The sequence below is a fragment of the Acinetobacter sp. ABJ-A23_2 genome, from assembly GCF_044538765.1.
In the GTDB taxonomy this organism is placed as follows: domain Bacteria; phylum Pseudomonadota; class Gammaproteobacteria; order Pseudomonadales; family Moraxellaceae; genus Acinetobacter; species Acinetobacter nosocomialis_A.
Window position 1 is genome coordinate 1 of record NZ_JBIUCP010000002.1, and the last position, 57,671, is coordinate 57,671.

The following is a 57,671-nucleotide window of genomic DNA, read 5'->3' on the forward strand; positions in this document are numbered from 1 at the left end:
ACCAATAACCATATGAACATCATATTTTTTAAAAGCATCAATATAATATTTTAAATGGTTTAGGCGATCAGGATTTGAATGGTCAATTAAGATAATAACACCTAGTGCTCCCTGACAAATAATTTCCCACATGAAATTAAAACGCTCTTGTCCAGGAGTCCCATATAAACCAACAATTGTATTATCTTCTAATATCACCTCCCCATAATCAATTCCCACAGTAGTGAGTAATTTATTATGTGTTTGATGATCCGTATTTAAAGCTTCAGTGGATAAAACTGGAATATCGGATAAGCTTTTAATTGCCGACGTTTTTCCAGCCCCTATTGTTCCACCGAAAACTATTTTATAGCGTTGTAAAATCATATTATACAACCCAAAATAAATCTCCATATTATTTAGAAGATTTAAAACCAACCAGTAAATATTTAATTAAGGTTAAAGGTTTTATTATTATAGTGTCAATAGATGCATATTTTTGAATATGAGTTTAAACAGGAGTAAATAATAAGTTTTATAAATATTTTTATTGGCTTTTTTAAATTGGTGACATTTTTTACTTACCAAATGGTAAAACTTTCCTTACTAGTCTTAGGGAAAAAGAATGTTTTCCTATAAAATGTGACAATTAATGTCACTATTTTCTATCTAAAAAACTAATAAGATGAGGAAGTAAAAAAATATTATCTAATCGTTGTTTTTTCCATCAAAATGTGTGATTGGTTCACATATTGACTATAATAAGGTAGTAGTTCACACCATTAGCTGAACTAAAAGATATGGATCAAATACATCATAAGAATATTTCCCAGCAATAAATAATGCTCCTAAGACTGTTATTGGCATTCTTAATGCTCCAGCATTTCACTTGGTGAAGCTCTAAAGAACTCATGGCTTTCACCATTAAAAAAGCCTGTTCAATATAAACAGGCTTTTTATGAATAAACTTAGACGCTTATGCCAATTTCTTTTCTTCAATAAATTGAATATCGGCAATTTGCGCGTCCCAAAACTCAGTCCACAATGCACAATACTCAAGACATACTTTGGTCAAGCTTTCATAATCATCTTTGGTAATGGCTTGTGCTAATGCAAACCACAAGTCGTCTTGATGGTCATCATCGGCAGCTTCTGCCGTTTCATCTGTTGAAACACCATGTACGTGGTAATAACCACCACCCTCAACATCGATATTTACAAACTTGGTTGCTTGTCGTAATGGTGGGCTAAACAGAATGACTTCTTCTTCTGCCACAGCCAATAAAGCCACGACATTGATATAGCTATCATAAGAGTCTTCTAAGAATGTTCTCACCTGATCTGCAATTTTTGAAGGTTTATAATTGCGGCGGTCAGCCTCAGTCAAACCATAGTCATTTAATAAGTCTTCATATAATGGATAATGTGCATATTCAGGGTTCCCTAAATAATAATTATCTTTACCTAAACCTGGTCTAAACCCGAATTCATCCAATATATTTAAGCTTAATAACACCCGTGGAAACATTTTAGCGCCCGAGTGAAGCTTTGGTTCGAGTTGCTTTGTGAGAAACTGTGCTTTTAATAAAGCATCAGTAAAAATTTGTACGATGGCATGGCGATATTCTAAATGAATACGTGTCAAGGTTTGTTTATCAAGATAACCGTTATTTAATATTTCAATGGCTGGATGATGACTTACTGGCAAATGTGCAATTCTATTCCTTAAATGTTTGAGAAACTGTAAGTTTTCTTCCCACTGTTGGGCAGAAATACTGTTTTTCATACCTTGTAATGCTTTTTGTCTTGGATTATCAAAGTCTTCAAATTTTTTTGACATAATCATTCTCTATAAAAAGTTTTTCTTATAGTTAAGCTAAGGGCCATCCCTCTATTTCCATTTCGCACTCAGTCGCTAAAAGGATAAATTCCGTATACCCATACTTAACGAATCGATATTATGTTCATTATCTCAACAAATCAATGGATTAATTAATATTATTTAAAAAAGTAAACTATTGCCAATAAAATACATATATTGTTATTTTTTAAAATATACCAAACTATTGAATAAATATGGTTTTTTAAATATCATAAAATAAGTTTTATTTAAGCTTTCATACTTTACAATAGCAAAGTTAATCAAAAAATATCTATGACGGGGCAACCAATGTCAAAAAGAGAAACGATTATAACAACAGCAATGACCCTTTTTAATCAGAAAAGTTATACCTCTATTGGGGTAGACAAAATTATTGCTGAGTCCAATGTTGCAAAAATGACTTTCTATAAGTACTTCTCTTCTAAGGAAGTTTTAATTGAAGAGTGTCTTCAACGAAGAATTGTAGAGGTTCAAGCCTCCCTATTAGAAAAGGTTAATAGTACCCATGACCCGTTAAACAAACTTAAGAATGTTTTTAACTGGTATATGGACTGGATTAACACTGAAGATTTTAATGGTTGCTTATTTAAGAAAGCGACTATAGAAGTTTTACAGATGTATCCATCTATAAAAACTCAAGTAAATGAATATAGATACTGGATTTTCAATTTAGTCATGTCTATATTTTTAGATTTAGAAATTGAAGACCCTAAAGTCTTAAGTAGTCTTTTTCTTAATATTATAGATGGACTTATTATTGATGGCACCATTAATAAGCCTGAAATTAACGCTGAAGAAACATGGTCTTATATAAATAAGCTGATTGAGCTTGAAACAAGACAAAGTTATGCAGCCGCTTAAATAGTTTTAAGTTATTTTTTGTAAACTGCATTAACAAATCTTTTTTAACGATTGATAGGTTTTTATTAAAAACTCTCTTATTCAATTAGGCTTATTGCTTCTTGTTAATCTTATAAATTAAGCCGATATGTTTAAACACATAACGGCTTTTTTTAAATAAGCTCAATCTTTAAAAATATTGATTAATAAAACTATAAGATTAAAAAAAGTATTTATTTAAATTAATTAATCACTCATAAATATACTCTTTAAAATATACACGAGTAACATATCTCGCGTATCTCCCCTGTTTGCATCGAGTAATTGCATAATCGCCCCATCCATGACAAATAAAAACATATAAGCATCTTGTTGGGTAGCTTCTTTCTTTAGGGTTAAAAGCAAATTACAGATTTCATTAATGAGCCAATGTCTATACTGCACCACCACTTGATAAGCTGTCGGGTAGATTTTTTCAATTTCAAAAATAGCTCTAAATAATAAGTAATAGTTACCATTTAAATTGGTATGTAAAAAGAAAATCTTCTTGAGCTTTTCACGTAAGGCTAAATCTTTTTGTATGTAAATGATTGAGTGTACTTGCTCTTTTAAGGCATCTTTTTGAAAGTTTAGGCACATTTCAATCAGCCGCTGTTTAGAGTGGAAATAGTTATAAAATGAGGCTTTCGGGACCTCTGCCTCTCTCACAAGGCGGTCGACGCCGACGTTGTGAAAGCCATGTTGACTAAAAAGGTAGCGACACTTATGCAGCGCACTTAACGCGCGAAATGAGAGATCTGAATATGGCATATATGTACCGTTATAAAATAATTTCTTGTTGTGTCTAAATGAGAGAAAACGGCTGCAACTTATGCTTTAGGCAAAAAAAGCATGCAAAGGCCCCAAAGATGGCCCTAACGCATCTCAAGTTTTATTGTTCATATGATTTTTTAGTCGTGACGAACTAAAGTCTGAAAACTCAAAAGTAATCAAACCCTGTTAAAGACTAATCTGGTGGTATAAAAATAGTATGCATAGCCAACTCCTTATATTTGGAGTTCTGCCAAAGCATTAATTTAGAATTATGGTGGCAGAACGAAAGAGGGTTCGCAGACTAGTCACACAACTAGCACACCCGAAGGTGTCCCTCTCCCGTCCTACCGCTACGAGAGGGGACGAGTGTACACACAAAACTATTCCTCAGATGAAATAGCTCTGATGCGGTGTGAAACGGTCTGCGACAACCGGCTGGCAATGTAGGCCAGCAGGCAAAGCATAATCTGAGAGTTTTAAAGTGTCAATGTGGAATTTATGCCAAGATTTTAAATTTCTTATTGTTTTTCATTAGATTAACTAAATTATTATTTTAGATATTATATAAACAAGTATTTTTTAATTTAACCCAAGGTTTAGATTAAACAAAATGAGCGCCTTGTGACTGAATCAGTTGCCCTACATTAACAGGCATACCCAACAAGTAGCCTTGGAACTGCTGACAACCTAAACGCGTTAAAATTTCAACTTGCTGCTGAGTTTCCACCCCTTCGGCGGTTACGGTCAAACCTAGCTTTTTCGCCAAATGAATAATACTTTCTAAAATGACTTCTTCTTTTGAACCCGGTTTTAAATCGACAATAAAACCACGGTCAATTTTAAGTTCATCGACTGGTAAATCTTTTAAATATAAGAAGCTTGAGTGGCCTGTTCCAAAGTCATCAATTGCCACACGAATACCCATATCTCGCAATCGTTCACAAGCACGAATGCTTAAGTCGATATGCCGCATAGCTGTCGATTCGGTAATTTCAACAATAAGGTGATGCGGCTGAATTTGGTATTTTTTTAACAAGCCTTCGAGGGTACTAAAGAGCTTTTTATTTTCAAACTGTAAGGCCGATAAATTAACTGCGATTGGATAAAACTGAGTGTTGCTGCGTTCCCATTCCTGAATTTGCTGACAGGCTTGCTCAAGCGCCCAATATCCCATTGGAATAATTAAACCCGTCTTTTCTGCACCGCCAATAAACATATGTGGCGTGAGCATACCCAAAGTTGGGTGGTTCCAACGAATGAGTGCCTCTACCCCGCAAATCTCAAGGTTGGTATTAAACTTCGGTTGGTAATAAAGAACAAATTGTTTTTCATCGACTGCTTTATATAAATCATTGATCAGTTTTGACTGACTTCTTGTTTCTTGTTGATGGGTAGAATAACTAAAGACGGTATAAGTATTGCGGCCCTGCTCTTTTGACATCAGCATGGCAGCGTCGGCATTCATCAGCAGGTCTTGAACATTTTGCCCATGTTCTGGAAACAGTGCGATACCAAGACTTGCCGAAATATTAATTTCTTTACCAGATATTTGGTAACTTTCTTGAATAAGCTGCAATACTTTTTCTGCTAAATGCACTGCTCCATCGATATCAGTATTTTCAGCTATTAATAAAAACTCATCCCCACCAATTCGAAGCAACTTACATTTTTCATTGAGTTGCCAATGTAAGCGATTGGCCATTTGAATAAGAAGCTGATCACCAATGTGGTGTCCAAACGCATCATTTACCGATTTAAACCGATCTAAATCGATATAGAGAAAAGCAATTTTTTGGTCTTTATAACGATGGTCTGAAAGAAGAACTTCTGCGTAATCAACTAAATAAAGTCTGTTTGGTAACTTAGTTAGATTATCTTGAATGGAGAGATTGGCGAGTTCTTTATTGGCTTTACGTAGTTCTAAATTTCGTTGATTTAGTCGCTGCTCCAGCACTGCAACAATAAAACTCGCGACCAGCACCAAACAAGTGACCAAAATAATGGTAAACAGCAGCAAGTCATGTTCAGCCTGATATTGGCTCACAAATTTATCGGTAATATTGGTCGCAATGAGTGCCGTATAGTGCATACCCATAATGCTTAAGGTCATCATGACTGCAAAAGCGAGTTTTAAACTCACCCGATTACGTTCGCTCTCTTTTAATTTATAGGCTAGCAAGAAAGCTAAACCCGACCCACTCATGGCAATTAAGACAGAAAATAAAATGAGAAATGACGTGTAATCTTTCTTATAAATATCAATATTCCAGCCCAACATACTTACATAGTACGAAGCGGAAATACCAATTCCCATAATGACTGAACTTAAAACCAACCTAAATAATGGTAGTGTAAAGCGAGTAGTGAGCCAAATTGAGATACATGAAAGTACAGCACTAATTCCAAAAGAAAGTACTACTAAAGAAATATTAGAATAGGCTGTTTCAAATAAATGGTAAGCCTGCATGCCTACGATATGGACAATACTAATGGCTGCTGCGAGCAATAAACCATTCAGTAATAAAATAAGCGGTTCAACTTTTTTATAAGCTTGCTTAAATATTAACTGCTCCATGGAAATCACAATATAGCAGATAACGCCAGCCGCAATAAAAGAGCCGACGATCAATGTGCTATCGTAATCAACATGACCCATACTGGACTTCCATGATTATTCAATACTTTTTTTTATTTTGTTCAATTCATTGCACAAAATACAATTAAACACGTTAAAGAAAATTAGTAAATTCGACTTTTTTAGTCAGTTATAAACAATAACATTATCTAACATTTGGTCAAGCATTTTTTACTTTAGAAATCAATAAAGTAACCAAAAATTAAGCATCCAATTATATGAAAAATATAGAATTTCTTAAGTCTAGGTCAATTGACCTTAATGATGTTTTTTTAAGCTCAATTTAGAACAATTAAAATAAAAAACCCTGCATTTAGCAGGGTTTTTTTAAAACAATAGAAAAGAGTATTAGTTTTTCTCTTTATCTACGATCTTGTTCGCTTGAATCCAAGGCATCATCGCACGTAACTTATTACCAGTTACTTCAATACCGTGTGCAGCATTTTGACGGCGACGAGCTGTCATAGATGGGTAGTTCAACGCACCTTCTTGGATGAACATCTTCGCGTATTCACCAGATTGAATACGTTTTAATGCATTACGCATTGCTTCACGAGATTGTTCATTAATTACTTCAGGACCAGTTACGTATTCACCGTACTCAGCGTTGTTAGAAACTGAGTAGTTCATGTCAGCGATACCGCCTTCGAACATCAAGTCAACGATTAACTTAAGTTCGTGTAAGCATTCGAAATAAGCCATTTCTGGTGCATAACCAGCTTCAACCAAAGTTTCGTAGCCCATTTTAACAAGTTCAACTGCACCACCACAAAGAACTGCTTGCTCACCGAATAAGTCAGTTTCAGTTTCTTCACGGAATGAAGTTTCGATAATACCTGTACGGCCACCACCTACGCCAGAAGCGTAAGAAAGCGCAACGTTACGTGCATTACCAGAAGCATCTTGGTGAATTGCAATTAGGTCAGGAACACCTGAACCACGTTGGAATTCTGAACGTACTGTGTGACCAGGAGCTTTAGGCGCAACCATGATTACGTCTAAGTCTTTACGTGGAACAACTTGGTTATATAGAACAGAGAAACCATGAGCAAATGCTAAAGTCGCGCCTTCTTTGATGTTTGGCTCAATCACGTCACGGTAAAGTTGTGATTGGAATTCATCTGGAGTCAAAATCATTACGAGGTCAGCTTGCTTAACTGCTGCTGGAACTTCAGCAACTTTAAGACCAGCATTTTCAGCTTTCTTCCAAGAAGCTGAATCTGCACGTAAACCTACAGTTACGTCTACGCCTGAGTCTTTAAGGTTAAGTGCATGTGCATGACCTTGAGAACCGTAACCAATAATCGCTACTTTCTTGCCTTGGATGATTGATAAGTCACAGTCTTTATCGTAAAAAATTTGCATTTGTGTTCTCCGCTAAAATACTTTTTAAAAAATTAAATGGCTAAAACTTTTTCGCCACGGGCGATACCAGATACCCCTGAACGAACGACTTCTAGAATGGTGTTTTCTGCAAGTGCATCGATAAAACCATCTAATTTTTCAGTTGTCCCTGCTATTTGAATGGTATAGGTCGTTGGTGTCACATCTACGATTTGCGCACGGAAAATATCCGCAGTGCGCTTAATTTCGGCACGTGAAGCTCCTAATGCTTTTACTTTAATTAGCATGAGTTCACGTTCGATGTGTGCACCTTCTGATAAATCAACTACTTTTACCACCTCAACAAGTTTGTTGAGCTGTTTCGTAATTTGTTCGATTTTATGGTCATCGCCATAAGTCGTTAAAGTCAGACGTGATAATGTCGGATCTTCGGTTGGTGCAACATTAAGGGTTTCAATGTTATATCCACGTTGGCTAAATAAACCAACAAGGCGAGAAAGCGCACCAGCTTCGTTTTCAACGAGTACAGAAATAATGTGTCTCATTATGTACGCTCCCCTTTACCTAACCACATGTCCTTCATAGACTGACCCGCAATCAACATTGGATAAACGTGTTCTGTGCGGTCAACCATAACGTTGATAAATACGCATTTATCATTAATTGCCATTGCTTCTGCAAGCTTCGACTCAAGTTCATCGGCATGATCAATTTGAATGCCGACATGACCATAAGCTTCCATTAACTTGGCAAAGTCAGGTAATGATTCAACATAAGAGCTTGAATGACGACCTTCATAGTTCATATCTTGCCATTGCTTAACCATACCTAATGCACGGTTATTCAAGCACAAGATTTTTACGTTCAAACCATATTGTTTACAGGTTGAAAGTTCCTGAATACACATCTGAATTGAAGCTTCACCCGTAATACAAACAACTTGCTGATCTGGGAACGCCAGCTTCGCAGCCATTGCATAAGGTAAACCAACACCCATGGTGCCAAGACCACCAGAGTTGATCCATTGGCGAGGACGTTTGTACTTATAATAAAGTGCACCAAACATCTGATGTTGACCAACGTCAGAAGTAATGATGGCATCACCATTGGTCACTTTATATAAAGTTTCAACAACCTGCTGTGGCTTCATGGTGCCATCAGATAGGTTTTCATATTTCAAACCATGAACTTTGCGCCATTCATTAATTTGAGACCACCAAGCCTCAATTGCTTCAGGATTTGGTTTAGACACATTTAACTGTTTTAACTGTGCCAACATTTCTTGAAGAACAGGCTCTACTGCACCAACGATAGGAATATGCGCCATAATCGTTTTTGAAATGGTCGCAGGATCGATATCGACATGAATCACTTTTGAGTTCGGGCAGAACTTGGCAGGGTTATTTGTTACGCGGTCATCAAAACGCGCACCAATTGCCAAAATTACGTCTGCATTGTGCATTGCCATGTTGGCTTCATATGTACCATGCATACCCAGCATGCCAATAAACTGAGGGTCATCACCCGGGAATCCGCCTAACCCCATAAGTGTGTTAGTTACCGGATAACCAAGACGATGCGCAAGTTCAGTTAATAAAGCAGAAGCATTCCCTTGTACGACACCACCACCTGTATAAATAACAGGACGTTTTGCAGTAAGTAATTCATCAATTGCTTTACGAATCTGACCAGAGTGGCCGCGTGAAGGCGGTTGATATGAACGCATCTTCACTTTTTCAGGATATTCGTATGCAAACTTTTCTGCAGGGTTCGTCGCATCTTTAGGAATATCGACTACAACCGGACCAGGGCGCCCACTTGAAGCGATATAGAATGCTTTTTTAATAATTGCAGGGATTTCACTCGCGTGACGGACCTGAAAGCTGTGTTTCACGATAGGACGTGAAATACCAACCATGTCAGTTTCCTGGAAAGCGTCTTCACCAATAAGATGTGATGCAACCTGGCCAGACAAAATCACCATCGGGATTGAGTCCATATAAGCTGTTGCAATTGGAGTTACTGTATTGGTTGCGCCTGGGCCAGAAGTGACCAGTACTACGCCAGTCTTACCTGTAGCACGCGAGTATGCATCTGCCATATGACCAGCAGCTTGCTCATGGCGCACGAGGTAATGATTGATTTTGTCTTGTTGAAATAGCGCATCATAAATATGTAATACAGCGCCGCCTGGATAACCAAAAACATGTTCAACGCCTTCGTCCGCAAGAGCACGAACGAGCATTTCACCACCAGATAAAAGTTCCAACGTGATTCACCCTAAAATTTTTATCACTATTTATGGAAGGCACAAATAGTGTTTCATTCATTGAATTGTCTGCACTGTTATAGCACACATATTGTCTAGTTTTCGTCGCAATAGAAAAATTTCTGTTTTCAGCCGTATAAGCTGTTTTAACATTAATAAAGCATGTCTGGATATACATACTTTAGTAAAATCAATCTCTCGGCTAGAGAGAATGTCTATTACAAAACATGATATTTATTCGAAGGGTGATCGAGTAAATACATATAAAACTAGAGAAAGCATTTTTGTTGTTTCTATATACAAAGTCAAGAATAAAGAAATGGTTTTTCCATAAAAATTTTTAGCTGCTGTTTTTTTAAGCTAATATTGAGCCGAAAATTTGTTCATTCCCTCTCCATTTTTATTAAAAAATCACTCTTTTTTATATAAAACCCTGCATTCTAAATTGCTTATTTTTGAACTTTATTTAAATATAGTCAGTATTTTTTGGGGAACATCTAATATGAATTTATCTTATTTAAAAACAAGCCTATATACAGCAGTTACAACAGCGATTTTAGTTTGCTCAACTCAAAGTCAGGCAGAGCAATATTACAAATGGGTAGACCAAAGTGGCTCGACACATTACACCACCACACCACCGCCTAAAGGCGCGAAGCATTTGAACAAAGTTTCGACTTATGGCACTCAGCCATCGGTAAAAAATTCGACACCAAGCCCTGAACAACCGGCTCAAGATAAAACAGATAAGGCCGTACCAGCAGCACCTAATGCCGTGCAGGAAAAAACTGCACCCGCAGCAGCAGTTCCACCTGCGCCACCTGCCCCATCCGCTTCAGCACCACGATAAGTAAAATGAGAGTGGTGAATACTTTCACCACTCTTCTTGGATTTAAAATAAAGAAGAATGAGTTGGGAAATTTTTATAGCTCATATTAAAAGATAAAATCGTGATCTAAAAACTGACATTTTCCTTTATTTTGCGCTATGCTGTGCAGCAATCTTTCATTTCAATTTTCGTTGTATAGCTTACGTCTATGACTATTTCTCACATTGACCCAGAATATCAAGCAAACACGATTGAACCATCCGTCCAACAAGATTGGGAAAATCGTAAAGTCTTTAAAGTTGCCGACACTGTCGAAGGTAAACATCGTTACATCCTGTCAATGTTCCCTTACCCAAGTGGCAAACTGCACATGGGTCATGTGCGTAACTATACAATTGGCGACGTAATTAGCCGTTTCTACCGTTTAAAAGGCGAAACCGTATTACAACCTATGGGTTGGGATGCGTTTGGCTTACCTGCGGAAAACGCTGCAATTGCCCATAAAGTTGCTCCGGCAAAATGGACATTTGAAAACATCGCTTATATGCGTGACCAATTAAAAAAATTAGGTCTATCTGTAGATTGGGACCGTGAATTTGCAACTTGTACACCAGAGTACTATCACTGGGAACAATGGTTGTTCGTTCAACTTTATAAAAAAGGTTTGATCTACCGTAAACTTTCAACAGTGAACTGGGATCCAGTTGACCAAACAGTTTTGGCAAACGAACAAGTTGAAAATGGTCGCGGTTGGCGTTCTGGTGCATTGGTTGAAAAACGCGATATTCCAATGTACTACTTCCGTATTACGGACTATGCACAAGAATTATTAGATGACCTAGACACTTTACAAGACGGCTGGCCTCAACAAGTGTTGACCATGCAACGTAACTGGATTGGTCGCTCTACTGGTATGGAAATTACTTTCCCATCTGCCAATACCGAAATTTATGCTGACGGCTTAACTGTTTATACAACACGTGCTGACACGCTTATGGGCGTGACATATGTTGCTGTTGCAGCAGAACACCCTCTTGCGCTTAAAGCTGCTGAAAACAACCCTGAATTGGCTGCATTTATTGAAGAATGCCGCATGGGTTCAGTTGCAGAAGCTGACTTGGCAACAGCCGAGAAAAAAGGCATGGCAACAGGCTTGTTTGTAAAACACCCTGTAACTGGTGAAGACCTTCCTGTCTGGATTGCAAACTACGTATTAATGTCTTACGGTTCTGGCGCAGTGATGGCTGTACCAGCACATGACGAGCGTGATTTTGAATTTGCGAACAAGTTCAACTTGCCAATTAAGCAAGTGATTGATGCCAAAGGCGCTGACGATGCAGACTACTCTGCAACTGAGTGGCAAGAATGGTACGGTTCTAAAGAAGGTAAACTTGTTAACTCTGGCGAGTTTGACGGTTTAGAATTCCAAGCTGCGTTTGACGCATTCCTTGCGAAATTAGAACCACAAGGTTTAGCAAACTCTAAAGTTCAATTCCGTTTACGTGACTGGGGTGTTTCTCGTCAACGTTACTGGGGTTGTCCAATTCCAATGATTAACTGTGATACTTGTGGTCAAGTCACAGTTCCAGAAGACCAACTCCCGGTTGTATTACCAACTGACGTTGTTCCAGATGGTTCAGGTAACCCGCTTAATAAAATGCCTGAATTCTATGAAACGAAATGTCCTTGCTGTGGTGGCGATGCACGCCGTGAAACAGATACATTGGATACATTCGTAGAGTCATCTTGGTACTACGCACGCTATGCGTCTCCAGACTTCACTGGCGGTATGGTTAAACCTGAAGCAGCTCAAAACTGGCTTCCTGTAAACCAATATATTGGTGGTGTTGAACACGCGATTCTTCACTTACTTTATGCACGTTTCTTCCACAAATTAATGCGTGATGAAGGCGTTGTACAAGGTAATGAACCATTTACTAACTTGTTAACTCAAGGCATGGTGCTTGCAGATACATTCTATCGTGAAGCAGAAAATGGTAAGAAAACTTGGTTCAACCCTGCTGACATCGAATTAGAACGTGATGAGAAAGGTCGCATCATTTCTGCAAAATATTCAGGTGACGGTCAAGAAGTGATTATCGGCGGACAAGAAAAAATGTCTAAGTCGAAAAATAACGGTATTGACCCACAAGCCATTATTGATCAATACGGCGCAGATACAGCACGTGTATTTATGATGTTTGCTGCTCCACCAGATCAATCTTTAGAATGGTCTGATGCAGGTGTTGAAGGTGCTAACCGTTTCTTGAAACGTGTATGGCGTCTTGTAGCAAGCTTCCTTGAAAAAGGAAACGCTGCAACTGCAATCGATACAGCGAACTTGTCTAAAGATGCTCAAGATTTACGTCGTAAGACTCACGAAACGATTCAAAAAGTAAGTGATGATATTGAACGTCGTCATGCATTCAACACTGCAATTGCTGCATTGATGGAATTATTAAACGCAAGCAACAAGTTTGAAGCTAAAGATGACAATGACATTGCTGTAGAACGTGAAGCAATCACAACATTGTTAACGTTGCTTGCGCCATTTGCACCACATTTAAGCCAAACTTTATTGGCTCAATTTGGTACGGACTTAACAGCAGCGATCTTCCCTGAAGTTGATGCTTCTGCGTTAACACGTAATACCCAAACGATTGTTGTACAAGTAAATGGTAAACTTCGCGGTAAACTTGAAGTTTCTGTTGATATTTCTAAAGATGAATTATTAGCTCAAGCTAAAGCATTACCAGAAGTGCAACAGTTCTTAACAGGACCAACCAAAAAAGAAATTGTGGTTCCAAACAAATTGGTTAACCTCGTGGTTTAATTACAGGTATTAATGAGAGGATCAAGCATGCACTTAGCCCAACGTTTAGCCGCTGTTGTTTTAACCTTAGGCCTTAGTGCAGGCTTAGTCGGGTGTGGTTTTCATTTAAAAGGAACTAACCCGACTGCGACTCCACTTGTTTATAAAAAGTTAAGCCTTGAGTTACCGGCAAAAACCGATGACCTAGAAACACAATTAAAAGTGTATTTAGCTGCAAATGGCGTTCAGTTCAGCAATGACAATGATGCGTATGTTCTTCATGTTTTAGAGTACACACCGCGTCGTCAACTTCTAAATGGTAAGCTTACAGAAGTGTTATTACGCTTGACTGTGACTTTCCAAATTGAAGACCGTCAAGGTAATAAAATTACCGAGCCGCGTACTTTAACTGCATCTCGTAGTTATCAATACGACTTGGCAACGGTTAACACTGAGAACCAGCAAGAAGGTTACTTACAACGTATTGTGATTGATGACATTGCACAGCAAATTACTCGTCAAATTTCAGCAAACCGCTTACCAAAAGCTCAACCATAAGATTTATTTGTTCTTAAGTAATGAAACTTGACTATTTACAAGCTCTTAAACGCATTCCGGAAGCTCGGGGTGCGTGGATTCTGCATGGACAGGAACCATTACTTGAACAAAACTTATTAGATACTTTCCGCAAAAGCTGGCAGCAGCAAGACATTGAAAGACAGCGCTATGACATTAGTAGCGTGAGTGACTGGAAAAATGTTTTTAATGCACTGAACAGCTTGTCTTTATTTTCGCAGCAACTTGCGATTGAAGTTCATGGCAATATCAAGCCCGATGCAAATGGTCTAAAACAGCTTAAAAGCTATATTCAGCATAATGAAACTAACCTGCTGTTAATTGTTTTACCTAAACAAGACAGTAGTAGTTTAAAGTCTGCTTTTTTCCAAGTTGTCGAAGCTAACGGTGTTGTTGTTGCTTTGACTGCCAACTATCCGCAAGACCGTCAAAGAATTTTAACTGCTGAAGCAGAGAAGCTCGAAATTCAACTCGACAATGACGCTTGGCAGTGGCTCATGCAGCATCACGAGCACAATTTACTCGCTGCTAAAAATAGCTTGATGCGTGTACGTGATACTTTTCCGGACCAAAAGCTGATTCAAATTGAACAGCTATATGCATGTCTACAAGATCAGTCCCGTTACACCACTTACGACTTAAGCGATGCTTTATTAGAAGGTAATCTCGCGCAGTCGATTAAGATATTCCAGTATTTAATTGGTTCTGGTGAACCAGAAAGCCTAATCTTATGGACATTAAGTAAAGAAATGCGTTTACTCATGCAGTTGTTTGAACAACCGCATAATGCATTGCAGCTCGGTATTTGGAAAACCAAAGTTAGCTTATATCAGCAAGCGTTAAGAAGACTCAATCCACAGCAGTTTTTAGGTTGGTCTACTCTACTCTTGAAAATCGATGCGGCAATTAAAGGCATGTCTAATGAAAATGCCGAACATTTGATGCAACAGGCAATTGCCGAGTTGTGTGGGAAAACATTATTTATACAATAGAGCAGTCAAATCCTTTGCCTGCTTGATTGAAATATCATAAAAATTCACGTTTTATCCTCAATTGACTCTTATACTAATTAAAATTTTAGACTTTCTGACCTCTCGCCATGCCAAAAATAAAGCCAATTAAACTCGTTATTATTGTCGTCTGTATAGCCGTTATTGCTGTATTAGCTTGGAAGTTTTTAAAGCCTAAACAACAGCAGCCTCAATATATTACTGCCGAGGTAACTCGCGGAGATATTGAGAATAATGTACTTGCAACCGGTACGCTTGATGCAACCAAACTGATTAGTGTAGGTGCTCAGGTATCTGGTCAGGTTAAAAAGATGTATGTACAGCTTGGCGATCAGGTCAAACAAGGTCAACTCATTGCACAAATTGACTCGACTACCCAAGAGAACAGTTTAAAAACATCCGATGCCAATATTAAAAACTTAGAAGCACAGCGCCTTCAACAAGTAGCATCTTTAAATGAAAAACAACTTGAGTATCGTCGTCAGCAACAAATGTATGCTCAAGATGCAACACCTCGTGCAGATTTAGAGTCAGCTGAAGCTGCTTATAAAACCGCTCAGGCACAAGTTAAAGCATTAGATGCACAAATTGAGTCTGCAAAAGTTACGCGTTCAACAGCACAAACAAACATTGGCTATACACGTATTGTTGCGCCAACTGATGGTACGGTTGTTGCAATTGTGACTGAAGAAGGCCAAACCGTAAACGCGAACCAAAGTGCTCCAACGATCGTTAAAATTGCGAAACTGCAAAATATGACGATTAAAGCGCAGGTGAGTGAAGCCGATATTATGCGAGTAGAAAAAGGCCAACAGGTCTACTTCACTACTCTAGGCGATGACAGCAAGCGTTATGCGACTTTACGTCAGATTGAGCCAGCTCCAGATTCAATTTCTAGTGAATCAAACAGCACAACAAGTTCAACTAGCAGTTCAGCTGTTTACTACAACGCTTTATTTGACGTTCCAAATACAGATGGCAAATTGCGTATTGATATGACTGCTCAAGTTTATATCGTATTAGATTCAGCAAAAAATGCCTTATTGGTTCCATCTTCTGCCTTAAGTAGTAAACAGTTTTCTGGTCAAAGAAAACCTGGCCAAACAGCAGACAAAGCAAGCTCTACTCCAAGAGCAGAGCGAAAACATGAAGGTAATGGTGCTCGTTTAGAACGCTTAAATTTAACTCCTGAACAAAAGCAACTTATTGAACAAGGCAAAGCAACGCTTAGTGTCGTTCGTATTTTACAAGCAGACGGTACGACTAAACCAACGCAAATTTTGGTGGGTATTAACAACCGTGTAAATGCGCAAGTACTTGCCGGATTAAAACAAGGTGACCAAGTTGTGATTGCTGATAGTTCAGAAAACTCTGCTGCTTCTGCAAATAGTGGTAATAACCGTCGCCGTAGCGGTCCAATGGGAATGTAAGCATGACAAAACAAGCTTTGCTTGAAGTCAGCAATCTGGTCCGGGAATTCCCAGCTGGCGAAAGCACGATTCAAATTTTAAAAGGCATTGACCTGACCATTTATGAAGGCGAACTGGTTGCCATTGTCGGCCAGTCCGGCTCTGGTAAATCAACGCTCATGAATATTTTGGGCTGTCTGGACCGCCCAACAAGTGGTAGTTATAAGGTTAATGGTCAAGAAACCGGTAAGCTAGAACCCGACCAGTTAGCGCAGTTACGCCGCGAATATTTTGGGTTTATTTTCCAGCGTTATCATTTACTCGGTGACTTATCTGCTGAAGGTAACGTTGAAGTTCCAGCTGTTTATGCAGGTGTTACACCTTCAGACCGTAAACAGCGTGCAACTGCCCTACTCACTGAGTTAGGTCTGGGTACTAAAACCCAGAACAGACCAAGCCAACTTTCCGGTGGTCAACAGCAACGTGTTTCGATTGCCCGCGCCTTAATGAATGGCGGCGATGTAATCTTAGCCGACGAACCAACAGGAGCACTCGACTCACATAGTGGTGTTGAGGTTATGCGAATTTTGCGTGAACTCAATGCGGCTGGTCACACCATTATTTTGGTTACACACGATATGCAAGTTGCAAAAAATGCAACACGTATTATCGAAATTAGTGACGGCGAAATTATTAGTGACCGTCCTAATGTTCCAGACCAATCTATAGAAGAAGTTAAATCTGACCCAGATGCAGCCCCTGCTCTACAAAATAAGCAGAAAAAAGGCAAAAGTATTTCAGCTTGGCGTTCAACTTTAGACCGCTTATCTGAAGCATTCCAAATGGCTTTACTGTCCATGAATGCCCACCGTATGCGTACCTTTTTAACCATGCTTGGGATCATTATTGGTATTGCATCTGTCGTAACGGTGGTAGCATTGGGTAATGGTTCACAAAAGCAGATTTTGGAAAATATTAGTGGCCTCGGTACTAACACAATTACAGTATTCCAAGGTCGTGGTTTTGGTGACAATTCCAAAACAGCCAATTTTAAAACGCTGGTGCCTGCCGATGCCGATGCATTAATGACGCAGCCTTATGTGAGTGCGGTCAGCCCAATGGTCAGCACATCCAAGACTATGCGTTATCAACAAAATGAAGCAAATGCGACCATTAATGGCGTAAGTAACGATTTCTTTGATGTCAAAGGTCTGGTTTTCAAAGATGGTCAAACCTTTGACCAGCGTAGTGTGCGAGATCGTTCGCAAGATGTAGTCATTGATACCAATACTCAAAAACAATTCTTTAGTGATGGCACTAACCCAATTGGGCAAGTGGTATTACTAGGTAGTGTGCCAGCTCGTATTATCGGCATTGTAGAACCTCAGACCAGCGGAATGGGGTCAGATGACACACTCAACGTGTATATGCCATATACCACGGTCATGAGCCGTATGTTAGGGCAAGCGCATGTCCGTAATATTGTCGTACGTATTAATGATAAATACTCGACCAGTGCTGCTGAAAACGCCATTGTTAACTTATTAACACAGCGCCACGGTGCCCAAGATATTTTCACCATGAACAGTGACAGTATCCGACAAACCATTGAGAAAACCACAAGTACTATGACCCTCTTAGTATCAGCAATTGCTGTCATTTCTTTGGTGGTTGGTGGTATCGGTGTAATGAATATTATGTTGGTTTCGGTGACTGAACGTACTCAAGAAATTGGGGTGCGTATGGCTGTCGGCGCTCGACAAAGTGATATTTTGCAGCAGTTCCTAATCGAAGCAATTTTAGTGTGTTTAATTGGTGGTGTACTCGGCGTATTACTTTCTCTGGGTCTAGGACAGCTCATTAACAAAGTGGCCGCAGGTAATTTCGCAGTGGCATACTCAACGACTTCTATTGTAGCTGCATTTGTTTGCTCAACATTAATTGGTGTCGTATTCGGTTTCTTGCCTGCTAAAAATGCCGCAAAACTCGACCCTGTTGCAGCACTATCACGAGAATAAGGAAAATTGCATGTCTTTTTCAATGACTAAACTTAGCGCAGCACTTCTCCTCATCAGTTCTCTTGTGGGATGTGCAGCGATGGTTAAAACACCTTACCAAGCCCCTTCTGTACAGGTTCCGGGTAGCTTTCAGTACGACAACCCAACTAAAACGAAAACTGTATCAGTTGCACAATACTCTGACCGTTGGTGGACACTTTTTAACGATGCGCAGCTCAACCAGCTTGTAAACAACGTATTAGAACGTAATAGCGATTTGGCTGTTGCAGGTATTACCTTAAAGCAAGCTCGCTTGAAAGCTGATTTAACTGCAAATCAACAAGGCTTGCGTACCAGTTCAAATGTTTCTACAGGTCATAGTTTCGATTTAAATTCAGGCGATGATAGTGCTAAAGGACTATCCTTAAGTGCAGGTGTAAGTTATGAACTTGATTTGTTTGGCAAGCTTGCTCGTCAAACTGAAGCAAGTAAATGGGAAGCTTTAGCGACTGAACAAGACTTACAGTCTACAGGGCAAAGTCTAATTGCCACTACAGCGAAACTCTACTGGCAACTGGGCTATTTAAATGAACGTTATGCAACTGCGCAGCAAAGCTTAACCACTTCACAAAAGCTTTATCAGTTAGTTCAAACCCAATATAAAGCAGGTGCAGTTTCAGGCTTAGACCTTACGCAAGCCGAGCAGTCTGTTCAAAGCCAAAAAGCAAGTTTAAGCCAAATTGAGCAACAGCTTGTTGAAACACGTACAGCCATTGCCGTGTTATTGCATGAGCCTGTACAGCAACTCAATATTCAAGAGCCACAGCGTTTACCACGTACAGCGCTGCCTGCTATTGGTGCGGGTTTACCAGCGGATATTTTGTCACGTCGCCCAGACTTGCAAGCAGCTGAGCTTCGCTTGAGAAAAGCATTAGCAACCAAAGATGCGACTAAAGCAAGCTACTATCCGTCAATTAGCTTAACCAGTAGTTTAGGTTCAAGCAGTACATCTTTAACGGAGTTATTACGTAACCCTGCCCTCACGCTTGGGGCGAGTTTGAGTTTACCGTTTTTGCAATATAACGATATGAAAAAAGATATCGCAATTAGCAACCTTGATTATGAAAAAGCGATTATTCAATATCGCCAAACGCTTTATCAGGCTTTTGCTGATGTAGAAAACGCGTTATCAAGCCGCACTGAGCTCGACAAACAAGTAGAGCTGCAACAACATAATGTTGAACTTGCAGAAAAAACCGAACGTTTAACCGAAGTGCGCTACCGTTATGGTGCTGTTGCATTAAAAACACTTCTTGATGCCCAGCAAACTACACGTACTGCAAGATTGAGCCTTGTTGAAACCAAACAAAGCCAATACAACGCTTATGTCACCCTTATGCAGGCATTAGGTGGTTCACCTGTAAAAGAACTGCCGCAATAACTTGCGCCCAGTAAAAAAGCCGTAGTCCTTCAACTACGGCTTTTTTTATGTCTGAATAAATTTTAAAACTTATTCATCATCCATCATAGATTGGCTCATACCTACAGTATTGAAACCAGCATCTACATATAGAATTTCACCAGTAATACCTGAAGCCCAAGGTGAGCATAGGAATAACGCTGCGTTACCCACTTCTTCAATAGTTACGTTACGTTTTAATGGTGCAACTTTTTCGTTAGCATCTAACATCTTACGGAAAGATTTAATACCAGAAGCAGCTAAAGTACGGATTGGACCCGCAGAAATCGCGTTTACGCGGATACCATCAACACCTAAGCTTGATGCCAAGTAACGAACACCAGCTTCTAAAGATGCTTTCGCCATACCCATTACGTTGTAGTTAGGCATAACGCGCTCAGAACCTTGGTAAGTCAAAGTTAATAAACAACCTTGGCGAGCTTGTAATAAAGGTTTTGCAGCACGTGCCATTGCAACAAAGCTGTATGCGCTAATGTCATGAGCAATTTTAAAACCGTCACGGTCAGTCACGTCAGTGAAGTCACCGTCAAGCGTGTGTGCAGGTGCAAAGCCGATTGAGTGCACAACACCGTCTACGCCATCCCAATGTTTTGCAAGTTCCGCAAATGCATTATCAATTTCAGCATCAACGGCAACATCACATGGAAACACAAGCTTAGAACCGAATTGCTCAGCAAACTCATCTACACGTTTTTTTAATTTTTCGTTTGGATAAGTAAATGCAAGCTCAGCACCTTCACGGTGTAATGCTTGTGCAATACCATAAGCAATTGATAATTTACTAGCAACGCCTGCAATCAAAAAGCGTTTACCTGCTAAAAGTCCTTGTGTCATGCCGATCTCACTCAAAACAATTTTCAGCATAATGCCAATATTCAACGTTTTTCGAAATTGCATAATGCATCTTTTTTCAAAAATCGCACGAAAAAAAATCGCCCCTATGCAGGAGCGACTTTTTATAATCTAAATTTTAGTCGTCAGACAATAAGCCAAGTAGACGTAAGAACGAGATATACATCCAGACTAAAGTTGCAAGCAACGCAATACCACACAACCATTCCATGAATTTCGGAGCACGGTATGCTGCGTTGGTTTCGATCAGGTCAAAATCTAAGATCAGGTTAAGTGAAGCAATGACTGCAACAAATGCAGCAAAACCAATTCCTAACCAGTTACTTTCAAAAATATAAGGAATGCTTGAACCAAATGCTAAACGCATAACCATCTGCACGATAAATACAATAAAGATCGCCAAAGATGCAGAGATCACAACTGATTTGAATTTTTCAGTTGCGCGGATAATTTGGAACTTATAGAGACCAAACATCACCAAAGTAGTGACGAAGGTTGCCAATAAAGCTTGAAGAGGAACGCCCGGATATTTCAACTGGAACGTAAACGAAATACCGCCAATAAATGCTCCTTCAAATAAAGCATAAGGAATTGCTAAAGTTGGCGCAGTCGTTGGTTTAAACGTTGTGATTAAAGCTAGAACCAAGCCACCAATTGCACCCACAATTGAAGCTGCGTAAGCAATACCAACATTTGCAGTAAAGGCTGCATAGAAAAATAAAGCGACACCCACTGCGGCAGCAATGATGGTCAACATCACAGATTTTTGAATCGCACCTTGCACGGTCATCGGTTGACTGTAGTCACTGACCGTTTCAACACGGGTCAGTATCGGGTTATTACTTTGCATAAATGCTCTCTTTTTATAATAAATAAACTTAAAACATCATTTTAAGCAAAATGAATATGAAAGCCAAATTAGCCCTTGGCATTATTGTAACAATGTCCTTTAAACAATAAAAAAGGAGGCTACTGCCCCCTTTTCATTTTCACTTGAACAACGTCATTAATCTTTACCATCAGTATTCATAATGAAAAAGTATTCGCGGTAATACTTAAGTTCAGAAATTGAGTCACGAATGTCATCCATCGCCAAATGTGATGCATTCTTTTTCAGACCACTCATAATTTCAGGGCGCCAGCGTTTTGAGAGCTCTTTTACCGTAGATACATCAAGATTACGATAGTGGAAGTACTGCTCAAGCTCAGGCATAAGACGATGTAAGAAACGGCGATCCTGACAAATCGAGTTACCACACATTGGAGAAACTTTTGGATTAACCCATTTTTTTAGGAATTCTAAAGTCTGTAACTCAGCATCACGGGCCGTCAACTTACTACGACGAACTCGTTCAATTAAACCTGACTGGCCATGCTGACGAGTGTTCCACTCATCCATTGCATTTAAAATACGATCAGGTTGATGAATAGCCAAAACCGGACCTTCGGCAAGTACATTTAAATGATCATCTGTAATAATTGTTGCGATTTCAATAATCTGGTCGTTGTCGGTATCTAAACCGGTCATTTCCAGATCAATCCAAATTAATCGTGTATTTAAAGTACTGCTCATGTATGTACGTTCTAAAATGCCGTAAAAACATCAATAGTAGCAAATTTCTTGCTTCTGCGCTGTAATTCCATACCAGCTTCGTGCTATTTTTGCGGTCTTCAAACAATGGTTTTTTGGGATATGAATGGCTCTAATTCGTAAGCGTCGTTTAACTGAGCAACAGCAACGCCGTATTGAAAAACAGCATAAAACTCGCCAAGAAGAAGTCGATACTTCACAAGATCTAGATGGGCTGGTTGTACAACACTATGGCCGTCAACTTGAAGTACAGGCACTTTCTGTACCCGAGCATCACCCAGAAAAACCTCAAGTTGCCGAAGGCGAACCAGAACCATTTTGGAAACCGATTGAATTAAAAAGTATTTGGCGTTGCCACACGCGTACAAATCTTGAATTACTGGTCACGGGTGACCGAGTGAAGTGGCAAGCAGACCCTAACACAGGCTTAGGGATTATTACTGCAATTCACCCACGTACTTCACTGCTTACTCGTCCAGATCGCTATCACAAAGTAAAACCTGTGGCAGCCAATATCAGTTTAATCGTTATTGTTTTTGCGCCGCTTCCAGAACCAGCACCGACTCTGATTGACCGCTACTTAGTAGCATGTGCAGATGCAAATATTCCTGCCCTTTTAGTGCTGAATAAATCGGATTTACTGACTGAAAATGACCCGATTCTCGACATGCTTAAAGAGTATGAAGATTTAGGTTATGAGAGCTTGATTTGTCATTCTAAAGGCGATATTTCAGCATTGTCTCAACGACTTGATGGTGAAACCGTCGCTTTTGTCGGTCAGTCAGGGGTTGGTAAAAGCTCACTTATTAATGTGCTTATTCCAGATGCCGAGCAGAAAACCAATATCATTTCTGAAAACTCTGCACTTGGCCAACACACAACAACCTCTACGCGTTTAATCAACTTTGGTAAAAATGGTGCCTTAATTGATTCGCCGGGAATTCGCGAGTTTGGGCTTTGGCATCTCGATTTAGAAAAAATTCGCATGGGTTTTCCTGAAATTGAAGCGCATTTAGGTTCATGTCAATTCCGTAATTGCACGCATACTCATGAAAAGAATTGTGGTTTAAAACAGGCTGTTGAAGCAGGTGAAATTTTGCCACGACGCTTAGATAGCTTCTTACGTTTAATCGATGAGATTCAAGAAGCGCAGCAAAAAAACTAATTTTCTACCCCTTTTGCCCTTGAAGTGGTGATTTTGATCACCATCTATATACGCTATACTCTAGGTCAATTTTGTTTTTAATTTTTTTAGGTGACTTGTGGAACGCTGGTTAGAGTTTATGGGGAATCACCCCATTTTGTTTGGTACACTCGGAGTCTTGATCGTATTGTTCTTCATTTTTGAAGGTCAACGTAACGGTCGTAAAATTTCTCCACAGTCGCTTGGTATTTTAGTGAAAGCGAAAAATGCTCTTTTGATTGACTTACGCGATAGCAAAGACTTCCGCGAGGGTCACATTAGTGGTAGCCGCAATATTCCTTATAGCCAAATTGCAAGTCATGCTGATGAATTAAAAGCAAGTGACCGTCCATTGGTATTTATCTGTAACCTAGGGCAAGTTGCTGGTAGCGCTTTGCAAAAAGTTGCTCACCATGACAGCTATCGCCTTGATGGTGGTATCAGTAACTGGAAAGCTCAAGGCTTACCTCTCGTTAAAAGCAAACCAAAAGCTTAAGGAGAATTGTTATGGCAGCAAATGTCATTGTTTACTCAACTTCTGTATGCCCGTATTGCGTTCGCGCGAAACAATTACTTGAGCGTAAAGGTGTTGCTTACAAAGAAGTAAATCTTTCTGTTGAAGCACCAGAAGTACGTGCTGAATTAATGCAACGTACAAACCACCGTACTGTTCCACAAATTTTTATTAATGATCAGTTTATCGGTGGTTTTGACCAACTTTATGCTTTAGAGCGTGAAGGTAAACTCGACGAATTATTGGCTTAACATCGCATCCATATTAAGGAAAAAACAATGAGCGAAGAACAACAAGTTCAACCACAATTAGCTTTAGAGCGTATTTATACAAAAGATATTTCTTTTGAGGTTCCAGGGGCACAAGTTTTTACTAAACAATGGCAACCTGAACTTAACATCAATCTTTCTTCTGCTGCTGAAAAGATTGACCCAACTCATTTTGAAGTATCTTTAAAAGTTGTGGTTCAAGCCAATAACGACAATGAAACAGCGTTCATCGTAGATGTAACTCAATCTGGTATTTTCTTAATCGATAACATCGAAGAAGACCGCTTACCTTACATTTTGGGTGCATACTGCCCGAACATTTTGTTCCCGTTCTTACGTGAAGCTGTAAACGACTTAGTTACTAAGGGTAGCTTCCCACAATTACTTCTTACTCCAATCAACTTTGATGCAGAGTTCGAAGCAAATATGGAACGTGCTCAAGCTGCTGCTGTTGAAGGTCAAGCTTAATTTTATAGCTTGCTCTAAACTGAAAAAACCGCGTAATTCGCGGTTTTTTTATATGTGCTATTTGGCTCACCCTATCCTTCAAGTGAATGAAGCTGAATAGAAGGGAACTGAAACCCACGGCAAGACTGCTCTGAACGCCATGCGACCGTTAAAATCATGTTACCTAAAACAAAATTTTGATAAGCAAACGTTCCAATAAGTTCATGCGAACATAATCCGCCATGATTGGTGGGGTGTGCTTGAGTGTTTAACGTATTTAAATCTAAACGTATACCAAGGCCTGATGCTTTTAAAACAGCTTCTTTAGTGGTCCAGACTTTAAACCAATACTCTCTATCTTGTTCTAGACTTTGCCATGTTGCATATTCATCAGGGTGAAAAGCATGTTGTGCCAAACTATCTAAACGTACTTTACGGTCAAGTTCTTCAACATCTATACCAATATCTTTAACTCGCTCACTTAGCGCTAAAGCATAATATTGTTGGCTATGTGAATGGTTAAAATGCAACGTATGATTTAACAAATAAGGTTTGCCATACTCATGTTTCGCAAATACCAAATCTGTTGGGGTTACATTTAGCTTTTGAGCTAATAGTTTATTTTTAATATGTTGTATTTGCTGCTTTTTATAATCGTTAAATGTACGAAAATCAGGGAAGTCTTGTTTGGACTTTAAAAGAAGTTGAGATAATGCCTGTGTATAAACTTCTATAATATGCTCAGACATTATCTCTACCCTATTTACCAAATAAATTAAAATTTAACGATGTCGCCTTTAAGCGTTACGCCAGCCATCATTGTGCCTTTATAACAGTCATAAGTCGTCGTACTACGTGTTTCATTTGACTTAAAATAACTCACAATATTGGTCACTGCATTTGCACCTTGTGCTTTAGCATTGTTTTGCATTTGAATAAGCGCTGAACGTAAAACCCAATCACATGAATCTTCTGCTGATTTAGCAAAACCATTGGTCTTTTTATTAGTTACCACATCTTTTTGAATGACTTTACCGCCCGACTTTGTACCACTTAAATAAAATTTTACAGAGCCATCCAAAGTTCCATCTGCTACGGCACGGTCTACAGCTTCTTTAAAGTTTAAATGATGTACTTCATCAGCAGCCTGAACGGTAGCAGTAAAACCAGCACTCAGCATTGCTACCAATAAAATTTTCTTATTTAACATTGTTGTGTTCCTTATTGTTTAACACGTTTAAAAATAAGTGAAGTATTAATCCCACCAAAAGCAAAATTGTTGCTCATAATAATATCTGCATCGAGTACTTTAGGCTGCTGAACGATATAATCCAGATCTCCACAAAGCGGGTCAATTTCATCTAGATTTAATGTCGGAATAAAGCAATTACGGTTCATCATTTCAATACTGAGCCAAGCTTCAATAGCGCCACATGCCCCCAGCGTATGTCCAAAATAACTTTTTAATGAACTAATTGGCTTACGTCCTAAAACTTTTGCTGTCGCCTGACTTTCTGCTACATCCCCCTGATCGGTCGATGTGCCATGTGCATTTACATAACCAATATCACTAGCCTGCAAAGATGCATCTTTAAGCGCTAACTCCATACAACGCCCCATCATCTCAGCATCAGGTTTAGTTACATGCTGGCCATCAGTATTGCTTCCATATCCAATAAGTTCAGCATAGATATGTGCACCGCGGGCTTTAGCATGTTCGTATTCTTCCAGAATTAAACAGCCTGCTCCTTCCCCAATCACTAAACCATCTCGTTTTGCATCAAATGGACGTGGTGTTTTTTCTGGCTGATCATTCATATTACTTGTGGCAAATAGAACATCAAAAACAGCTGCGCCCGCAGCACTGAGCTCTTCTGCACCACCCGCAATCATGACCAGTTGTTTGCCATACTTAATTGCTTCATAAGCTTGACCAATGGCCATAGAGCCAGAAGTACAAGCACTAGACGTCGGTAAAGTTAAGCCTTTTAGGCCAAAATACACGGTCATGTTGACAGCACTTGTATGGGCCATCATACGTATATAAGTGGTTGCATTAATCTTACTCATGCTCTGATGAAGCAACATGCTTGCAAACTCACCTACAGCCTCTACGCTCCCCGCAGAAGAACCAAATGCAACACCTGTTTCACCACTGGACAAAATTTCGTGCCCAAGTAAACCAGCATTTTGCAAAGCTGTTTCAGCACATACCACAGACATGAGCGCAACACGGCCCATACCACGGGTCACTTTACGGTTAAAGTGCTTAGGAACATGAAATGTTTCGACTGGACCACCAAGCTTAGTCCGAAGGTCAACATACTGTTCCCATTCAGGCATATAGCGGATGCCACTTTTCGCTGCATTAAATTGAGAAAAAATTTCGTCGGAAGTTTCACCTAAAGAGGTAATCCCTGCCATTCCCGTCACAACAACGCGCTTCATCAGATGAGTCCCCCATTTACAGAGATCACCTGTCGGGTTACATAAGAGGCTTCATCTGAACATAAAAATTTCACTACGCTCGCCACTTCATCGACCTGTCCCATGCGTTGTAACGGAATCATTTTCAGTGCATGTTCTTTAACTTCATCGGTGACCATTTCGGTTTCAATCAGCCCCGGTGCAACACAGTTCACGGTAATTTTTCGCTTCGCCAACTCGAGTGCCAAGGCTTTGGTCGCACCAATTAAACCTGCTTTTGCAGCGCTATAGTTCACCTGACCACGGTTACCCATAATTCCAGAAACAGAAGATAAAGTGACAATACGCCCGCCCTTACGTAAATGAATCATTGGCATAATGAGCGGTTTTAAAACGTTATAGAAACCATCTAATGAGGTCGAAATCACTTCATCCCAGTCTTGATCGGTGAGTGCAGGAAAAGCACCATCATGGGTAAGCCCAGCATTGAGAACCACGCCATAAAAAGCACCATGCTGCTCGACATCTTGTTCTAAAATTTGCTGAACCGTACTGCGCTCATTTACATCAAACATTAAATAATGGCTATTTTGTCCTAATGCCTGAATCTCTTGTACGACTTGCTCGGCCTCTGCCTGACGCGAACGTGCATGTACCGTTACATCAAAACCAGCCTTTGCCAGTTGTAATGCAATCGCCTTCCCAATTCCTCGACTTGAACCCGTTACTAAAATTCGTCTTGTCACAATGTATTCCTAATTCTTTGTGGTTATTCAAATGGTGATTCTGTTGGCTCAAATACACTTAACGTTGCTTGAATGCAGTGTTCAGCATATTGAATTTCACAGGAAAATTGCCCAAGTCCTTCATGAAAATATTGTTGTTCTATTTGAATGATCAATCGAGAACCCAAGGCGAAATAAGGAATAGGTAAATGTAATTTACGTGTTCCCAATAAAAATCCGACTTTTGGTGCTTGTTTTGACTGTTGACCTTGCCAACCTGAATAAGCACTAATGGTTTGCGCCATAATTTCAATGCTTGCCCATGTCGGTAAACCTTCTGCTTCACAAAACATAAGCTCAGGTGTAATGGTTAGCTCAGCTTGTGCTCGCCCTTCTGCAACCTCAGTTAAATGGTCTATAAACACCATTGGTTGCTCATGAGGAATATATTGAATTGCCTCCAGTTTCATTCGGGCTTCACTCCAAAAACAAGACTAATATTACTTCCCCCAAAAGCAAAAGAATTACTCATCACATAACGGACGGGCTGTTTTAGTTCGGCATTTTGCACATATTTTTGGTCAGCCAAATCCGGATCAATCTCAACATTTCGATGCAATGGTAGCCAGCTTTGATCTTTTAAAACCTGCTCACAAATAAATGCTTCTATAGCACCCGCAGCACCAAGACAATGTCCAGTTTTATGCTTGGTACTACTTAAAGCAACTTGATAATCGCCAAAGACTTGTCGTACAGCTTTTATTTCCATGGCATCGTTTTGTGGAGTTGCAGTTCCATGAAGATTTAAATATCCAATATCTTGTGCAGATATATTTGCCATCTCCAATGCGCGCTCCATTGCGATCGCAGCACCTTTACCTTCCGGATGCGGAGCAGAAATATGCCATGCATCCATTGATTCTCCCGCACCCATTAACATGACAGGTGTTTGTTCTTTAGTGAGTAAAAAGAAGGCTGCGGCTTCACCAATATTAATACCATCACGTCCAGCCCCACATGGCTGACAAATATCGCTAGATAAACTCTCTAGGCTATTAAATCCATTGAGTGTGAGTTGGCACAAAGTATCGACACCACCTACTAGTACTGCATCAGCTAAATCGGCTTGTAGCAAACGCTGCCCAGCAGCCAATGCTTTAGCACTTGAGGAACAAGCGGTAGAGATAGTATATGCTGGCCCTTCCCAATTTAAATACTGTTGTAAGGCTTTTGCTAAACAACTCATTTCCTGACGTCGGTGAGAAATGAGTTGCTGAGTTTGCCCTTCAAAATATTGCTTAAGCAATAATTCACTATCAGAAATACCAGAGGTAGAGGTTCCAACCACAATCGCTAAACGTTTTGATGGAAACTTCTCTGTATAACTTTTTAGTTTGGTTTCAATTTTTGCTAAAGCAGTCAGAGCAAATCTTAAATTACGAGAATCGACAGACTGTAAAGCATCGGGCACACTCGAACACAATGAGTGCGTATATTGTCCCACCCAAACATTGCGATCAGCGATTAAATCATCACGCAAAGTCAAAGTTTGCTGCGGCTGTTGTAATGCTTGTTTGATTTGATCAGGTTCACAACCTAATGCAGATAAACCTACACTGAACTGTATGCCGACTGCCATTTGAGCAGAATTATTTATAGATGAAACGCTCATGGTGTACTGCTTTTTTGAGGCTGCAAGGTATTTTCAATCGAACTTAGCGTCATGCTATAAGGAACTTGTTGATTAAGTAACTCGATACTTCCCTGACCTTTCTTGATGTGTAATACAGGCTGTTTATCAATATAAATATCCTGATTATCAGCCTGTTGCTTCATTTCTACAGCTTGCTGTCCCAAGCTTGAAAATTTTGGGTAGGTCGCAAATAAAAGATCACGTACCACAAATTCAAAAGGTAATAAGCGCATTTGGTCAATACGCTGCTCTACATGAACTCGTTGCCCATCAAACTGTAATTTAAACAGCTGTTGTCCAGTCAAGCTCAAAGCGACCATATCCAGTACAGTTCCTTGCTGTTGCTGATAAAGCAAAAAACTAAAACTTTGCTTTTTCCACTGAACTTCAACCTGATCCTGTCTTTGATAAGCTTGAGTTTGCCATAAGGCACTTTGTAAACCTTTCGCATGTGGCATCACGTGGCAGCCCGTAAAACATAGGCAACTACCAAGTAATATCATCATCCATTTGCGCTGCATGCTTATACCTCTAATACCTGTTCTTGCGTTAAGCCTTCACGACAGTATTCTGCTAGGGTGCTAAGTCTACGTTTGGCATTTTTATGAATTGGGTTTTTTTCGTCCCATGCATAACCCGCCAGTAATGATGAAATCATACGGCGAATGCCATCATTCTGATTTTGTGAAAAAACGACGTCCTGAAATTCACCTTCATACCATGACTCAACATAGGCACGAAACACCTGAATACCACGGCGCAGCGGTTTTTCATATTCTTGCAACCAGTCTACCTGTTCACCTTGCAAAACACGCTCAACCAAAGGAACCGCCAAGCTGGAAGATTTTAACGCGATAGTCACTCCTGATGAAAACACTGGATCAAGAAACTCACCCGCATTCCCTAAAAGTGCATAATTGCGGTCTGCCAAATGCTTAACATTGGCAGAATAGCCCACCAAAGTACGTACTGGTGTATCAAACTTAGCTTGACGTAGTACCTCTGACAAGCTTGGTTCGTCGGCTAAAATGCGTTTGAACATTGCCTCTGGCTCATTATCGGCAGCATTTTCAACTGTGTATTTGTCAAAAAAATCTTGTTCAGCGACCACACCAAAAGAAGCTCGGCCATCAGCAAATGGAATCAACCAATACCATGCACGGTGGTCTTTTTCATGTACCGTAATTAAAATTTTATTACGGTCAAACTCAGGGTCATCGGCAATACCATCTTCAATATGAGTAAACAGTGCACGACGTACGGGAAAATTTGATGGACTTTCTAAATCTAACAATTTTGGCAAAATTCGACCAAACCCACTTGCATCAAGTAAGAACTTGGTTTGAATTTGATAGCTTTGCTGATTTTCATCTAATACCGTAAGAATAGGCTGTTCCGGTGCTACGTCTACATCTAAAACTTCATGTCCAAAACGGAGGTCTGCCCCATAAGCCTGAGCTTGTTTCGCAAGTAAATTGTCAAAATCTGCACGGCGAACCTGCCAAGTCGTCCCCGGTCCATCGGTAAATTTTTCAGTAAAGTCATAAAAACTGCGTTGTTTACCACGTAAAAAGGCCGCACCATTTTTAAATTGAAACGCATATTGTTCGACATGCTCGCGAACTGTTTCTAGTAAACCGGCCTCTTCTAAAAACGCCATAGATTGCGGTAGTAATGACTCACCAATTGAAAACCGTGGGAAATACTGCTTTTCCAAAACCGCAACTTTATAGCCTTTTTTGCGCAGAAGTGCCGCAGCAGAACTTCCTGATGGACCCGCCCCAATAATGACTACATCAATTTTTTCTAAAGTGCTCATAGCACGACTTTCCTTTTTAATTTATTCAAATTATGAATGGTCTTGTAAATTCACGATATGTTTTTCATCTGCCGGGGTGAGTAAAGTCGCATAGATGAATGAGAAAATAACCCCAAATAAAACCGTCAAACCAAAACAGTGAATTGCATACGTATGGCTAAATGAAAGTAATCCGAAGCCAAGTAAGGTCGACATCATACATAAAAATAACGCCATTCCAACTACTTGTGGATGATCATGCCCATGTCGATAAAAAATTGCATAGTCGACACCAATCCCAATAATCAGGAAAGTCGCCATAATACTAAACAAATTAATTTCTACACCTAACCACGCCTGAACAGCAAAAGTGCTCAATAACGCCAAACTCACAGGCAGAACTAAAGGCACAATCGAACTTAAGCCATAAATAACGGCTAAGCCTAGTGTTAATCCAATTAATGCATAAATCAGAAGATGCTGAGCCTGTACTCTATGCTCGGCAAACATTTGTGACATTGTTGCAATCGGTTGCTGAAAATGCACATATTGAGACTGTAGCCCTTTTAAAACCTCTGGGTGTTTTATCCCTGTCACCATAACCAAACGCTCATTCGCTTGGAGCTGTAAAAAAGCTAAAGGATGATCTTTAAATACGGCGAAATCCAATAAGGGTTGTTTCGCGAGCTGCTGTTGCCATTGCAAAACATTAGCCACATTTAGCCCCATACTTTGTGCATATTCTTCTAAAGTCGAGCGTGGAATACTTTGTAATAACTGCACATTATGTTGCTGTTGAACCAATGGTGGAATCCACTGTCCCAAAGCTTGAAATGCAGAAATTTCCCCTTTTGCCTGTAACTGCTGCAACTGTCCAATAAGTTGTTGTTCCTGTTGCTGCATGTCATTTGCAGAGGCGGCTTTTACCACAAAATAATCACTGCCCTGCTGTTGTCCAAATTGTTCACGTACAGTTTGATCTTGCTGCTTTAAGCTCGCATCCATACCTTGCAAATTACGAATATCATCGTTTGTTTTAAGGTAGAAAAGACTAACTGTACCTACAACTAAAATAGTCGCAATCAAGCTATAGCGTATTTTTGCACGTTGCTGAAACCACAGTCGTGTTTGTCCAATCCATGACAAAGCATCTATGGCTGGCTGGGCATTAAGTGCAGGTAGTCTTGGTAATAAAAGCACACTACTAATCCAAGCCGCAGTTAAACCGACAATTGAAAATACCGCAATCTGTCTAAACCCAGGAAATGGTGTAAAACTCAAAAAGACATAAGCCACTAAGGTGGTCATTAAGCCCATAAATAAGCTAGGCAATAAAGGTAATAAAATCTGGAAACCAGCTAGCTTGCGATGCTGAGATTGCATTGCCATGAAGTAAAAAGAAAAATCGACACATACCCCGATTAGACTCGCGCCAAATACTAAAGTGATGAGATGGATTTCCCCAAATATCCAGTGAGTCACTGCAAATGCAACAAAGCTTCCGGTCGAAACAGCAATAAATTCTGTCGCCATAGGACGTAATGAGCGGAAACCAAACCACACCAGAAAAATCAGACCTAATGTCGAACCAACACCAATGGTCGAGATTTCCTCTTTAGCCGATTGCGTTCCAAAATTTGTAAATAAAATCGTTCCCGTCCAATGGGAATTTAGTCCCATTGCAGCTAATTTTTGTTTAGTCTGATCAATCCAGCTCGATACTTGTTCTTGATAATCAATATTGTAGGGGCTTTGGGTTAACTGTAATACAAATAATCGTGAAAGCCCCTGATCATGATGAATAGTCGCAAAGCCTTGTTCCATTTCAATATCTTGCTGCGATGGCTTTGCCAATTGCATGGCATAACGAGTAAACAAGAGTAATGGATCTTGCTTAAGTGATTCTGCTGTCACAGGTAGGCCTGGACTCATCATCTGCATTAAGCTTTGTTCGCTAAGTGCCGAATAATCTTGCTTTTGTAGTAACTGCTGGTCTTGCTCACTTAACAAACCTACCCGATGTTGATAGAGCTGCTTTGCAAATTGATCAAAATCAAGTTGTGGTTTTAAAGGTTGCCATAATGCACTGCTTTTGGCTTGTACCGTTAAAAGCTCCGTCGCGCGTTGTATCTCAGATTCATCTTTAGCATCAACTACAACAAATACTTTGTTATTGAGTTGCTCATTCATATACTGCTGAGTACGGGCAAGCTGTGGGTCCTGCTGCATTTTTGGCAATAGCGCAAAAATATCCGTCTGAATATGGATATCTTTTTTAAGCCACGTTATACCCAACCCCACAGCCATCAGTAAGAGCGCGATTAGCCACAGTACAGTAAATTTATTTTGCCAATTGGAAAAGCGCATGCTCGGCAGCCATTAAAGTCGTCGGTTTAGAAGTCTGGTGACTAAAGCGAATTGTGGTCAAATTATTGGCTTTTTCAGTAATCACAATTTGGTTTACATACTGTTGACCTTGAGCATCTACACGCACAAACAGTTTTTTAAATAAGCTACTTTTTGGCGTTAAACTAATATTCCAGCCCGCTGGACTATAGTTTGCACTCACTACATTAAAGTTCTTTGCCAAGGCTTGTTCATTACCTGACATTAACTGCAAAAAGAGTGTTGCAACAGAACTATAAGGTGATTGATCAATTTGAATCTGGCTAAATGTTCGCTGAGTTTTTTGTACCAGTTTGGTTGGAGTAACAATAAGATCCGCCTGTACCGGACGTTTAATTTGCCATGCCACACCATAAGATTTCGCAAATAATAAAGAACCGTTGGATACAAAGGTTTTATTCAAAGACGGTAATTTTTTTTGCTGCTCGAAATCAGCACGGACTATCGGCGTTTGTGCCAACTGCTGAAAAATCTGTGTCACTTCTGTCGAGGCCGCATAAACGGCACTCAAGCTGCCCATCCAGACTGTGAGACCTATCCCTAAAGTTTTAACAAATTTAGACATCATGCTCCCCTCGTTGGTTGGAACTCAGACCACGCATTTAAACGTTCAAATAAAACCTGAGGTGACTGAAGGCACATTTCACGGTTTGCAATATTTACAGCAACCTGTGTGGTATAGCCTTTGGTTAAACGCTTTCCAGACTCGGCATCAAAAATTAAATAGTCTATTTTTAAACGGTTTTCCCATTCTTTTAAAATAGCCCGAACCCGAATCTTTTGTTCAAACTCAATACCATATGCATAACGGACGTGACTTTCTATCACAGGCCATGCATAACCAGATTCTTTCATTTGCATATAGTTGTAATGAAATTGATCAAGCAATTTACAGCGTGCAATTTCAAAATACTTTAAATAGTGTCCATGCCAAACCACATTCATGGTATCAACATCATGAAATGGAATCTCAATGATTACATCCGCATGCATTCGCTCACCTTATCCCATAAATTCTGGTTCATTAAACAATTCAAGTTGGTCTAAACGATCAACAATCTGTTGTAATTCGGTTTGTAATGGTCGGTCTTCTTCGACAAATGCAAAGCTTTGTAAGGTCCATTGCATGAAGGCTTGTAATGTTGGGCTTAATTGTTCCGTTAAACCTTTCAAATGAATCGCCTGTACACTCGCACAGCATAGCGCTGCAATTACTTGCTGTGTCAGGGTAATCACACGGCTCGCATCACGTGCAGCAATGGTTCCCATACTGACTTTGTCTTGGTTATGGCATTCGGTTGAACGTGAAAAAATTGAAGCAGCTAAGGTGTTTTTTAGCGCTTCGGCTGTCCACGCGGAGACTCCAATCTGTACAGCTTTAAAACCATGATTCAGTGGCAAACGTTCAGCCGTTGCACCTGTTAAATTACGTGGTAAACCATGATTCATTTTATGATCAACCAACTGTGCAATCTGTCTATCCATCAAGTCGGCAATATTGGCAATCATAATTTTTAAGCTATCCATTGCCTGTGCAATGTGTCCACCGTAGAAGTGCCCACCATGCAATACACGCATACCTACAGGATCAATCAATGGATTGTCATTACTCGAATTCAGCTCATTTTCAATAAATTGACGTAACCATACTTTTGAGTCTTCAAACACGCCAATAATATGCGGCGCACAGCGTAATGAATAACGATCTTGCAGGCGTGGACTTTGATGTGCTGTTTGTACTTCACTGTTCAGCCAATCACGTAATTGCTTGGCAATCTGTTGCTGCCCTGGATGCGGCTTTTGTGCAAACAGAACTTCATCGAAATGACTTGGATTACCTTCCAATGCCAATACGTTCAGCGCAGTAATCAAAGTACTTGCAAGAGCAATCTGCTCGGCTTTTTTATAATTTAAACATGCAATTGCCGTCATCACCGCAGTACCATTCATAAGGGCCAAGCCCTCTTTCGGTCTAAGTGTTAAAGGCTGCAACCCTTTTTCGGCATACACTTGAGCAACCGGAACAATTCGTCCATCGACATAAACATCACGCTCACCAACTAAAGTTCCCGCAATATAAGACAATGGTGTTAAATCACCGCTTGCCCCCACCGAACCTTCAGATGGAATAACCGGAATCACATTTTCATTGAGTAACCAAACTAAGCGTTCCAGCAAAGCAATCGACACACCTGAATAACCACGTGCCAATGAACATAAACGAGTAACAACGACTGCACGTGCGGTGATTACATCAAGGTTTTCACCTAAACCACAGCCATGAAAACGAGAAAGATGCAGCGGTAATTCATTGACCTGATGCAATGGAACTTCAACTAAACATGAGTCACCGTAACCCGTGGTCACACCATAGATAACGCCTTCTTCTTCAAGTAACTGATCAAGAAAATCAGCTCCTTTTTGAATCAGTTCACGCCATTCAGAAGACGCAGGTAAAGCAACCTGACATTCGCCTCTGGCTACAGCAACAACATCTTCAATGCAAAGTGGTTGTTCCCCTACGGTTAACACACGCATGTTATTTCGTCCAAAAATTATAAAAATTAAACCATTGATAAGGAGCTCGCATGCAATGCTGCTCTAATACATTTACATAGGTTCGGGTCACACTTTGCATACCTTCAATACGGTGAGCACGCGGTAAATTTACCTGTTCTGAAATGAGATGGATATGCACTTGAAATTGTTGCTGCATGCGATAACAAAATACGGCTATGACCGGTACTTTAAGCAAATTTGCCAAAATCCATGCACCTTGTGGAAATGCAGCAGTTTCCCCTAAAAACTCTAGCTGCTGTACTCGATCTGACTGCACAGGCACTCGGTCTGCCGCGACAATGACCCACTCACCTTGTTGCATTTTATCTTGTAGCAACATAGCCGTTTCAATACCGAGCTCATCGACCGATAAAAGACAAACATCTGCTTTATCATTTATTTTTTTGAGAAAATCATTAAATTTCGTTGCATGTTTTTGATAAACCAACACATTAATTTTTTGTGGATGGTCTGATTTTATTGCACGAAGCAACTCAATATTACCAAAATGCGAGACAACAATTAGAGCGCCCTTTTGGTAGTGCTGATGAAAATACTCATGTCCAAATATTTCTAGTTTTTGCTCTGGAATATTGCCTAACCAGCCTTCGATTTTATCTAAAATACATTCGCCGAACTGCATAAAATGAACATAGCTATTTCCCAAAGTTGGCTCATGTGTAAATGGAGATTTGGCTCCCGCAAAACGATGTAACTTTCGTAAGTAGAGTAGTGAAGCTTGTCTTGCTGCAACTGCAAATAACCAGTACCACATAATCACAAAGTACAGCACCAATTTACATAACCAGCGTCCACCAAAACGATAAAACCAAAGCATTAACATTAATGGCAACATGCCACCACGCTCTTTAATATCATTCCATTTTGGAGAAGCTGACTGTGTCATGGTTAACCTTGCAGCTTATGTTTTAACAGTTTCGGCAAACGAATCAGCATCCCCATAAATAGAGTTGCATGTGCCTTACTTAGGCCTAAGTTGTCTCGCCAAGCATGAAAATGGGAAATCCCCTGCTCTGGATAAACCACTGGTGTCGGGACATTAATAAAAGGTGTATTTTCCCATTTTAAACGCACTAAAATTTCACTATCAAAACCCATACGTGGCTGGAATTTAGCGCTATTCAATACCTTAATGGTGCTTTCAAGTGGATACACTCGGAAACCACACATACTGTCTTTAATCTCAAACGATAAACTATTTAACCATACCCAAAAGTGGGTGATGTAACGTCCATATAGGCGCTTTTTGGGAATAGAGGCATCAAAATATGGCTGACCAATCACCATTGCTTGAGTGTGCTGCCGAGACTGTTCCAGAAATTTTGGAATGTCATCCCAGCAGTGCTGACCATCGGCATCGAGTTGTAATGCATGACTTAAACCAAGCGCATGTGCTGCGCGTAATCCGGTTATTACAGCTTGGCCTTTGCCTTTATTTACCTCATGCTCGATTAAATGAATTTGAGGATATTGCTCTGCCAAGTCTTTTAAAATTTGGCTACACGCATCATCACTTCCGTCATTTACCAACACAATCGGCAGATGAAAACCATCCAAATTAGCAATCAAGTCTGCTAAGAAATGTGGATGATTATAGACTGGGATAACAAAGCCATAGTTGGTTTGCATTTTTAACCCTCTACTTCCGTTTGCACAGCAAATAATAGTCGTCCTGAAGCCAGAATCTGTTCTGAATCACGTAATTCAAAACTCACCTTATGCTCTTTTCGAGAAAGCTTGAGTTGTACAACAGCATAAGGACAAATGAGATTTTGGAATTTTAACTGCTCATACCCTTGGCACCAATTTAAATCGGACCAAATTGATTTAGCAAAATGTTGTAAAAAACCTATTTGCCCCACTCCTGGATAAATAGGCTGGTTTGGAAAGTGGCCTTTAAAACATGCTAACTCAGGTGGAAACTCAAGACTAAAAATATAGTCATCTGCACTTTGGCTCTGTGATAGCACAACAGGTTGCAACATCGGCTTGAATAGCGTTTTCAAATAACTTTTATCGAGTTTAGACTGTGTGTTTTGCGGTAGCTGACTTAAAAAACGCCATTGACGTGGAATTGCTAAGGTTTCTAAATGATCTTTCAACTGCTGTTTTAAATGGCCAACAAAGACTGCCTTACCTTGCTTTTGCAACTGCTCACGAGCCTGCTCTGTCAGAACAACAATACAACCCAGCATTTGACGATGCTCATGCTCAAACACCAGTACATGACACTGTTTGACTTCGTCTAAGGCTTGAATACTTTGTTCAATCGCATCTAGACTCAAACGCTTTTCTTCAAGCTTAATAATTCGGTCGGTACGTCCTAAAAGCTGAAAGCTCTTACACATGTGATCTACCCATTCAGCACGATCACCTGTGGTAATCCAGTTATCTTCATAAGCATGATTACTTTTGACCATGAGCTGATGGTCTTCAATACGAATAGCCACATTCGCAAAAGGCGTCCATACGTCATCATCTTTAGCACGATGGGCAATGCCGCCCGTTTCCGAACTTCCTAAAACTTCAATAATTAAACAATTGACTAAAGGACGAACGCCACTTTCTAGTTTGCCACCAGAACTAAACACCATCTGGCATTGTTCTAAAACCACATCGGTTGTCCAGCGTTTTAATAAAGCTGGGCTTGAAATCAAATAATTACTTAAACTCTGTGTTTTTAATTGCTTTTGAACGTGTATGACATCTTCTGGATAAGCAACTTGCGGTATATAGAAACAACGACCTGTTGCAAGAGGTAAAAGTAGCTTAAACAGTAATCCATAAATATGCTGGTGACTCACCGTTGCAATAGCTATAGCATCATTTTCAAAAACAAAACTTTGGCTTAAGCCTTGTACCTCATTGAGTAATTGTTTTAGGGTTCTTGGGATTTTTTTAGGCTGCCCTGTTGAACCAGAGGTATAAAAATAGAGTTGTGCCTGCTCTAAAAAGTCATCATCCAACGTTAAAGATAAGGGAACAACTGTTTCAACACTTTGACGTTTTAAAAAATAAATATGCTGTGCTGCAAAGTCCTGTTCTAATTCACGTACTCGATTTGGCGGTAACAGCACCTGCTTTTTAGCCAATAATGCAGCAAATAATAAAACCAAAAATTCGTAGCTATCTGTTTCCCATAAAGCCCAAGTTAAATTTTCTAATTGAGCAATTGCACCAGCTTGTAAGGCCACATCCTGCCAAAAATGATTAAAGCTAGTTGAATGCAGAGCACTGTCTAAGCAAAGTGGCTGAACCGAATCGATGAATTTCTGAAAATGACACTGCATAATTTTGAATTAGTGATTTGAAGAATGTAAACGCTGATGCCTTTTACGCAAAATAAATTCGCCAAGGAATAACATGCCCATCAGCACATAAGAAATAAAGCCATTATAAATGACCCAAATTTGAGTCGAAGTAAAAAAAACCGTAATGAATGCAATTAATGCATTACATAAAAAGAAAACACACCAGACCTTAGTGACCTGTCTAGTCCAATGAACACCTGATGGTGGTAAATCAGGTTCAACCAACCGAGCAAAACGCTCAATCATAGAAGGAGGTTTTATTAAAGTGAATGCAAAAATACCTAAAGCGCCTAAACTCATCCCAACCGGATACAGCTTTAACCATGCATGATCCTGTAGTAGTAAGCTTAAGCCACCACAAACAATAGCAAGGCTGGTTAAAGGCCATAAAAGGTGATTACCTTTACTAAATAAACGTAAAACACCTAACCCTATAAGCAATGCACTTACCCAGACAAATTGTCCGTGCGATAAACTCCAGCCCACAATAAAGGGATACAGCACAAAAAGTGCTGTAATTATCCCTTTAATTAACATTTTCATTCAGCAGTCATGTTCTGAATAACAGTCACTACATCTAACACAGTTCTTACATTTTTAAAGTCTTCAGGTTTTACTTGTTTACCTGTGAGCTCTTTAATCTTCACTACCAAATCAACTGCATCAATACTGTCTACATCTAGATCTGAATATAAGTTTGAATCTAACTGTACAGACTCAGGTTCGATTTCAAATAAATCTTCCATCCATTCACGGAGTTTTGCCAGTACTTGTTCTTGAGATAACATCATCACACTCCTTATGCTTGCTGCTGCGCTTCGACCAACGCAACCAAACTTTGAACTGATTTAAAGTGCTGTTTGGTCTCATCCGATTCTGCACTTAAATGGATGTTGTAACGTTTTTTCAAAGCAAGTCCTAACTCAAGGGCATCAATCGAGTCTAATCCTAAACCTTCTCCAAATAATGGAGCTTCTGTATCAATATCGGCAATAGTAATATCTTCTAGTGCTAAAACATCAATAATCATTTGCTTTAGTTCATCAGCAAGATTGCTCATTTCAAGATAACTCTTCATCAAAAATTTTGTAAAAACTACGACTTAACTCACGAACTTGTTTAGGTCCTACCGTTAAATCTTCTAATAGATCTTTTACATACACTGCATCTAGTACCTTCACTTCTATATGAAACGGCCGAGATGGTACGTGATACCATTTTTCATTTTTGGTTAATGTAGATGGAGCACATGTAATCACTACTGGGCGAATTGGCACATTTGCACGAATGGCAATATTTGCAGCCCCTCGCTGAAACTCATTGAGGATCATTCCTTTTTCAGTCCGAGTACCTTCCGGAAAGATCAAAAGAGAAGCGGCATTATCCTCTTTTAGCCGAGAAACACAATCCTCGACAAACTGTTTAGAGCCTGCATTTAAAATATAACCTGCACTTTGTACTGGTCCTTTGGTAAATGGATTGCTCCAAAGGGATTCCTTCACCACACAATTAGCTTGCTGCATCATACCAATTAGTACTACAACATCAATCAAAGTCGGATGGTTGGCAATCACAAGTTCTTGGCGACTATTTTCTAATTTTTCTAGACCTTCTACCGAATAAGTCATAATGCCAAGCTTAACCATCATTTCAGTAAAGCCTTTAAAACTATGCTTAATTATACTTTGTGCATATTGTTGGCGTTTTTCCGGATCTGATGTGGTCACTTTCAATGCAGGTGCAATGACTGCCGCGATTGCCATACCCCCTATACCAAAACTCGCAAAGCTAAAACCTGTAGCAGCTACCCGCCAACAATAATTACTTTTTTGCTTTAACTTTTTAAGGTTTAGCATTTTTTCCACCCATATTCAGACATAGAAAGATCAGCACTTTGCCAAAAACGAGAAAATGTCAGACCGTCTAATTCATCTGTAGGTGACCATTCAGTAAACTGTAAATTAGGCTGATCCAGACTTACTAAAGCAGCCATTGCATAGGCAGGAAAATCAATAGTCTCGCTATAAATGTTTGGTAAGGGTTCATCATAGGCTACGACTAAAACTCGCTGAATACGTGGTAAAGCTTTTAATGCAGCGTAAGCTTCTATTAATCCTTCTGTCCATGAACAACTTAGACTGGTAGATGGAGTGTCATCCTGACATAAAATAGAATACAAACCAGAAATAGCATTGTGAACTGAGGTAGAGAACTGTGTAGGTGATGGTGTTTGGCCTTGCAGAACATCTTGTAATATTCCTAATGTTTTGGCTTCATCACCATAACGTGATACCCAAACAATATAATCAACACGCTGTCCATCTAAAGTACTAATTGCACTATTGAGCGCTAATTTAGCCAAGGGTGACAGACGCCTTCTTTGCATGGCGGGAATACACTCAAGTGCCGCGTAAGAAGGTTGGGCATGTGTAAGCGTTAACTGGGCAAGATGTAATGTTACCATGCTAAAAAAGAACCTTAAGCAGCATTATTCTTTCGGAATATAGATTATTTTATAAAAAAATGGATTATAGCATTCGTTATGAAATTTACAAAAAATTACGTTTATCAATCACACTTTTTCATAAATCTTTGTTCTGTCTTAATTCTTTGTAAAAAAGCCCAAAGATGACTTTGGGCTTTTTTACATGAATACAGATTAACGATTAAATTTCTTTTCCGCTTTTTTGAATTTCTGAATATAACGACGGCGGCGCGCAGCTGTACGTTCATCAACTTGACTCTTACGACCTTCAAACGGGTTTTCAGAAGTTTTAAAGTCAATACGAACTGGCGTACCTTCAAGTTTATACACTTTACGGAACACGTTCTCTAAGTAACGGCGGTAGTCCGCAGGTGTCTTATCAACCTTGTTACCGTGAATCACAATAGTCGGTGGGTTTTGTCCGCCCATATGTGCATAACGCATTTTAATACGGCGACCACTAATCATTGGTGGTTGGTGAGCTTCTGTTGCATCACTCAAAATTTGAGTTAATTTCGCTGGTGAAACTTTTAAGTTTGCAGACTCATAAGCACGGTGGATAGAAGGATATAAATCACCTACCCCTGTTCCATGTAAAGCAGAAATTAAATGAATTTTTGCCCAAGGAATGAAGTCAAAACGACGTTCAACGTCAAGCTTACATTGCTTGCGGTCGTATTCAGACATGTTATCCCATTTGTTAATGGCGATTACCATGGCACGACCAGCTTCAAGTGCATAGCCAATTAAGTGTAAGTCTTGCTCAACAATACCCTCACGAGCATCAACTACAACAACCACAACGTGAGCATCTTTCATTGCCTGTAAAGTTTTCACAATTGAGAACTTCTCAATCATTTCATCAACTTTACCTTTACGACGCACACCCGCTGTATCAATTAAGGTGTATTTACGGCCTTCACGCTCAAACGGAATGTAAATAGAGTCACGAGTTGTACCCGGTTGGTCAAATGCCACTACACGGTCTTCACCAAGTAAGCGGTTGACCAGCGTTGATTTACCAACGTTCGGACGACCAATAATGGCTAAACGTAAGCCAGTATCTTTGTCATGCTCTTCCGGATTTTCATCTTCTGGAACTTCCGCAAGTACGTCTTCAAGCATTTGCTGTACGCCGCGACCATGACTTGCTGCAACCTGTAATGGTTCGCCCATACCAAGTTTATAAAACTCAACTAAAGCAGCTTCAGCATGTACGCCATCTACCTTGTTGGCAACAAGATAAATTTTCTTGCCTAAAGTACGGAGTTCACGAGCAATTTGCTCATCAGAAGCTAACAAACCGGCACGTGCATCAACTACAAAAATAATAATATCTGCTTCGTTGATGGCTGTTTTTGACTGCTCGGCCATGTAGTTATCGATACCGCCTTCACTTTCACCGATACCGCCAGTATCAACAACAATGAAAGACTTATTTTGATAAGTCGCATCACCATATTTACGGTCACGAGTCAGACCCGCGAAGTCGGCTACAAGTGCATCACGACTCTTGGTAATCTGGTTAAATAACGTTGATTTTCCGACATTCGGACGACCAATGAGCGCAATAACGGGTTTCATACAATAACCTTAATTCAAGACCAGCCATATCTCATGGCATGAGCATTAGAAACAGTACAGGAGATATATTTTAAGGTCAGATATGACCATAATAAAAGACGGGGCTTTGAACTGATTTAATTCAAACACCCCGATATTTTTTAACAGCGTAATTTGTTAAGCGGCTATTTTAGCACAAGCGAACAAAATTAACGATTCTGCCAAATACTTAAATCGCCTTTTCGGGTCGAAACGTAGAGCTGATTCTCAATAACACGTAATGTATTGACCTCACCACTTGTTTTAGAACGACCTACCAATTTACCTGTTGCTGGGTCAATTAGGTGTAAAACACCATCCAAATCGCCAACAATAAGGTCGGATCCCAACACAACAGGGTTACTTAAATGACGATTTAAGAGACTTTCATTTTCCCAAAGCTTTTCGCCTGTAGATAAATCATAAGCAGTCAACTTGCCATCAGTTGATGAAACAAATACTTTACTGTCATAAACTTCTGGTCGTTTGGTGCTGCTTGAATCTTCACTCCAAACTACGCGTTGAGAAGCCAAATCAGTCACTGTGACTTGACCTTGGAAGCTAGTTGTAACCATTAGCTGGCCTGCAACAACCGGATCACCATCAATATCAATTAGACGTTGAATATCAGAACGACCTTCACTTACCGCAACACGACGTTGGAAACGTGGAATACCACTAATCGTATCAATTGCATAAACATATGCATTTGCAGAAGCAATTAAAACAGTACGTGGATCAAGACTGACTGGTGATGGTTGACCGCGCAAACTGAACTGAACGTTTGGCAATTTGTATGCCCAAACTTGTTGTCCTGATGATGCATCATGTGCAAATACAGTACCGTCGTTTGCGATCGTAATCACACGTCCAGATTGAACTAAAGAAGGACTTAATAATGCACCAGATAATTGTGCAGTCCATTTTTGCTCACCTGTAGCTTGATCTAAAGCAAATAACTGGCCTTTGCTGTTACCCACAACAACAATACCTTCAGCCGCTTCAACACCAGAGCTTAAACCCAATTTACTTACTTTTTTCTCCCAAAGACGTTGTTTACCACGATATGCAGCAACTTCACCTTTAGGATCAAGTGTAAAAACAACACCGTCATTAGCATCAAGTTGTAAACGTAATGGATCTGCCTTATTCGTAGAAGAAACACTGCGCGAAAACACCGGTACTAGAGACTTTTTCGACTCAGTCAATTTCGGTAGTGGATTTGGTTTTGCTTCTTTTACTTTGTTGCTAGAACATCCCACCAGTACAGCTGATGCGATTGCAATTGCCAAAGGCAGTTTGAATTTCTGATTCATTAAGACTCTTCCACCTGTGTTTCCAAAATTGGGCGCTCAATCTGTGGATCTTCAACTAAAACGCCAACACTTTCGAGTTTAATTTGTAAAATTTGTCGCTCTTGTTTACGTTCCAGTAACGAATCCCATGCTGCTTGATACGCTTTTTTAGCAGAATCAATATCTTTCTTCGCAACAAAGATATCACCACGTAACTCTTCTACTGTTGCTTTAAATGCCGGATCGACATTACCAGATAAGGTTTTTAGAGCTTCATCATATTTGTTTTGCGCTAATTGTGCATCTGCTAAACGCAATTTTACAACCTGAATCAGTCCTTCATCTTTTACTTTTGAGTTTTCAACTTTTTTCAAAGCTTTTTCAGCAGCAGCATAATCTTGTTTTTCATATGCAAGCTTTGCCAATACAAATTGAGTTTGTATCGCCTGAACTGAATCAATATCATCTTTTACAAGTTTATCTGCTGAAGCTGTGATTGAAGCTAAAGCATTTGGATTATCGGCTGTTGCATTTGCCTCATCCATTAACTGCTGTACTTTTGCAGTTTCTGTCTGGCTCGTTGCAAGATTTCTTTTTTGCCAATATTCCCACCCGAAAAAGGCAATCAATGCAATGAGAATCCCGCTAATCATGGCAGAACCATATTTTTTGGCGAACGACTTTAAGCTGTCGAATTGTTCTTCATCACTTAAGCTCATGTGATTGTCCTTTTCCAGATGTTTCAGTTTATTTTGTAAATTTTTCAATTAAGAATGGTACGAGTTCAGCCAATGCAACTTGAGACTGCTCAGCTGTTGCTAACTCTTTGATAGCAAGCTGCTGTGCTTCCCATTCACGTTCACCCAAAATCATGGCGTAAACGGCCCCAGCTTGATCAGCTTTTTTCATCTGACTCTTCATGCTGCCTTGTGAACCCGTTTTAATGCGAACATTACTATTAGCAGCTTCTAACTGATCACGTAATTGCTCTGCCAAAACCAATGCTTTAGCTTGATAAGCAGGCTCTGCAACCAAGAAAACTTCACAATCGCGTACAGTTTCAGCTTGTTCAACTTGCTCAAGTAGAAGCAATAAACGCTCCATCCCCATTGCAAAACCAACAGCAGGTACAGACTGATCAGCCTTACCTTTTAATTGACCAACCAGACCATCATAGCGTCCGCCTGCACATACTGTACCTTGCGAACCTAGTGCTGTCGTTGTCCACTCAAAAACAGTTTTATTGTAGTAATCTAGACCACGTACCAATTTTTGATTAATTACAAATTTAACGCCTGCAGCAGTCAAATAGTCTTGTAATTGTTGGAAGTGGCTTAGACTGTCTTCTTTTAAGAAGTCATGTAATTTCGGCGCATTTTCCAAAATTTTCTGGGTCGATTCAATTTTAGAATCTAAAATACGTAATGGATTTGTCGTTAAACGACGCTGTGAATCTTCATCCAAAGCATCTTTATGTTCATTTAAGAACGTAACTAAAGCATTACGGTATTCTGTACGCTCATCTGTTTCACCTAAAGTATTCAACTCAAGCTGAACCATTTGGGCAACGCCCATACGTTTCCACAAACGAGCTGTCAAAAGAATCAATTCTGCATCGATATCAGGAGTCGCGACACCAAAAGTTTCTACACCGAACTGATGGAACTGGCGGTAACGTCCTTTTTGTGGTTTTTCATAACGGAACATAGGTCCCATATACCACACACGTGGTGTAGCGCCACGCAACAAGTTATGTTCAACCAACGCGCGTACACAACCCGCAGTCCCTTCTGGACGCAAAGTTAATGATTCAGGTGGGTTCCCTTTATCGAAGAATGTATACATTTCTTTTTCAACGATATCAGTTGCATCACCAATAGCACGTTTAAACAGTCCCGTTTGTTCAACGATCGGCAAACGAATTTGTTGGTAACCATAAGCATCCATTAACGATGCTAAATGCTGCTCGAGACGTCTCCACGCTGCTGTTTGCGTTGGTAAAACGTCATTAAAACCTTTGATTGCGACAATTGAACTCATGATGAACTACGAATAATTTCTTTAGATTTAGCTTCTTCAAGCTCTTGAACACGTTGACGAACCATAGTTTCGATTTCATCAACCAATTGATTGGTATCAATTAAATGGCTTTTCTCACCATTACGATAAACCAATGAACGAGGCGCTGCCCCAACAACCCCGATATCTGCTTCTTTTGCTTCACCTGGGCCATTTACCTTACAACCAATAACCGAAACATCCATTGGCGTACGTATATCTTCTAAACGCTCTTCTAAGGCTTGCATCACCTGAATCACGTTAAATTCTTGGCGAGAACAACTTGGACACGCAATAAAGTTAATCCCGTTAGAACGTAGGCCAAGCGATTTTAAGATATCAAAACCGATCTTGATTTCATCTTCTGGTTCAGCAGCAAGCGAAATACGCATGGTATCGCCAATGCCTTCCATCAATAACCCACCAAGAGCAATCGCTGATTTCACAGTACCTGTACGGTAAATACCAGCCTCGGTTACACCCAAGTGCAATGGATTATCAATTTGTTGTGAAAGCAAACGATAAGCATCCATGGTTAAAAACACATTTGATGCTTTTACGCTGACTTTAAACTCATGGAAATCTAGACGGTCTAAAATATCAATATGACGTAAAGCCGACTCAAGCAGCGCCTGCCCTGTAGGCTCGCCATATTTTTTCTGTAAGTCTTTTTCTAGAGAACCCGCATTCACACCAATACGCATAGAAATGCCATGATGACGTGCAGCAGCAACAACTTCACGAACTTTCTGGTCTGAACCGATATTACCTGGATTAATACGCAAACAGTCTGCACCATAGTCTGCAACTGCCAAGGCAATTCTATGGTCAAAGTGAATATCAGCCACTAATGGAACTGAAACACGTTTGCGGATCGCACCAAAGGCTTCAGCTGCTTCCATAGAAGGAACTGAAACTCGCATAATATCTGCACCTGCATCAACACAACGTTCAATCTGAGCAACTGTTGCATCGACATCGCAAGTTTCGGTATTTGTCATACTTTGCACGCTAATAGGTGCATCGCCGCCGACATAGACCGAACCAACACGGATTTTACGTGTTGGTCGACGTTTAATTGGGTTCTCTATCATTGTATCGCTCAACTCATGGTATTAGCGGGATAAACGGAATTCAGCTTTACCGTTTACCGTATATGGAGACAATGAAATCTGTTCTTGGTTTAAACTTAATGACACAGCTGTTGCGTCATCAAGACGAATCTGGAATGGAGACTCACCATTTAAGGTTAAAGTCGATGCCTGACGACCCGTAGCTAAAACCTTCCCTGTTGCATCTACAATATGAACAGAAGTTGGACGGTTAAAGTTTAACACCAATTGATCACCCGCTGTTGCAGAGGCATTTCCTTTCATAGGTAAAACTTCAACATTAGACTGATTTGCTTTTGGCGCCTCAGCATCTTCTTTCTTTGAAGTCCATTTTTGAACACCCACCACAATCCATGACACGACAACAATAATCAAAATCGCAAGCAATGCACGCTTTAACAACTTCCTGTTACGATCACTATTAGAACCCGGTAATTTACCCATGATTTTAATTGGCGAATTGTTTAAGGCATGATTTGGTAACAGCCCAGTATCATTTGCATAAATCTCATCGAAACGTTGAATAATTGCCGTCGCGTCCGTATTTAAATATTTTGCATATGAACGGTAATACCCCTTAATGAAAGTCGCTTCCGGCAATGATTTATAGTCATCTTGCTCTAAAGCGGTCAAGGTCTTAACCGGCATATTTAAATCTGAAGAAACTTGCTCTAATTCTTTTTTCTGAGCAACTCGAATTTGACGTAAATACTCACCAGGACGTTGAATATTTCCTAAAGCAGAAGTCGGTAAGCTTGAGCCAGTTGGCTGCTGTGAATTAGGATTTATTTCCATACGGCCTCAGTACTATACTGTAATTGCAAATAACGTTGATATTCTGGACTTTCCGGGAACAAGGCACGTAACTGGTTTACTAAGACTTGCATTCCCATTTTATCCGCATTGGCTCGAGCCACTCTTACACCAATCCAAAGTGCTCTCGCACCCTGATTTTTCTGCCCCACTGTATGAACATATTGTTCATACATTTGTGTAGCAGCCGGAATCTGCTGCTGCAAATAAAAAATTTCTGCTAACTCTAACATTGAAATGTAAGAGTCGCGGTTAGCAAGGAGTGCTTGTTTGAATGTTTTTTCAGCACTCGCAATATCACCCAATTTTAAATAAATCCGCCCAAGATTTTCTAAGGCTTGATAGCGTTGATCATAACCTAATGTTGCACCAGCAATACGGAATTGCTCGACTGCATCATTATAACGCTCCATTTGGTACAAGTACGTACCATAATTATTACGTGCCTGAGCATTATCTGGCTCAGAAGAAATTGCACGTTTAAAATAATGTTCTGCTTTTTCTAAATTGGGTTTACTGCCTTCTTGTTGCAATAAAATACCCATCATCATATTTGCCGTTGCATCACGGCTATCGACACTTAAGGCTTGATCAAGGGAACGCTTTGCAGAATCCAAGTCACCAGAACGAATGTATTCTGCAGCAAGCTGCGTACGCACCTTAACCGCTTTTTCCGGGTCCTTTTTTAGTGTTGGCGAAGTCTGACAACCACTTGCCAGAAATGCAACTGCAACCCCCATACATAACATGATCTTTAACTTCGGAGTACTCAAAGTCTTCCCTCAACTTTATCCTTGTGTACGTAAAATCTCTTGACGCTGTGTAACTTTTTTCTGCCACTGTTCAGCACGGCGGGTTCTATCAGCTACTTGACCCACTAACTGTCCACATGCAGCGTCAATATCATCACCACGTGTTTGACGAATCGTACACACAAATCCGGCATCAGACAAAGTTTTTTGGAACGAGATAATACGATTTCGACTTGAGCGACCATATGGCGCGTGCGGGAACGGGTTAAACGGAATCAAGTTAATTTTACTTGGTAAATTTTTTAATAATTTAATCATTTGCTGTGCATGTTCAGGTTGGTCATTCACACCTTCCAACATGACATATTCGATAGTCACATGTTTACGCGCACTTTCATTACCATCTTTGGCAATATAACGCTGACATGCTGCAATCAATTGAGCCAATGGATATTTTTTATTAATAGGCACTAATTCGTTACGTAGTTCATCGTTTGGCGCATGTAAAGAAATTGCCAAAGCGACATCAATATCTTTCGCAAGCTGGTCAATTTTTGGTACAACACCTGACGTTGATAAAGTCACACGACGTTTTGACATGCCATAAGCAAAGTCATCAAGCATAATGTGCATTGAGCTTAATACGGCGTCATAGTTGAGCAATGGCTCACCCATACCCATCATCACGACATTGGTCACTGAACGCTCACGTTCAGCAACAGGCACTTCTTCCATATAAGAATAGTTTGCCATCCAAAGTTGCCCAATAATTTCATCTGGGGTTAAATCACGCTGGAAACCTTGCTTACCTGTTGAACAAAATGAGCAGTCCAATGCGCAGCCTACTTGTGATGAAATACACAAAGTTTTGCGCAAACCTGTTTTATCTTCGGCAGGAATTAATACAGTTTCAACTAATGAACCCGCGCCCTCACCTACACGAAACACCCATTTACGTGTGCCATCTTTTGAATAGTGACGGTGAACAACCTCAGGAGCTTTAATCTCACAAATCTGTTCCAGTTTTGCGCGCAACTTTCCTGAAATATTGGTCATTTCAGCAAAATCAGTAACAAAGTACTGATGAACCCATTTCATAACCTGTCCGGCACGAAACTTTTTCTCACCAATATCTTCGAAGAATTTTTCTAATTGCGCGCGTGACATGCCGAGTAAATTCACTTTTTCGGCAGCAGGCGATGCTGGCGTGGACGAAGATTGCTGCTGTCCATCAAGATTTTCAGATGAAACGACCACTGCAGAACTCATGTGTATTTACCTAAACCATGTCAAAAACAGAAGATATTGTTCAAGAATCAGACAATATGCTCTTGAGAGAATAAAAAAACCAGATAAGTAGTATACCACTTATCTGGTTTGAATGCTTTCGATTAACGAGTGCGTGGGCAGATCTCGTTGTCAGCAAAGAAGTAAGCAATTTCACGCTCTGCAGAAGCAACTGAGTCAGAACCGTGAGCAGCATTTTCGTCGATGCTTACAGCGAAATCAGCACGGATAGTACCAGGAGCCGCTTCTTTAGGGTTTGTAGCACCTAAAATTTCACGGTGAGCAAGAACTGCGTTTTCGCCTTCAAGAACAGATACTACAACTGGACCAGAAGTCATGAATGCAACTAAGTCACCAAAGAAACCGCGTTCTTTGTGCTCTGCATAGAAACCTTCAGCATCAGCTTGAGAAAGGTGTTTCATTTTAGTCGCAACAATTTTTAAACCCGCTTTTTCGAAACGAGCAAAAATTTCACCGATGTGGTTTTTAGACACAGCATCAGGCTTTACGATAGACAAAGTACGTTCAATAGCCATGAGTGGCTCCTTTATTTTAAGATTTAAACTTTAAAAAATTTGCAGCATTATACCGATGTCATAGGCAATAATCAGCTTTGAATGTGTAAAAGTTGCGATTTTTTCTACTGTTTTTAGCGAACTTCGTCTATCCAGGCCATTTGGATACCTTCTAGCAATCCTTCGGTTGATTTATTTGGGTCATCACTGAAGTCTGGTAATGCACATACCCATGCATGTAAATCGGTAAAACGGATCCATTGCGGATCAACTTCTGGATGTGCTTCTGACAATTCAATGGCAATATCAATCGTATCTGTCCAACGTAAGCCCATAGCGGCTCCTATCTGTTTAATCTGCTAAATCACGAACTGTGTACTTTAGCAAATCCACAAACCTAATCGATAGCTTAAGCTGATAAAAATTACTGTTCGTTATAAAGCGATGTTTAATAATGGCGCTACAAATATAATGATACTTGCCACTGCTGCACCAATAAGTGCCCCCACAATCACATCACTTGGGTAGTGAAGCCCCAGTACCATACGAGACAACGCAACAAGCACCATGAAAGGTAACATAGCGGCTAATAACACAGGTTGGATATACCCCAACACAATTGTCACCATCACTGCATGTAACGTATGGCCAGATGGAAAACTAAAGTGATCAAGTGGTCTTTCACCAAGCACAATCACTTGATGGACTTGGTATGGGCGTGGACGCGTCGTTTTATGTTTTAGAAATTTATAAATTGCTGTTCCAATCGAGCCGCCAATTAACAAATAGATAATTTGCAAACTGTAGGTAATACCATGCATTCCCCATACAATTGCCAGCATGAGGTACCAAAATGGCCCATCGCCCGCACGGCTAATAATTTTGAAGAATAAAGCCACACGTTGTGAGTGAGAAAAATGATTGAGATATAAACAGCCTCTCAAATCAAGATCGAGTATTTTTATTTTTGCATTCTTTAATTTCATGGTCGTTCTCCTATTTTAGGATACTTAGGTGAAGTCCACCGAGGATTCCTTCACCACCTGATAAAATGCCTGTTCTAATTGTTGTACCGGAAGTTGCCAACCGCTTTGCTGTACTTTATGACAGGCTTGTATGCCCATTTCTCTAAGTTGTTGTACTGAAGGGAGTTGATAAATTTGTTGTATAAAATGGTTTTTCTGCCCAAGTGGACTTAACCAACCACTTACGTTATGGACTAAATATTGATGTGCACATGCATAATCATACGCGATAACCGGCAAACCGCTCGCCATTGCCTCTAAAACTACGTTACCAAACGTTTCAACTTGACTCGCAAATACAAATACATCTGCGCTTGCATAGGCAGCTGCCAAATCTTGTCCACGCAAACTACCTGTGAAAATGACATTTCTCGCTTCAGGTAATGCTTTTAATCGAGCAAGATCCGGGCCATCTCCCACCACAACCAGTTTAGTTTTATGTTGCTGCATGTTTTGCATGTTTTGCATGGCTGCATAACTTTCAACAATCAATTGCACTTCTTTTTCTGGTGATAAACGTCCTACATACAGCATGACACGAGTATCGGCATCGACATCCCATTGTTGGCGTAGGCTTTCTGAGCGATGCTTTGGCGAAAAGCGCGTAGTATCGACACCTCGTCCAACCACAATAAGTGGGCAGGTAATACCAAAACCACGCAAAGCTTCTTCTGTATCTTTACTTGGAACACAGGTCACTTGCGTGTTGTTATGAAACCAGCAAAGATATTTTTGAATTGGCTTAACTAAAAAAGCCAGATCAAAGAATCGACTAAAATCTTGAAATGGTGAATGAAAGCCACTAGAAACAGGAATGTCTTTTGCTTTTGCAGCTTGCATAGCAGTTAAGCCCAGCGGCCCTTCCGTCACAATGTGCACAACATCTGGCATAAATTTTTCAAAAGCTTTTGAAACTTTTAAATATTGAGGCCAGCCAAATTGCAGCGTTGGATATTTCGGAATCGCTTGTGACATGACCAGACATTCTTGCTCTGGCAAAAAATCATAACACTTGGCTTTTTGTTCAGGTCGAACCAGTAGAATTTTATGCCCTTGTTTTTGCAAACCTTGACATAACTGTAATAGTGAGAGTGCTACGCCATTAATTTCTGGTGGCCATGTCTCTGTCACAATTGCAATTTTTAAACGAGGTCGAACCAACCCGTGGAGTTGGTGCAATTCCTGAGTATTAGACAACTGCTGTTTTTGTTTAAAATAGAATTGGAAGCTTTCAGGGAGTTGCTGTTGTTTTAATAGTGCTGTCGCGTATGAGCCTTGCATAGCGCCATCCATCAATGTATTTATTTTCATGCTTAAAGATTAAGCAGTTTTTTTGACATTTTGATGATAAATGCGTGACAGTTTACTGACATAAAAAATTAAAAAAGCACACTGAGAACAGCGTGCTTTTTCGTAAAACAGACAAAAGAACTTAACGGTTTTGCAATTTTGCATAGTCCATAAGTACATTTGCCGCTTCATTCACAAATGTTTCTTCTTCTGGCAACGCAGGACGTTGGTTAGCTTTCATTTTGGCACGAGATTCAGCTAACGCATCTAATGAAGCTTGGTAGCTTTCCCAGTTTGCAAAAGGTTTTTGACCTGTTGCTGCACGACGTTCATTTTCAGCATCTAAAGTTTGCTTTTCTAAACTCAAAAGCTCTGCACGGCGCTTATCAATATCAAGCACAACCTGTTTCTGGTCACTCGTAACCTTCGCGATTGCCGTACGTTTATTTAAATATTTAAACTGAGGATCGGCAGCAACACGTTGTTCAGAGAATTGAGACAACTTCGCAACATATGGTTGAACAGAACCTTCACGCTTAAATGGTGCAGTCGGAATGGTATCCCACTTCAATGCATTTTTCGATTTACGCTCACCAAACTCTTCGTTATAGATATCGACAAGCTTAATATCTGGCACTACACCTTTGTTTTGCGTACTACCACCTGTAACACGGTAGAATTTACGCTGAGTTAAGGTCGCTTGGCCGTATGCCAAAGTATCAAGTTGGACCTGAGCTGTACCTTTACCTGTAGTTGTACTACCAATGATAATGCCACGTTCATAGTCTTGAATTGCCGCAGAGTAAATCTCACTTGCTGAAGCAGATGCCAAGTTCACCAATACAGCGAGTGGACCTGTATAGATTTGCTGACCGCCATCGTTGTCTTCAAATACACTAACATTGCCGTTGCCATCACGAATTTGCACAACTGGACCTGACTTAATCACTTGCCCAAGCATACGTGCAACTTCTTCTAATGAACCGCCCGGGTCATTACGCAAGTCAATAATAATACCTTCTACTTTCTTCGCTTTTAATGCCTCAAAAGCATTTGCAGTATCTTCGGAAACTGAACGATATTGCTGACCAGCGCGACGTGAACGATAGTCAAAATAGAACGATGGAATTTCAATCACACCTAATACATGCTTTTTACCATCGCGTGTCACTTCAACTGTACGTGAGCGAACACCTGCATCTTCTTCTTGAATAACATCACGTACTAAAGTCACATTACGTGCCTGACTCATTGATGCACCAGCACCAAGAAGTTTTAGCGTGACTTTAGTGCCACGTTTACCACGAATAAGCCCAACAATTTCCGAACTTGTCCAACCAACCACATCGATCATTTTGCCGCCCTCTTGAGCGACTCCAACGATTCGATCTCCCGATTTCACTTGACCAGACTTACTTGCAGGACCACCTTCTACAATGGTTTCAATCTTGGTGTAATCTTCATTGCCACGCTCTGGACGAATCGAAACACCAATCCCTTCAAGCTGCAAAGTGGTTTGGCGATTCAATTCAATCGCATCAATTGGTGGATAATAGTTACTGTGTGGATCATAAGTCGCTAACATTGCATTTAATGTTTTATCTAAAACATCATCGCTTTTTACACGACTAATTCTTTCAAGCTGACGTGTATAACGCTTAGTCAAAGTCTGAGCTGGCGTTAAATCTTCCGGACCTTTTAAGTCTTGACCATCAGCAAGTGACGGGTTTTCTTTAAGTGCCTTTTGTTTTGCCTGCTCTTCTTCACGACTAATCGTTAAATTAATTAACTGTGAAACCAGCATCTTACGCCAGTGATTTTGCTGCTCAGCCGTTGTTTTAAAATACGGCGCTTTTTCGCGATCTACTTCTATATAGCTATTTGGTTGCTTTAAGTTCTGTTGTTGTTTCAACTCAGCCAACATGAACTCGTAAAATTGTTTTAAGCGTTCACGATATTGCTGGTGAATTGCAAACGGTCCAGTTAAGTTTCCCGCTTTTAATGAAGCACCAAAATTTGAACCATAGAGTTTTTTATAATTTTGAACTTCAGCGTCTAAAAATAATGAATGGTCTGGATCAAGACTGTCTAAATACATATCAAGAATACGGTTAGATGTATTCGCATCCAGACGCATATTTAAATAATGTTGGCGATCAACTAAAGTTGCCAGTTGACGAGCCACCAAGGCCTGCTCTTGCGTTGGCTGGATCGATTGAGAAACAGCAGCTGTATTGGTTGCTGCTCTTGCTTCGTTCATCGTATGAGAGAAGAATAAACCGCCAGTCGCGATTGCTACTGCACAAGCTATAGTTTGAAGTTTCATAAATTCTTAATACTTCCTTGGGTGTTCGTATCTTACACGCTCTGTTTTCGATATGAACTAAGCAGATTCAACATCTTAACCAACTAAATTGTTTATACCGTGTAGTTTTATCATATTCTGTACTGACAAAATGTAGCAAATCATTGCAAAATTCGCTTATTGTTTTTCAATCAAAATTCAAATGGAACCAATATGATTGGCGCGTTGATGCTGGACATTGCCGGCACAGAACTTACTAAAGAAGATATTGAACTATTACAAGCTCCGCAAGTCGGTGGCATGATTTTATTTGCACGAAATATTGAATCACCACAACAAGTCCGTGCTTTAACCGACCATATGCGCCAAGTTCGCCCAGATATTTTGATTGCTGTCGATCAGGAAGGTGGTCGAGTTCAACGTTTAAAATCTGGCTTTACGCTATTGCCAGCGATGGGCCGCTTTGGCGAACTCTATATCACCCAACCACAAAAGGCGCTTGAACTGGCTGAACAGTGTGGTTGGTTAATGGCAACTGAAGTCTTGGCTGTGGGGATCGATTTTAGTTTTGCACCAGTTTTAGACCTTAATGCCATTAGTGATGTCATTGGTGACCGTGGCTTCTCTAAAAACATTGAGGATATTGCCCCGCTTGCTGGTGCATTTATGCGCGGTATGAAAAAAGCTGGTATGGCAAATACCGGTAAACACTTCCCAGGCCACGGTTCGGTAAAAGCCGACTCTCATGTCGCAGCTGCAATCGACAGCCGTAGCTATGACGAGATTTATAACCATGACATGCAAAGCTTCATTAAGCTTATGCCTGAGCTTGATGCGCTCATGCCTGCACATGTGATTTATGATCAGGTTGACCCAAATCCGGCAGGTTTCTCACCTTTCTGGATTCAAGAAGTTCTACGCAAACGTTTGAATTTTAATGGCGTACTTTTCTCTGATGACTTAAGCATGCAGGCTGCATGTGTAGCAGGTGGCGCAGATGCACGTATTCAGGCCGCTCTGGCAGCTGGTTGTGATATGGGGCTAGTATGTAATGACCGTAGTGCAGCATGTACAGCACTTGAAGGTATTGCAAACTTAGAGCTACCAAACCAAGAACGCCTTGAACGCATGCGTGGTCAAATTCCACAAATCCAAGTTGGTGAAACTTTATCGCTTGGAAATGACTGGCAAGCTGTCAAAACAGCCATTGAAGAGTTTAAGAATTCGATTTAAGTTAGTAAAAATTTTAATTGGCTACAAAAACCTATTCACTATCTGATACGCGGTTAAGTCATACGCAACCTGCTCATCTGCTGAAGGATATTGATTGCTTCAATATATTTGATAGATGCAGAAAGTGAACAGGTTTTGCGTATGACAATGGTTTTGGTTACTTTTCCCGAAAGAAAAGTAACTCCAACTGAAAGTTCATCCCAGAATGCCAACCTAATTGACAGGACT

The 57,671-nt window shown here is 40.1% G+C and carries 56 protein-coding genes; 13 read left to right on the forward strand and 43 right to left on the reverse strand.

Annotated elements, in window-relative coordinates:
* Both ACH63V_RS00925 and ACH63V_RS00930 read right to left on the reverse strand, forming a co-directional pair.
* Positions 1-366 (reverse strand): GTP-binding protein (locus ACH63V_RS00925; protein ID WP_396462483.1); only part of this gene is annotated, 366 nt, incomplete at its 3' end.
* Between the two features lie 589 nt (positions 367-955).
* Complete coding sequence (locus ACH63V_RS00930) at positions 956-1,819, reverse strand: hypothetical protein (protein WP_311087109.1); 864 nt, start codon at positions 1,817-1,819, stop codon at positions 956-958.
* 330 nt (positions 1,820-2,149) lie between these two features.
* On the opposite strand from ACH63V_RS00930, the gene ACH63V_RS00935 reads away from it, so the two are divergent.
* Positions 2,150-2,722 carry a TetR/AcrR family transcriptional regulator gene (locus ACH63V_RS00935; RefSeq protein WP_396462484.1) on the forward strand — a complete coding sequence of 191 codons (573 nt, stop codon included), beginning with the start codon at positions 2,150-2,152 and terminating at the stop codon, positions 2,720-2,722.
* Between the two features lie 225 nt (positions 2,723-2,947).
* On the opposite strand, the gene ACH63V_RS00940 is transcribed toward ACH63V_RS00935, so the two are convergent.
* From ACH63V_RS00940 to ACH63V_RS00960, 5 genes are all read right to left on the reverse strand, one after another.
* Positions 2,948-3,511 (reverse strand): TetR/AcrR family transcriptional regulator, encoded by a 564-nt coding sequence (locus ACH63V_RS00940; protein ID WP_396462485.1) that lies wholly within the window; start codon positions 3,509-3,511, stop codon positions 2,948-2,950.
* A gap of 604 nt (positions 3,512-4,115) precedes the next feature.
* A complete protein-coding gene (locus ACH63V_RS00945) occupies positions 4,116-6,170 on the reverse strand; it encodes an EAL domain-containing protein (protein WP_396462486.1) in 2,055 nt (684 codons plus the stop codon).
* Positions 6,171-6,497: 327 nt separating this feature from the next.
* Positions 6,498-7,514, reverse strand: coding sequence for a ketol-acid reductoisomerase (gene ilvC / locus ACH63V_RS00950; RefSeq protein WP_263612923.1), 1,017 nt, complete (start codon positions 7,512-7,514; stop codon positions 6,498-6,500).
* Between the two features lie 32 nt (positions 7,515-7,546).
* Positions 7,547-8,038 carry an acetolactate synthase small subunit gene (gene ilvN / locus ACH63V_RS00955; RefSeq protein WP_170247650.1) on the reverse strand — a complete coding sequence of 164 codons (492 nt, stop codon included), beginning with the start codon at positions 8,036-8,038 and terminating at the stop codon, positions 7,547-7,549.
* On the reverse strand, positions 8,038-9,762 hold the full coding sequence (locus tag ACH63V_RS00960) for an acetolactate synthase 3 large subunit (protein ID WP_396462487.1): 1,725 nt from the start codon (positions 9,760-9,762) through the stop codon (positions 8,038-8,040). Before ACH63V_RS00960 ends, ilvN begins: the two co-directional genes overlap by 1 nt.
* Before the next feature lie 502 nt (positions 9,763-10,264).
* On the opposite strand from ACH63V_RS00960, the gene ACH63V_RS00965 reads away from it, so the two are divergent.
* The 7 genes from ACH63V_RS00965 (at position 10,265) to ACH63V_RS00995 (ending at position 19,836) form a co-directional block, all read left to right on the forward strand.
* The gene (locus ACH63V_RS00965; protein ID WP_396462488.1) at positions 10,265-10,612 is read left to right on the forward strand and encodes a DUF4124 domain-containing protein; all 348 of its coding nucleotides are present in this window, start codon (positions 10,265-10,267) and stop codon (positions 10,610-10,612) included.
* A gap of 187 nt (positions 10,613-10,799) precedes the next feature.
* Positions 10,800-13,424, forward strand: coding sequence for a leucine--tRNA ligase (leuS, locus tag ACH63V_RS00970; protein WP_343568630.1), 2,625 nt, complete (start codon positions 10,800-10,802; stop codon positions 13,422-13,424).
* Between the two features lie 27 nt (positions 13,425-13,451).
* A complete protein-coding gene (gene lptE, locus ACH63V_RS00975; protein WP_134262251.1) occupies positions 13,452-13,961 on the forward strand; it encodes an LPS assembly lipoprotein LptE in 510 nt (169 codons plus the stop codon).
* 20 nt (positions 13,962-13,981) lie between these two features.
* Positions 13,982-14,971: a DNA polymerase III subunit delta gene (gene holA, locus ACH63V_RS00980; protein WP_396462489.1), complete on the forward strand. Its 990-nt coding sequence runs from the start codon at positions 13,982-13,984 to the stop codon at positions 14,969-14,971.
* Between the two features lie 107 nt (positions 14,972-15,078).
* Positions 15,079-16,419, forward strand: a complete 1,341-nt coding sequence (locus ACH63V_RS00985; protein WP_263612919.1) for a MacA family efflux pump subunit — start codon at positions 15,079-15,081, stop codon at positions 16,417-16,419.
* A gap of 2 nt (positions 16,420-16,421) precedes the next feature.
* Entirely contained in the window at positions 16,422-18,416 is a 1,995-nt protein-coding gene (locus ACH63V_RS00990) for a MacB family efflux pump subunit (RefSeq protein WP_396462490.1), read from the forward strand.
* Between the two features lie 22 nt (positions 18,417-18,438).
* Positions 18,439-19,836 (forward strand): efflux transporter outer membrane subunit, encoded by a 1,398-nt coding sequence (locus ACH63V_RS00995; RefSeq protein WP_396462546.1) that lies wholly within the window; start codon positions 18,439-18,441, stop codon positions 19,834-19,836.
* A 69-nt stretch (positions 19,837-19,905) separates the two neighbouring features.
* Here the strand turns inward: ACH63V_RS00995 and ACH63V_RS01000 are convergent, their stop codons facing one another.
* The 3 genes from ACH63V_RS01000 to orn all read right to left on the reverse strand — a co-directional run bounded on the left by ACH63V_RS01000 (position 19,906) and on the right by orn (position 22,300).
* Positions 19,906-20,709 carry an enoyl-ACP reductase gene (locus tag ACH63V_RS01000; RefSeq protein WP_002027450.1) on the reverse strand — a complete coding sequence of 268 codons (804 nt, stop codon included), beginning with the start codon at positions 20,707-20,709 and terminating at the stop codon, positions 19,906-19,908.
* A gap of 136 nt (positions 20,710-20,845) precedes the next feature.
* The gene (locus ACH63V_RS01005; RefSeq protein WP_002053496.1) at positions 20,846-21,577 is read right to left on the reverse strand and encodes a Bax inhibitor-1/YccA family protein; all 732 of its coding nucleotides are present in this window, start codon (positions 21,575-21,577) and stop codon (positions 20,846-20,848) included.
* 156 nt (positions 21,578-21,733) lie between these two features.
* Positions 21,734-22,300, reverse strand: a complete 567-nt coding sequence (gene orn, locus ACH63V_RS01010) for an oligoribonuclease (RefSeq protein WP_000099436.1) — start codon at positions 22,298-22,300, stop codon at positions 21,734-21,736.
* A gap of 124 nt (positions 22,301-22,424) precedes the next feature.
* Here orn and rsgA point away from each other — a divergent pair, with 124 nt between their 5' ends.
* The 4 genes from rsgA (at position 22,425) to secB (ending at position 24,752) form a co-directional block, all read left to right on the forward strand.
* Positions 22,425-23,483, forward strand: coding sequence for a ribosome small subunit-dependent GTPase A (gene rsgA / locus ACH63V_RS01015; RefSeq protein WP_004883292.1), 1,059 nt, complete (start codon positions 22,425-22,427; stop codon positions 23,481-23,483).
* Positions 23,484-23,580: 97 nt separating this feature from the next.
* The gene (locus tag ACH63V_RS01020) at positions 23,581-23,997 is read left to right on the forward strand and encodes a rhodanese-like domain-containing protein (RefSeq protein ID WP_000443006.1); all 417 of its coding nucleotides are present in this window, start codon (positions 23,581-23,583) and stop codon (positions 23,995-23,997) included.
* 11 nt (positions 23,998-24,008) lie between these two features.
* On the forward strand, positions 24,009-24,266 hold the full coding sequence (grxC, locus tag ACH63V_RS01025) for a glutaredoxin 3 (protein WP_000729828.1): 258 nt from the start codon (positions 24,009-24,011) through the stop codon (positions 24,264-24,266).
* A 27-nt stretch (positions 24,267-24,293) separates the two neighbouring features.
* Positions 24,294-24,752 carry a protein-export chaperone SecB gene (gene secB, locus ACH63V_RS01030; protein WP_002053511.1) on the forward strand — a complete coding sequence of 153 codons (459 nt, stop codon included), beginning with the start codon at positions 24,294-24,296 and terminating at the stop codon, positions 24,750-24,752.
* 71 nt (positions 24,753-24,823) lie between these two features.
* Here the strand turns inward: secB and ACH63V_RS01035 are convergent, their stop codons facing one another.
* The 33 genes from ACH63V_RS01035 to ACH63V_RS01195 form a co-directional block, all read right to left on the reverse strand.
* Complete coding sequence (locus ACH63V_RS01035; RefSeq protein WP_311069573.1) at positions 24,824-25,480, reverse strand: 4'-phosphopantetheinyl transferase superfamily protein; 657 nt, start codon at positions 25,478-25,480, stop codon at positions 24,824-24,826.
* A 26-nt stretch (positions 25,481-25,506) separates the two neighbouring features.
* Complete coding sequence (locus ACH63V_RS01040; RefSeq protein ID WP_263612915.1) at positions 25,507-25,941, reverse strand: excinuclease; 435 nt, start codon at positions 25,939-25,941, stop codon at positions 25,507-25,509.
* A gap of 11 nt (positions 25,942-25,952) precedes the next feature.
* Complete coding sequence (locus tag ACH63V_RS01045) at positions 25,953-27,179, reverse strand: beta-ketoacyl-ACP synthase (RefSeq protein WP_396462491.1); 1,227 nt, start codon at positions 27,177-27,179, stop codon at positions 25,953-25,955.
* Entirely contained in the window at positions 27,179-27,904 is a 726-nt protein-coding gene (locus ACH63V_RS01050) for a 3-ketoacyl-ACP reductase FabG2 (protein WP_151793694.1), read from the reverse strand. The genes ACH63V_RS01045 and ACH63V_RS01050 overlap by 1 nt, the downstream gene beginning before the upstream one ends.
* A 23-nt stretch (positions 27,905-27,927) precedes the next feature.
* A complete protein-coding gene (locus ACH63V_RS01055; protein ID WP_077162746.1) occupies positions 27,928-28,353 on the reverse strand; it encodes a 3-hydroxylacyl-ACP dehydratase in 426 nt (141 codons plus the stop codon).
* Positions 28,350-29,555, reverse strand: a complete 1,206-nt coding sequence (locus ACH63V_RS01060) for a beta-ketoacyl-[acyl-carrier-protein] synthase family protein (protein ID WP_396462492.1) — start codon at positions 29,553-29,555, stop codon at positions 28,350-28,352. Before ACH63V_RS01060 ends, ACH63V_RS01055 begins: the two co-directional genes overlap by 4 nt.
* On the reverse strand, positions 29,552-30,097 hold the full coding sequence (locus ACH63V_RS01065; protein ID WP_396462493.1) for a DUF3261 domain-containing protein: 546 nt from the start codon (positions 30,095-30,097) through the stop codon (positions 29,552-29,554). The genes ACH63V_RS01060 and ACH63V_RS01065 overlap by 4 nt, the downstream gene beginning before the upstream one ends.
* 2 nt (positions 30,098-30,099) lie before the next feature.
* Positions 30,100-31,395: an NAD(P)/FAD-dependent oxidoreductase gene (locus ACH63V_RS01070; RefSeq protein WP_311069568.1), complete on the reverse strand. Its 1,296-nt coding sequence runs from the start codon at positions 31,393-31,395 to the stop codon at positions 30,100-30,102.
* A 30-nt stretch (positions 31,396-31,425) separates the two neighbouring features.
* On the reverse strand, positions 31,426-33,741 hold the full coding sequence (locus tag ACH63V_RS01075) for an MMPL family transporter (RefSeq protein WP_396462494.1): 2,316 nt from the start codon (positions 33,739-33,741) through the stop codon (positions 31,426-31,428).
* Positions 33,716-34,345, reverse strand: coding sequence for an outer membrane lipoprotein carrier protein LolA (locus ACH63V_RS01080; protein ID WP_104074996.1), 630 nt, complete (start codon positions 34,343-34,345; stop codon positions 33,716-33,718). Before ACH63V_RS01080 ends, ACH63V_RS01075 begins: the two co-directional genes overlap by 26 nt.
* Entirely contained in the window at positions 34,345-34,773 is a 429-nt protein-coding gene (locus ACH63V_RS01085; RefSeq protein ID WP_039250438.1) for a thioesterase family protein, read from the reverse strand. Before ACH63V_RS01085 ends, ACH63V_RS01080 begins: the two co-directional genes overlap by 1 nt.
* A gap of 9 nt (positions 34,774-34,782) precedes the next feature.
* A complete protein-coding gene (gene hutH, locus ACH63V_RS01090) occupies positions 34,783-36,318 on the reverse strand; it encodes a histidine ammonia-lyase (protein WP_396462495.1) in 1,536 nt (511 codons plus the stop codon).
* A 1-nt stretch (position 36,319) separates the two neighbouring features.
* Complete coding sequence (locus ACH63V_RS01095; protein ID WP_396462496.1) at positions 36,320-37,246, reverse strand: acyltransferase; 927 nt, start codon at positions 37,244-37,246, stop codon at positions 36,320-36,322.
* Positions 37,247-37,248: 2 nt separating this feature from the next.
* Positions 37,249-37,989: a glycosyltransferase family 2 protein gene (locus tag ACH63V_RS01100; protein WP_396462497.1), complete on the reverse strand. Its 741-nt coding sequence runs from the start codon at positions 37,987-37,989 to the stop codon at positions 37,249-37,251.
* 2 nt (positions 37,990-37,991) lie between these two features.
* Entirely contained in the window at positions 37,992-39,650 is a 1,659-nt protein-coding gene (locus ACH63V_RS01105) for an AMP-binding protein (RefSeq protein WP_396462498.1), read from the reverse strand.
* Positions 39,651-39,659: 9 nt separating this feature from the next.
* Positions 39,660-40,214: a septation protein IspZ gene (locus tag ACH63V_RS01110; protein ID WP_311087127.1), complete on the reverse strand. Its 555-nt coding sequence runs from the start codon at positions 40,212-40,214 to the stop codon at positions 39,660-39,662.
* Complete coding sequence (locus ACH63V_RS01115) at positions 40,211-40,465, reverse strand: acyl carrier protein (RefSeq protein WP_170318151.1); 255 nt, start codon at positions 40,463-40,465, stop codon at positions 40,211-40,213. Before ACH63V_RS01115 ends, ACH63V_RS01110 begins: the two co-directional genes overlap by 4 nt.
* A 5-nt stretch (positions 40,466-40,470) precedes the next feature.
* On the reverse strand, positions 40,471-40,731 hold the full coding sequence (locus ACH63V_RS01120; RefSeq protein ID WP_039250423.1) for a phosphopantetheine-binding protein: 261 nt from the start codon (positions 40,729-40,731) through the stop codon (positions 40,471-40,473).
* A gap of 1 nt (position 40,732) precedes the next feature.
* Positions 40,733-41,536, reverse strand: a complete 804-nt coding sequence (locus ACH63V_RS01125) for a 1-acyl-sn-glycerol-3-phosphate acyltransferase (protein WP_077162756.1) — start codon at positions 41,534-41,536, stop codon at positions 40,733-40,735.
* Positions 41,521-42,135, reverse strand: coding sequence for a beta-ketoacyl synthase chain length factor (locus ACH63V_RS01130; protein WP_114270788.1), 615 nt, complete (start codon positions 42,133-42,135; stop codon positions 41,521-41,523). The genes ACH63V_RS01125 and ACH63V_RS01130 overlap by 16 nt, the downstream gene beginning before the upstream one ends.
* 195 nt (positions 42,136-42,330) lie before the next feature.
* Entirely contained in the window at positions 42,331-43,740 is a 1,410-nt protein-coding gene (gene der / locus ACH63V_RS01135; protein ID WP_005066184.1) for a ribosome biogenesis GTPase Der, read from the reverse strand.
* Positions 43,741-43,928: 188 nt separating this feature from the next.
* The gene (gene bamB / locus ACH63V_RS01140; protein ID WP_396462499.1) at positions 43,929-45,074 is read right to left on the reverse strand and encodes an outer membrane protein assembly factor BamB; all 1,146 of its coding nucleotides are present in this window, start codon (positions 45,072-45,074) and stop codon (positions 43,929-43,931) included.
* Entirely contained in the window at positions 45,074-45,772 is a 699-nt protein-coding gene (locus ACH63V_RS01145) for a tetratricopeptide repeat protein (RefSeq protein ID WP_002053293.1), read from the reverse strand. Before ACH63V_RS01145 ends, bamB begins: the two co-directional genes overlap by 1 nt.
* Before the next feature lie 28 nt (positions 45,773-45,800).
* A complete protein-coding gene (gene hisS, locus ACH63V_RS01150) occupies positions 45,801-47,093 on the reverse strand; it encodes a histidine--tRNA ligase (protein WP_396462500.1) in 1,293 nt (430 codons plus the stop codon).
* Positions 47,090-48,205, reverse strand: a complete 1,116-nt coding sequence (gene ispG / locus ACH63V_RS01155) for a flavodoxin-dependent (E)-4-hydroxy-3-methylbut-2-enyl-diphosphate synthase (protein ID WP_000572095.1) — start codon at positions 48,203-48,205, stop codon at positions 47,090-47,092. The genes hisS and ispG overlap by 4 nt, the downstream gene beginning before the upstream one ends.
* Before the next feature lie 21 nt (positions 48,206-48,226).
* Entirely contained in the window at positions 48,227-49,018 is a 792-nt protein-coding gene (locus tag ACH63V_RS01160) for a helix-turn-helix domain-containing protein (protein ID WP_396462501.1), read from the reverse strand.
* Positions 49,009-49,809, reverse strand: a complete 801-nt coding sequence (gene pilW, locus ACH63V_RS01165) for a type IV pilus biogenesis/stability protein PilW (protein WP_396462502.1) — start codon at positions 49,807-49,809, stop codon at positions 49,009-49,011. Before pilW ends, ACH63V_RS01160 begins: the two co-directional genes overlap by 10 nt.
* A gap of 15 nt (positions 49,810-49,824) precedes the next feature.
* Entirely contained in the window at positions 49,825-51,057 is a 1,233-nt protein-coding gene (gene rlmN, locus ACH63V_RS01170; RefSeq protein ID WP_396462503.1) for a 23S rRNA (adenine(2503)-C(2))-methyltransferase RlmN, read from the reverse strand.
* Between the two features lie 122 nt (positions 51,058-51,179).
* On the reverse strand, positions 51,180-51,611 hold the full coding sequence (ndk, locus tag ACH63V_RS01175) for a nucleoside-diphosphate kinase (protein ID WP_000963851.1): 432 nt from the start codon (positions 51,609-51,611) through the stop codon (positions 51,180-51,182).
* A 113-nt stretch (positions 51,612-51,724) separates the two neighbouring features.
* Positions 51,725-51,925 (reverse strand): Fe-S cluster assembly protein IscX, encoded by a 201-nt coding sequence (iscX, locus tag ACH63V_RS01180; RefSeq protein WP_004698764.1) that lies wholly within the window; start codon positions 51,923-51,925, stop codon positions 51,725-51,727.
* Between the two features lie 99 nt (positions 51,926-52,024).
* Positions 52,025-52,576 (reverse strand): phosphatase PAP2 family protein, encoded by a 552-nt coding sequence (locus tag ACH63V_RS01185; RefSeq protein ID WP_039250407.1) that lies wholly within the window; start codon positions 52,574-52,576, stop codon positions 52,025-52,027.
* Between the two features lie 24 nt (positions 52,577-52,600).
* The gene (locus ACH63V_RS01190) at positions 52,601-53,908 is read right to left on the reverse strand and encodes a glycosyltransferase family 4 protein (protein ID WP_396462547.1); all 1,308 of its coding nucleotides are present in this window, start codon (positions 53,906-53,908) and stop codon (positions 52,601-52,603) included.
* A gap of 139 nt (positions 53,909-54,047) precedes the next feature.
* Complete coding sequence (locus tag ACH63V_RS01195; protein WP_263612898.1) at positions 54,048-56,231, reverse strand: carboxy terminal-processing peptidase; 2,184 nt, start codon at positions 56,229-56,231, stop codon at positions 54,048-54,050.
* Between the two features lie 192 nt (positions 56,232-56,423).
* On the opposite strand from ACH63V_RS01195, the gene nagZ reads away from it, so the two are divergent.
* Entirely contained in the window at positions 56,424-57,443 is a 1,020-nt protein-coding gene (gene nagZ, locus ACH63V_RS01200) for a beta-N-acetylhexosaminidase (RefSeq protein ID WP_396462504.1), read from the forward strand.
* The last annotated feature ends 228 nt before the right edge of the window (positions 57,444-57,671 follow it).

Excerpts from the sequence above, each read along its gene's own strand:
- ACH63V_RS01190 (WP_396462547.1), bottom strand. The coding sequence starts at position 53,908 with ATGGATGGCGCTATGCAAGGCTCATACGCGACAGCACTATTAAAACAA.
- ACH63V_RS01130 (WP_114270788.1), bottom strand. The coding sequence starts at position 42,135 with ATGGTAACATTACATCTTGCCCAGTTAACGCTTACACATGCCCAACCT.
- ACH63V_RS00995 (WP_396462546.1), top strand. The coding sequence starts at position 18,439 with ATGACTAAACTTAGCGCAGCACTTCTCCTCATCAGTTCTCTTGTGGGA.
- holA (WP_396462489.1), top strand. The coding sequence starts at position 13,982 with ATGAAACTTGACTATTTACAAGCTCTTAAACGCATTCCGGAAGCTCGG.
- ACH63V_RS01110 (WP_311087127.1), bottom strand. The coding sequence starts at position 40,214 with ATGAAAATGTTAATTAAAGGGATAATTACAGCACTTTTTGTGCTGTAT.
- ACH63V_RS00965 (WP_396462488.1), top strand. The coding sequence starts at position 10,265 with ATGAATTTATCTTATTTAAAAACAAGCCTATATACAGCAGTTACAACA.
- ACH63V_RS01005 (WP_002053496.1), bottom strand. The coding sequence starts at position 21,577 with ATGCAAAGTAATAACCCGATACTGACCCGTGTTGAAACGGTCAGTGAC.
- rlmN (WP_396462503.1), bottom strand. The coding sequence starts at position 51,057 with ATGAGTTCTGCAGTGGTCGTTTCATCTGAAAATCTTGATGGACAGCAG.
- ilvN (WP_170247650.1), bottom strand. The coding sequence starts at position 8,038 with ATGAGACACATTATTTCTGTACTCGTTGAAAACGAAGCTGGTGCGCTT.
- ACH63V_RS01035 (WP_311069573.1), bottom strand. The coding sequence starts at position 25,480 with ATGTCTGAGCATATTATAGAAGTTTATACACAGGCATTATCTCAACTT.
- ACH63V_RS01145 (WP_002053293.1), bottom strand. The coding sequence starts at position 45,772 with ATGAGCTTAAGTGATGAAGAACAATTCGACAGCTTAAAGTCGTTCGCC.
- ilvC (WP_263612923.1), bottom strand. The coding sequence starts at position 7,514 with ATGCAAATTTTTTACGATAAAGACTGTGACTTATCAATCATCCAAGGC.
- ndk (WP_000963851.1), bottom strand. The coding sequence starts at position 51,611 with ATGGCTATTGAACGTACTTTGTCTATCGTAAAGCCTGATGCTGTGTCT.
- ACH63V_RS01070 (WP_311069568.1), bottom strand. The coding sequence starts at position 31,395 with ATGAGCACTTTAGAAAAAATTGATGTAGTCATTATTGGGGCGGGTCCA.
- ACH63V_RS01085 (WP_039250438.1), bottom strand. The coding sequence starts at position 34,773 with ATGCATGCGGATGTAATCATTGAGATTCCATTTCATGATGTTGATACC.
- ACH63V_RS01095 (WP_396462496.1), bottom strand. The coding sequence starts at position 37,246 with ATGACACAGTCAGCTTCTCCAAAATGGAATGATATTAAAGAGCGTGGT.
- hisS (WP_396462500.1), bottom strand. The coding sequence starts at position 47,093 with ATGAGTTCAATTGTCGCAATCAAAGGTTTTAATGACGTTTTACCAACG.
- hutH (WP_396462495.1), bottom strand. The coding sequence starts at position 36,318 with ATGCGTGTGTTAACCGTAGGGGAACAACCACTTTGCATTGAAGATGTT.
- bamB (WP_396462499.1), bottom strand. The coding sequence starts at position 45,074 with ATGAATCAGAAATTCAAACTGCCTTTGGCAATTGCAATCGCATCAGCT.
- ispG (WP_000572095.1), bottom strand. The coding sequence starts at position 48,205 with ATGATAGAGAACCCAATTAAACGTCGACCAACACGTAAAATCCGTGTT.
- ACH63V_RS01160 (WP_396462501.1), bottom strand. The coding sequence starts at position 49,018 with ATGGAAATAAATCCTAATTCACAGCAGCCAACTGGCTCAAGCTTACCG.
- ACH63V_RS00935 (WP_396462484.1), top strand. The coding sequence starts at position 2,150 with ATGTCAAAAAGAGAAACGATTATAACAACAGCAATGACCCTTTTTAAT.
- ACH63V_RS01080 (WP_104074996.1), bottom strand. The coding sequence starts at position 34,345 with ATGTCTAAATTTGTTAAAACTTTAGGGATAGGTCTCACAGTCTGGATG.
- ACH63V_RS01105 (WP_396462498.1), bottom strand. The coding sequence starts at position 39,650 with ATGCAGTGTCATTTTCAGAAATTCATCGATTCGGTTCAGCCACTTTGC.
- leuS (WP_343568630.1), top strand. The coding sequence starts at position 10,800 with ATGACTATTTCTCACATTGACCCAGAATATCAAGCAAACACGATTGAA.
- ACH63V_RS01000 (WP_002027450.1), bottom strand. The coding sequence starts at position 20,709 with ATGACACAAGGACTTTTAGCAGGTAAACGCTTTTTGATTGCAGGCGTT.
- lptE (WP_134262251.1), top strand. The coding sequence starts at position 13,452 with ATGCACTTAGCCCAACGTTTAGCCGCTGTTGTTTTAACCTTAGGCCTT.
- ACH63V_RS01065 (WP_396462493.1), bottom strand. The coding sequence starts at position 30,097 with ATGCAGCGCAAATGGATGATGATATTACTTGGTAGTTGCCTATGTTTT.
- orn (WP_000099436.1), bottom strand. The coding sequence starts at position 22,300 with ATGAGCAGTACTTTAAATACACGATTAATTTGGATTGATCTGGAAATG.
- grxC (WP_000729828.1), top strand. The coding sequence starts at position 24,009 with ATGGCAGCAAATGTCATTGTTTACTCAACTTCTGTATGCCCGTATTGC.
- ACH63V_RS00985 (WP_263612919.1), top strand. The coding sequence starts at position 15,079 with ATGCCAAAAATAAAGCCAATTAAACTCGTTATTATTGTCGTCTGTATA.
- nagZ (WP_396462504.1), top strand. The coding sequence starts at position 56,424 with ATGATTGGCGCGTTGATGCTGGACATTGCCGGCACAGAACTTACTAAA.
- ACH63V_RS01120 (WP_039250423.1), bottom strand. The coding sequence starts at position 40,731 with ATGAGCAATCTTGCTGATGAACTAAAGCAAATGATTATTGATGTTTTA.
- ACH63V_RS01045 (WP_396462491.1), bottom strand. The coding sequence starts at position 27,179 with ATGAAGCGCGTTGTTGTGACGGGAATGGCAGGGATTACCTCTTTAGGT.
- ACH63V_RS01055 (WP_077162746.1), bottom strand. The coding sequence starts at position 28,353 with ATGAAACTGGAGGCAATTCAATATATTCCTCATGAGCAACCAATGGTG.
- ACH63V_RS00930 (WP_311087109.1), bottom strand. The coding sequence starts at position 1,819 with ATGTCAAAAAAATTTGAAGACTTTGATAATCCAAGACAAAAAGCATTA.
- ACH63V_RS00940 (WP_396462485.1), bottom strand. The coding sequence starts at position 3,511 with ATGCCATATTCAGATCTCTCATTTCGCGCGTTAAGTGCGCTGCATAAG.
- ACH63V_RS01040 (WP_263612915.1), bottom strand. The coding sequence starts at position 25,941 with ATGTTAAATAAGAAAATTTTATTGGTAGCAATGCTGAGTGCTGGTTTT.
- ACH63V_RS00945 (WP_396462486.1), bottom strand. The coding sequence starts at position 6,170 with ATGGGTCATGTTGATTACGATAGCACATTGATCGTCGGCTCTTTTATT.
- der (WP_005066184.1), bottom strand. The coding sequence starts at position 43,740 with ATGAAACCCGTTATTGCGCTCATTGGTCGTCCGAATGTCGGAAAATCA.
- ACH63V_RS00990 (WP_396462490.1), top strand. The coding sequence starts at position 16,422 with ATGACAAAACAAGCTTTGCTTGAAGTCAGCAATCTGGTCCGGGAATTC.
- ACH63V_RS01195 (WP_263612898.1), bottom strand. The coding sequence starts at position 56,231 with ATGAAACTTCAAACTATAGCTTGTGCAGTAGCAATCGCGACTGGCGGT.
- iscX (WP_004698764.1), bottom strand. The coding sequence starts at position 51,925 with ATGGGCTTACGTTGGACAGATACGATTGATATTGCCATTGAATTGTCA.
- ACH63V_RS01100 (WP_396462497.1), bottom strand. The coding sequence starts at position 37,989 with ATGCAAACCAACTATGGCTTTGTTATCCCAGTCTATAATCATCCACAT.
- ACH63V_RS01075 (WP_396462494.1), bottom strand. The coding sequence starts at position 33,741 with ATGCGCTTTTCCAATTGGCAAAATAAATTTACTGTACTGTGGCTAATC.
- secB (WP_002053511.1), top strand. The coding sequence starts at position 24,294 with ATGAGCGAAGAACAACAAGTTCAACCACAATTAGCTTTAGAGCGTATT.
- ACH63V_RS01060 (WP_396462492.1), bottom strand. The coding sequence starts at position 29,555 with ATGAGCGTTTCATCTATAAATAATTCTGCTCAAATGGCAGTCGGCATA.
- ACH63V_RS01185 (WP_039250407.1), bottom strand. The coding sequence starts at position 52,576 with ATGAAATTAAAGAATGCAAAAATAAAAATACTCGATCTTGATTTGAGA.
- rsgA (WP_004883292.1), top strand. The coding sequence starts at position 22,425 with ATGGCTCTAATTCGTAAGCGTCGTTTAACTGAGCAACAGCAACGCCGT.